Here is a 54,803-nt window from a genome sequence, read left to right as displayed (position 1 = left end):
TGCGACGCTTAAGGGCTTGCCGCCAGAGACGGCACACCGCCAAACGAAAACCGCCAAGACGTATCAGGTTCCCCGGTACCGCGTGGTAATTGAAGGAACCGCTCACCACACGTTTGAGCCATTGCCCTTGAACCCGGACAAGGTCATGGCGCCGGCGACTCAACTCCTCGCGGATAGCAAGAAGCGTCGCACGCATACGCTTTTTGACGGTCAGTCGCAGTACTTGGAAGTCACCGCGTCGGCTGACACTACAACAGTGGGTGAAACCCAGGAAATCAAAAGTCTCCGGTTTTCTCAAACCTCGTTTCCTGCGATTCGTCACAGCAAAACGACCAAACTCGATCAGTCGTGTTTTCGAGGCGTTGAGCGATAGGCCGAACCTGGCCAACCGTTCCTGCAACTGCACCAGAAACTGCTGAGCCTGCACTTTCGTCCTGAACCCCACCACACTGTCATCCGCGTAGCGCACGACAATCACATCGCCACGGGCGTGGCGCTCGCGCCACTGCCTTGCCCATAGATCCAGCAAGTAGTGAAGATAGATATTCGCCAGGAGCGGCGATGTCACGCACCTTGGGGCGTCCCCTTGGTCGCAGCTATGTTGGCGCTGATTGAAACTGATCCACCCTGCCGATTGAAAAATGACCCAGGGCATTTTCCGATGGGAATCAAAATGGCTCATCGTCCTCAACTGCATCTTCTTCCTTACGCTTACGTTCTCGTGTCTTGATCTTTGTCTGGTCAGCCAGGGTGCTCTGCTGCAGACGGTAAGTGCCTCGACGCCAACGAACAGAAGCAAGCTTTCTTGCTCATCATCATGCTGCGAAAACCTAACCGTCTTCAGTTGCTACAATTTGCACAGTGATGGGGGTAGCAACGAACGCGAGTCTGGTCACTCTTGGATGAAGGTATAACCGCTCTCCCCCTCTGGATCTTCATCCGGCGGCAACTCGGCATGCAGAGAACAGCGGACGGTCAAATAACGGAGTCCACCAAGCAATCCTGCCGCGCCACAGATTTCGCAAATAGTTAGTGACGAATTCTGCGCAGCATCCACAGTTCGTCGACAAAGATCGTCGCCGCCGTTGTAATGAAACCGAAGCCCTCCCCATTTCTCTTTGATGCGTACCACCTTTAGTGGCTCGATCTCTGGGTGTTCCCGCAGATACAATGCTAACGTTTTGCAAAGCTCATTCAGCAAGTCGAGCCAACCCGGCAGGCACGCAATCTCTCTCAGCGCAGGATCGTCGAGCAGCGCTGGATAACGCGTACGGAGCAACGGCAACAGATCATCGTCGGTCAAAGCTTTCTCCGGGATCAATGCCACATCGCCGCGCCAACGCCCTAACGGCCTGTTCGTCTGCCTCTTTGCATGATCCTCGACCCGCGAGAACAAAGAGCATCTCGTCGCTTTGAAAGAAGCAATCCTCAAAGCACCGCTGATACCCAGACAACACACCAAATTCGTTCCCGGTGGGCGCGCCGACTACAGTATTTGCGTACATAACCACTGGCTTTAGTCCGCGACTTTTGAGCAGCCGCTTGGCATCCAGATCGAGCCCGACCTGAATAATCATCCAATGACGGACAATGCAGACCTGCTGCCCTGCGAACATCTCCGACGCCGCCTGTAGTAGCTGTTCGTCGTCTAGGCCCGAGCCAAATGCCATATGAGCCGGAGACCACAGCAAGTCTCCTACTAAATCGGTATCCGAATCGTCCACCTTGCTCGGCGTTATTTGTATCCCACCCACGCTTAACACTCACTCAATAATTGACAATATCGTCTTGGCGCTCGCCCTCTTCCGCTGACCATTACCCGCCAGCAGATACGTCGTATTTTTGGTCTCAAACAGATAGCCGAGCCGGAAAGCACGCTGAAAGGTACTTCGAACCCAGTCGCCTGCCTGACGCTTCCCTGCGCTATGCACTCTCACGTCGGATGCATAAAGCACGCAGGGAGAAAATCCCGCGTTGGCAAGCTCGCGTCGATAGTTATCGTCGACGTCAATCTCGACGAGGATCCACTGCTTGACTACGCAATAGGCTTTGCCATTGAAATTCAAAATAGCTTCTGCTTCAGCCTGCGCTTCATTGCCGTCGAAGCCACGGATCGCTTCCCCGGGGCCATAAAGCAGCTCTGTGACAGCCGTCAAAATCTCACTCATAAGTTTCTCACGCAGATAAATGCCTCGATCTCTGCAAGGGCCTGCAAGCAGGACATTCCTGACGCCCGTGACTGCCTAAGGCTGCTGGCGATGCGGACGGCCAACGCTTCGCAGTCCGTCAAAAGCCAGGAAGGCGTACTCACAAAAGTGCGTCCACTGCATGTTGGATTCCTGACGAGGTTGGTCGCGTGACGACGGGCTTCTACATAGCCTGGCTGACACAAAACCTCTTCAGGCTCAATCGACACCCGGCCATAGCGGAACGAAAGTGTTTTGAGGACTTTCAACGCTGTGACCGCCATGTCGTCACTAATAGGCCTTGGTTCCCAAAACATGACTTACTCACTCCCTGTCTTTGGTTATCAGTGCACCCGGCCCGAAAACCGAGGCCCAAATCCGTCACCTGCCCAAGTGCATACGACGTAAACACTATTGAGCGTCTCCAAGAGCACGTAACCCTTCACCACTGGCTTACTCAAAATGTTTGAGGTATGAATTCCGTTGCCATGATTGAAGCGTCTGAATCGATCGGCGAAAACATTGCCGAATGCGACCCGCCCCTCCAATATGACGTTGCATAAATAAGCCGTCACCAGCCGTCCTAAATCGATGTTCATTGCCTCGATGACTGCATTGGGCATGGCTAGAATTTCCGTCTCCAGAAATACGTTGCTGTTCAAACCTTCCCTTTTGAGCACCATCATTGCACCGAAAAAAACGGGCCGACCGCGCCGTTTTCGTAAAGCCAGTGAGCGATCACGTATAACCCTCCGCCACGCGTTTGGACGACCGAGTAGCCGTTGTATTCAAACCATCGCTCGACAGGTGGTGTGTGCGCTGGCAGCCCCTCAGGAAAGCGGTGCCGATGGTCGCAAAAAATCAAACCGGTCATGACAGGTGGTCGCTCTAGGGCGCACACCAAGAAGCCTACGATTGCTGGATCCGGGATCGCTTCTTTTGCTTTCAAAATCACTCGTGGATATTTGGAAAATCGAAAGTCCTCCAAGCCCGCTCCGAATGTCTTTATCCGATACGAGGCGTAGCCTGAAGACTGCCCGTCAGCCGTTGGCAACATGATCAGACCTCAACCACGAAATCAGCACGAAACCCGGTGTGCTCGTTTGGATAACCGCGAGGATTTGAAACAACGCGACACCCCGCGAGCTCAACATCGACTGCTCGATGCGTGTGCCCAAAAATCCAGGCGTCCGCTTTTCCAATCAGCTCAGGCCAGCTATTTGAATAAGCTGCGAGCAGGTGATCGTCATGTTTTTCTCCAGCGACAATCGGTACCGGCGCGTGGTGAGTGATGACTACAGTCTTCCCCTCAAACGGCTTTTCCAGCTCCTGAGCTAGCCACGCCCGAGCCACGTGATTTCTTTCGATGAGGTCGTCCGGGCGTAGTCGGCGGTAGCTCGCCTCGGCACGGATTACACGAAAATCGTTCATCCATTGCCAAGCCATGCTACTGCCCGCCACGACATCACCAGTGGAGCTGAAGTCAGTCCAGGCGGTTGTGCCGAGGAAACGGGTTTGCTGCCAAACAAAGCTCTCATTTTCCAGGATATGGACGTGCGGAGCTGCGGCCTCGCGCATTTTTACGAGTGTGCGGTCGATGTGCCCTTTGTAGAATTCGTGGTTGCCGCAGACGTAAATCACGGGCACGGAAAACGTTTCGTTTGCCCATTTCGCACCTCGTCCCTGCACATCGATATCTCCAGCCAGGATGACCAGGTCTGCTGAAATCGCCGGTGGGCTGAACGGTGAAAACTCATTGTGCAAATCCGACCAAATCTGGATTCTCATAACCTTGCTCGATTCGATTAACGCCTATATTGATTGAGCTACGGGTCGCAACCGCACAATCCCAGAAGCTCATAGGGCGACCGAATCATAAACCCAAACAACCCATTATTGCTATTAATTGATATTTATCGGTACGCAACCGCTGTGGCCCTATCCTCAGTTTTGGACAGACATGTCGCTCAAGATCGAGATTGCTGCAGCGCTCAGGGTTATTCGTCGCTTGAAAGGCCTGGGCTACGAAGATCTAGCTGAAGCCAGCGGACAAGCCAACATCAGCCTGCTTGAGCAAGGCAAAACCAACATTACCCTCGACAAGCTCATTAAGCTTGCCGGCGCCCTCGATTTCGACCCTGTCACTCTGTTGGCGATTTGCATCGCGATGCAGAGCGGGAATCCGCCACGTGATGTACTTGAGGAAGCTACTCGTCAGCTCGACCGATTTGAGATGAGCGGAGGCCTTACCGGCATCGAAAAGCAGTTCGACGGTAAGAACCTTTCAAGAAGATCTCGCGGAAAGCCGGCGAACACAGAAAATGCTACAGCCGTCCTGAAACTCAAGTCGCAAGGTATGAGCCAGGCCGCCGTTGCGCGGGAGTTAGGGTTGGCTAAATCGACAGTGCAGAGGTACTGGCAGAAATAGATGGAGGATCAGGAACGGTGCGCGCGCTGTGGAGCGTTTCGGCATATCGCGCATAGCTAAGCGTATGTTCGTTTGAGGCCATTGTGCCGAATGAAGATACGACGCTGCTAAGCGATTAATCCTGTTCAGGTTTTAGATAGCGCTCCCTTTGGTGCGTCAGTATGAATGCAAAGCCGCCCCAACTATCGGTTGGAAACTGTCTCACTTGGGCACAACGCAGACGGGATTAGATGAATTGCCATCTCAGAGCACGGTCAAATTCAATACTAAGCATTTACTGAGAGAAGGTTGATTCGTTCAGAGGGTAGACTACCGATCGTAACGACAGTAATCTCATCAGAGTGCGTGTGGTCGCTCAAGCTTAAGGTTGTGCTTGAAAAGCACAACGCTTAGGCCAACGTTTCATGTGTTATGAGTTCTTACCTTGCAAATCTAGCCCAAAACGTCACGACATCAGCAGGTGTGGAGTTGAAGAAATTAACTATTTGATGTGCTCTTCGAGCGGTTTCATACTCTAAAAATAATAACCTACCTCTCTCCGGATCCATCAACACGCCCTCTCCAAGGAAATTAAATCCATAATAATCCGAATGTAAATTCTCAAACTGATCCTTATACTTAACAACTAAATACATATCAACACCTAAAGAGAAAGATTTATCGCCAGCGCTAAGGGCATCGTAAAATTCTTCCATCCTCCAGGGCATAAGCTCAGATTTTTCGATAAGCTGAGAAAACATTTCCCCCTTATCTTTTTCGGCTGTATAAATATAATCCGGCAGATAATCTTCTAAGGCTATGGACGCCTTATTCAAATGTTTGTTTTCTGACTCAGCATTCTGTAGCGATATTCTTCGCATCTCTTGTATTTGCAAGAAAGCTATGGTGGACGAAGAGAACTCACGAGCACTATCACCATCGTTAATCACAACAAGCTCTGGTTTCTGCAAAGGATCTCGCGAGTGCAAATTTTTTATCCTCACCCGCATATGAGGGACATATGGGATTGCAGCAATTTTCTGTGCTTCTCTAGCCAGCACCAACTGAGCTTGAGCTATTTTATTGGCGTTAATCGAAACTGAGACAGCCATAATTCCTAATAGACAAGAAGCAAAAATCTCAAAAAATATTTTGTTTCGCGTTAAAAAATCTCGCACGCCTCATCTCCACGTCAATGTAAAAATTACCAACTGTACATATTGAAAAAAGCCGCGTTTCTTTGCTCCCGATTTCCTTGGTGGGGATGTCACTTACAAGCGCGTCAGTCAAAGGGAAGAAGTCCCATTCAAAAATGCCATCGCGCTGCCAACGTGCAATATCGACGAGAGTGCACTCCGGGACTCTCATCTGCTCAGCCCGCAGCGGAATGGAGTCGGTGTCCCTAGAGGCTCTTCTAGCCGCTTTGTTTGGCTCGATTGAGTCAATGCGGGTTTGCCAGTCCGGATCCTGCGCCGACCATATCAGTACTGCATCGGGGAACACAGCGCCCGACATGTTCATGTCAGGCGTGCCGCTGTAAAACCTGACACTGGGTGTGGCGCCGAAAACGCCCTGAATAAAACGTTTGGCATCGGCAGGCCAGCCCCCGAAGAGGTAAAGCTGACCACGAGATCAAGATCGCCACACGTTAGTGCCCCCGAGCGTAGGAGCCCACCGCCCATAGCTGGTTTACCACCAGATGACACGTTGCAGTGGTGCCATACGTTTCGTAGGACATGTCACGAACCGACGCTTCATCCAAAGCTCTACAAATACGGCCGAGTTGCTTGGTGAATCTTTCTCTAGGGTGACGCTTTTCATCCGTGTGCAATGCGAAGTCTCTTTGAGAAGGTATGCGTGAGGTTGATCGAGGGCACATCCATTAAGCGGTGCTGACGGAGCATTTTGAACTGTACAGCGGTGTGGTTTCTCGTATCACGCAGGCGTATTCGAGTTCGTTTTCCGCAGATCACTGTCTTCTTCATCACTGAAGAATTCAGTATCAATAATCGTCAAAATCCTGCTCCTAGCATTGATTCAACTGCATTGAACTGTGGCCTGATCAACCACAACAACCAGCGCTCTCGAACGAATCCTGAGATTTTCCAGAGTAGCGATCGTACATAGATGACTCAGTTGCTGGCGGCGCGAAGCAGATATCAGTGCAGGCCTTTCGCCGCGCCCGATCCCTACCCTCGCAAGAACGATCCAGGTAACGCTGCCGACGCCAATTCAACATTAAAGTGACATCATGATAATTCGCGCTCGGTGCAGATGCCACACGTCCTAAGCATCATCCGCAGTGCCACCATGCAGCTTCTCCACGTCGCATGTGTTGGGTTGCTCCGCAGGAATATCTGCCTTGCACTCGCTAGTGCCCATATCCCGAAGGAACCTCAAAGTCCCAAATCGCCGGCAATTCGATTATCAAGTACAGCAGCTGAGGCCAGCGAGCGCGCGATGAGGTAACGCTGCAGGTAAGCAAACAGATGCACCCTGAGAGGCGCTCTAAGCGACACAAAGTCATCCCAGTCCTTGGGGGACGCTCGAAGCCCTGCTTTCTGAAGCGTCTTTTTGACCTCAAAGACAGCTACCAAAAAAGAGACTGGCCCAGGCAGCCGTTGCAAAATTCGTAGGTTGCTATTTTTTTCAGCCTCTCGCGAGATAGCCCAACACGCCTCCTAGCTGAAAGCCCTTAACCTCAAGAGCCGGTGCTGCCGCCTCGCCCTATCAACGATGGCGTATGATGACTGCACTCAAAATACAGCCAGATCAGCATGCGCAGGAATGCCATGGGCCTGTTGATCCTAAAGCGCATTGTTCAATAATCGTTGGTTGGCCAAGTGGTGGATCTAAGGATGAAATGGAAAGCACGAACCTTGGAGCAGCTTGCAGACATGATCTGTGGCGAAAACACTAAGGAGTATTTTCAATACTTGAGCGGCCCTAGGCTGACACGCTTCTTCAGGGATGCCGACACCGATTTCGTCCATGACGGCACTACGCGTCGATTCTGGGTTGCAGACGTGCTGCAAAAGATCCTCGACTTTCCCTCGGCGAAATCCCAAATGCCCTCGGACGCCATGCTTAGGGTGATTCGGGTGCTCATGGACAGCGAGGATGCCTTTAACGAAACCACTCCCCGGCTGTTGGCGCTCAAGGCCCTGAATGGTGCGATCAAGCGCGAAGGGTTTGAAGCGTTTTATGCTGATGACGACCAGTGCTACCTCAGGCATATCGGTACTGGCGCAGTTGCAAGCGCATCAGCGAACCCCCACCGCCCTCTCACGGCTGCAGAGACCGAGAAGAAAGCCCGACTGGTTGAGTACCTTGACCAGTGCTCCGAGGATGAGCTGATTGAGGTTGCCCTGCTCCCACTACTCCGTCAACTTGGCTTCGCCCGGATCACCTCAGCAGGCCACAAAGACAAGGCCTTGGAGTACGGAAAAGACATCTGGATGAAGTTCGTCCTTCCCACCCAGCATGTATTGTATTTCGGGATTCAGGTGAAGAAGGGCAAGCTGGATGCATCAAGTGTGAGCAAAGGCGGCCAGGCAAATGTTGCAGAGATCCACAACCAGGTGCTGATGATGCTGGGCCATGAAATCTTCGATTCCGAGCTCAACAGAAGAGTACTCGTCGATCACGCCTTCATCGTTGCGGGTGGTGAGATCACCAAATCGGCTCGCAACTGGATCGGCAATAAGCTAGACCAGTCCAAGCGCAGCCAAATTCTTTTTATGGACAGAGAGGACATCGTCAACCTTTTCGTCGTGTCCCCTCTCATCGTCCCCAGAGTGCCGCATAAGTCGTACGATCCGTTCGACGAAGCAATCCCGTTCTAACTGTTCACCGAGGCTGAAAAGCCCAGCGGGTACCGCAAGGGTGCCGGGAGGGATGACGCGTCAGAAAAGAAGGCGCTCATCCGGCATGGATTCATATCGAATCATCGCGCCCCATTGATAGCCTTTTGAACGGATGAAAGGTCTGCTACCAGCGACTTCCCGATTTTTGGCTTGGCCTAGGGTTGACCAATCAGGGCGTGACAGGTCGGGAGCAGTGACAAACCAGTTTTTCCGCCTTGCGAATGTGCCCTAAAGCAATGTGCCCTATATGTGCCCTAATTTCGATCAAAAATTTCACGCACAAAAAAGCCGACCTTGATGATCGGCTTAACTGTCTGATTTTACTCAGAAATATATGGTCGGGACGGAGTGATTCGAACACTCGACCCCTAGCACCCCATGCTAGTGCGCTACCGGACTGCGCTACGCCCCGACTAGGCGTGAATCTGTTGACGCTTGCTGCGAAAACGATCAGGAATATACCCTAAGCTTTTGAATTTTGGAAGTATCTGATTTCGTTTGCGTTATGTACGCAGCAGCACCAAAACGTCTTCCAGTTCGGCGATCATCTGCCGGATCAGTTGCTTGTATTGCAGGGTATCGTCCTTGACCTCGTCGCTGGACAGGCGCAGACGCGCACCGCCGATGGTGAAGCCTTGGTCGTAGAGCAAGGTACGGATCTGCCGGATCATCAGCACATCCTGGCGCTGATAATACCGGCGGTTTCCGCGGCGCTTGACCGGGTTGAGCTGGGGGAACTCCTGCTCCCAGTAACGTAGCACGTGTGGCTTTACGGCACACAGCTCGCTGACTTCACCAATGGTGAAGTAGCGTTTACCGGGAATGGGCGGTAGCTCGTCGTTATGACTTGGTTCCAGCATAAGCCTCAACTCGGGCTTTCAGTTTCTGCCCTGGGCGAAAGGTGACCACACGGCGAGCGGTGATGGGAATTTCTTCCCCCGTCTTTGGATTGCGACCAGGCCGCTGGCGTTTATCGCGCAAGTCGAAATTGCCGAAACCGGACAATTTGACCTGCTCGTTATCCTCCAGAGCATGCCTGATCTCTTCAAAGAACAGCTCTACCAATTCCTTGGCTTCTCGTTTATTCAGGCCTAGCTCTTCGTACAGACGTTCGGCCATCTCAGCTTTCGTCAGAGCCCCCATACGCTACTTCCTTAACGTGGCGTTTAATCTTTCCTCGAGTGAGGTGAGGATCGCATGCGTAGTCGCATTGACCTCATCGTCATTAAGAGTGCGCGAAGGATGTTGCCAGGTCAAGCCAACTGCAAGGCTTTTTCTATGCGGATCAATACCTTTACCCTGATAAACGTCAAATAACCTGAGGTCCGTGAGCCACTCCCCGGCATTTTCGCGAATAACGTCAAGAACCGAGCTTGCTGGAACGTCCAGATCAGCCAGCAATGCCAGGTCGCGGCGCACTTCAGGGAAGCGCGACAGCTCGTGGAATTTCGGCAAACGTCCTGTAACAACTTCGTCCAGGATCAGTTCGAAAACGAAGACCGCACGATCAAGCCCGAGGCTCTTCACCAGCTCAGGGTGCAAGGCTCCGAGGTAACCGACTTCGCGACCATCGCGCTCAATGCGCGCCGTCTGGCCCGGGTGCAGGGCTGGGTGCTGGCCTGGGGTGAACGTGAATTCATCCAGCGCACCGGAAAAGCCCAATACCGCTTCGACGTCAGCCTTGATGTCGAAGAAATCGACAGCATCACGACCTTGCGCCCAGCCTTCCGGCAGACGGCTGCCGCAGATGACGCCCGCCAGCATCGGCTCTTGCTTCAAGCCGTCCAGTTGGCCGACGAAACGCAGGCCGCTTTCGAACAGGCGAATACGATCCTGCTGACGGTTGAGGTTGTGTTGCAGCGCCTTGACCAGGCCCGGCCACAGCGACGAACGCATGGCCGCCATGTCGTTGGAGATCGGGTTGGCCAGCAGCAGCGGCGCGACGCCCGGGTTGAACAGCTCAAACCACTTCGGATCGATGAAGCTATAGGTGATAGCTTCCTGATAGCCACGGGCGACCAGCAGGCGACGCAGCGCAGGTAAACCAGCCCTGGATTCGGCGTTGGCCTGTGGCGCCAGACGCGCTTGCGGGTAACGAACCGGCAGGCGGTTGTAGCCATACAGACGGGCCAGCTCTTCGATCAGGTCGACTTCAAGCGAGATATCGAAACGATGGCTTGGTACTTCGACACGCCATTGTCCGGCGGTTTCGCTGGAAATGGTCAGGCCGAGGGCGGACAGCAGGCGCTCGATTTCGGCGGCATCCATCTGCATGCCGAGCATTTGCTCGATACGCTCGGCGCGCAGGGTCACTGGCGCAATGGAGGGCAGATCCTGCTCGCTGACGGTTTCGATAACCGGACCGGCTTCACCGCCAGTGATTTCCAGCAGCAGGCCAGTCGCGCGCTCCATGGCTTCGCGAGCCAGCTGCCAGTCAACGCCACGCTCGTAGCGGTGCGAGGCATCGGTGTGTAGGCCGTAGGAACGGGCCTTGCCCGCGACAGCGATCTGATCGAAGAAGGCGCTTTCCAGGAAAATGTCACGCGTCGTACTGGAAACACCGCTGTGCTCGCCACCCATGACACCGGCGATGGCCAGGGCACGTTGGTGGTCGGCGATAACCAGGGTATCGGCGCGCAGGCTGACTTCCTGGCCGTCCAGCAGCACCAGCTTCTCGCCCTCTTGCGCCATGCGCACACGAATGCCGCCATTGATCTCGGCCAGGTCGAACGCGTGCAGCGGCTGACCCAGTTCGAGCATGACGTAGTTGGTGATGTCGACGGCAGCGTCGATGCTGCGCACTTCGGAACGACGCAGACGCTCGACCATCCACAGCGGCGTCGGCCGCGACAGGTCGACGTTGCGGATCACCCGGCCCAGATAGCGCGGGCAAGCCTTGGGCGCCAGCACCTCAACCGAACGCACTTCGTCGTGAGTCACGGGCACAGCAGCGATCTGCGGGCGTGTAACCTTGGCGTCGTACAGCGCGCCGACTTCACGGGCCAAGCCGGCCACCGACAGGCAGTCGCCACGGTTCGGTGTCAGGTCGACTTCGATGCTGGCATCGTCCAGCTCCAGGTAAACCCGGAAATCCTGGCCCACCGGCGCGTCAGCCGGCAGCTCCATCAAGCCGTCGTTGCCCTCGCCCACTTGCAGCTCGGACTGGGAGCACAGCATGCCGTTGGACTCGACACCGCGCAACTTGGCTTTCTTGATCTTGAAGTCGCCCGGCAGCTCAGCACCGATCATGGCGAACGGAATCTTCAGGCCTGGGCGCACATTAGGCGCGCCACAGACAACCTGGAAGGTCTCGCTACCATTGCTGACCTGACAAACACGCAGCTTGTCAGCATCAGGGTGTTGTTCGGTGCTCAGCACTTCGCCGACAACCACACCGCTGAAGACGCCGGCGGCCAGCGTCACGCTGTCAACCTCAAGACCGGCCATCGACAGACGAGCAACCAACTCGTCTCGGGAAACCTGCGGGCTTACCCAGCCGCGCAGCCATTGTTCACTGAATTTCATCCTGCTCTCCTGAAAGTTTCGTTATCGACGGGCGACCTAGCGAAATTGCGCGAGGAACCGCAAGTCGTTGTCGAAGAACAGGCGCAAGTCATTGACGCCGTAACGCAGCATGGCCAGACGCTCCACGCCCATGCCGAATGCAAAGCCCTGGAACTCTTCAGGGTCGATGCCGGACATGCGCAGTACGTTCGGGTGCACCATGCCGCAGCCCATGACTTCCAGCCAGCCGGTCTGCTTGCAGACACGACAGCCCTTGCCGCTACACATCACGCATTCCATGTCGACTTCAGCGGATGGCTCGGTGAACGGGAAGTACGAAGGACGGAAACGCACGGCCAGTTCTTTCTCGAAGAACACCCGCAGGAACTCTTCGATGGTGCCTTTGAGGTCGGCGAAGTTGATATCGCGATCAACCAACAGACCTTCGATCTGGTGGAACATCGGCGAGTGGGTGATATCCGAGTCGCTACGGTACACACGGCCTGGGCAGACGATGCGGATCGGCGGCTTGTTCGCTTCCATGGTGCGGACCTGTACCGGCGAGGTATGAGTGCGCAGCAGCATGTTTGCGTTGAAATAGAAGGTGTCATGCATCGAACGGGCTGGGTGGTGGCCCGGGATGTTGAGCGCTTCGAAGTTATGGTAATCGTCTTCGACCTCAGGGCCTTCGGCGATGCCGTAGCCGATGTGGGTGAAGAATTGTTCGATACGTTCCAGAGTCCGGGTAATCGGATGCAGACCGCCAGAAGCCTGGCCACGTCCCGGCAGGGTCACGTCAATACGTTCGGCCGAGAGCTTTGCAGTCAGTTCTGCCTCTTCGAAAGCCGCTTTACGCGTATTGAGAACCTCTGTGACACGCTCCTTGGCTTCGTTGATCAGCGCACCGATTTGCGGACGCTCTTCAGCCGGCAGATTGCCCAGGGTCTTCATCACCTGAGTCAACTCGCCTTTCTTGCCGAGATAGTGAACCCGGATTTGCTCCAGGGCATTGATGTCTTCGGCGCTTTGCACAGCCTCAAGTGCTTGAGAGACCAGCGCGTCCAGGTTTTCCATGTACAGACTCCAGATACGAAATAGGGGAAGAGCTTAAAAGGCTCTTCCCCTATTTATGACGTTTAGCACCGCTCCCCGTGGGGAGCGATGATTGTCGGGGACTTAAGCCAAGGTGGCTTTAGCTTTCTCGACAATCGCAGCAAACGCCGCTTTTTCGTTCACTGCCAGATCAGCCAGAACCTTACGGTCGATTTCGATCGACGCTTTTTTCAGGCCAGCGATGAAACGGCTGTAGGACAGACCGTTGATACGCGCACCAGCGTTGATACGAGCGATCCACAGAGCGCGGAACTGACGTTTTTTCTGACGACGGTCACGGTAGGCGTATTGGCCTGCCTTGATTACCGCTTGCTTGGCAACACGGAATACGCGTGAACGCGCGCCGTAGTAGCCTTTAGCAAGTTTCAGAATTTTTTTGTGACGCTTACGGGCAATGACGCCACGCTTTACACGAGCCATGAGTTACTTCCTCTATTCTTGATCAAAATTAACGAAGGCGCAGCATGCGCTCGACTTTTGCCACGTCAGACGGATGCAGCAAGCTGCTACCGCGCAGTTGACGCTTACGCTTGGTCGACATTTTGGTCAGGATGTGGCTCTTGAAAGCGTGCTTGTGCTTGATGCCGTTAGCGGTTTTCAGAAACCGCTTAGCTGCACCACTTTTAGTCTTCATCTTTGGCATGTTCGGATACTCCGCATTCAGTTGATAAACATAACCGCAAGGCCTGCCGTGCCCTGGTGGTTATTTCTTCTTTTTCGGGGCGATGACCATAATCAGCTGGCGTCCTTCCATCTTAGGATGCTGTTCGACGGTCCCGTATTCGAGCAGGTCACCTTCAACCCGCTTCAACAGTTCCATACCCAGCTCCTGGTGGGCCATCTCACGACCGCGAAATCTCAACGAGATCTTGGCCCTGTCCCCGTCACTCAGGAAACGTACCAGGTTGCGTAGTTTTACCTGGTAATCCCCTTCCTCCGTCCCTGGACGAAACTTGATTTCTTTTACCTGAATCTGCTTCTGGTTTTTCTTTGCCGCAGCAATCTGTTTCTTCTTCTCGAAGATCGATTTACCGTAGTCCATCACACGACAGACTGGCGGGATTGCATCGGCAGAGATTTCTACCAGGTCGAGCTTGGCTTCTTCAGCAATACGAAGCGCTTCATCAATCGAGACGATGCCAATCTGCTCGCCGTCAGCGCCAATTAACCGAACCTCGCGTGCCGAGATATTCTCGTTGATCGGGGCCTTCGGTGCAGCTCGTTTATCTTGTCTCATTTCACGCTTAATAATAATTACTCCGAATCTTGGCGACCACGCCGGGAAACCGCTTGAGCGAGGAACTCAGCGAATTGGGCGACCGGCATCGAGCCAAGGTCAGCGCCTTCACGAGTACGCACAGCGACAGTTTGCGTTTCAACCTCCCGATCTCCGATAACGAGGAGATAGGGAACCTTGAGCAAAGTATGCTCGCGGATTTTAAAGCCGATCTTTTCATTTCTCAAGTCGGACTTGGCACGAAATCCGCTTTCCGACAGAGTTTTTTCTACGTCAAGGGCAAAATCTGCCTGTTTATCAGTGATATTCATGATCACTGCCTGCGTAGGCGCCAGCCAGGCCGGGAACGCACCTTCGTAGTGCTCGATCAAAATCCCGATGAAACGCTCGAAGGAACCGAGAATTGCACGGTGCAACATGACCGGATGCTTACGACCGTTATCTTCCGAAACATACTCGGCGCTCAAACGGATCGGCAGGTTGAAATCGAGCTGCAGGGTACCGCACTGCCAGACACGACCCAGACAATCCTTCAGCGAAAACTCGATTTTCGGACCGTAGAAAGCGCCCTCGCCCGGTTGCAGCTGATAAGGCAGACCGGCGCTATCCAGCGCAGATGCCAGAGCAGCCTCGGCGCGATCCCACAGCTCGTCGGAACCCACGCGTTTCTCAGGACGAGTCGACAGCTTGAGCTCGATATCCTTGAAGCCGAAATCTGCGTACACATCCAGAGTCAGCTTGATGAAAGCTGCCGACTCGCTCTGCATCTGCTCTTCAGTGCAGAAGATGTGCGCGTCGTCCTGAGTAAAGCCACGCACACGCATGATGCCGTGCAACGCACCCGACGGCTCGTTACGGTGGCAGGCACCGAACTCGGCCAGACGCAAAGGCAGCTCGCGGTAGCTCTTCAGGCCCTGATTGAACACCTGCACATGGCAAGGGCAGTTCATCGGCTTGATGGCGTAGTCGCGGTTTTCGGACTGCGTGGTGAACATGTTCTCGGCGTAGTTGGCCCAGTGCCCGGACTTCTCCCAGAGCGAACGGTCAACCACTTGCGGCGTCTTGATTTCCAGATAGCCGTTTTCGCGCTGAACCTTGCGCATGTACTGCTCGAGCACCTGATACAGGGTCCAGCCCTGTGGGTGCCAGAACACCATACCCGGCGCTTCTTCCTGGGTATGAAACAGACCCAGGCGCTTGCCGATCTTGCGATGGTCGCGCTTTTCAGCTTCTTCGATACGCTGGATGTAGGCAGCCAGTTGTTTCTTGTCAGCCCAGGCGGTGCCGTAGACACGCTGCAGCTGTTCGTTCTTCGCATCGCCGCGCCAGTAGGCACCGGACAGCTTGGTCAGCTTGAACGATTTCAGGAAACGGGTATTCGGCACGTGCGGACCGCGGCACATGTCGACATATTCTTCGTGATAGTACAGGCCCATGGTTTGCTGATCGGGCATGTCTTCGACGAGGCGCAGCTTGTAGTCCTCGTGACGGGCGGTGAACACCTCGATCACTTCGGCGCGCGGCGTGACTTTCTTGATCACGTCGTAATCTTTCTCGATCAGCTGCTGCATGCGCTGTTCGATCGCAGCCAGGTCGTCCGGAGTAAAAGGACGCTCATAGGCGATGTCGTAGTAAAAACCTTCGTCGATCACCGGACCGATGACCATTTTCGCAGTCGGGTACAGTTGCTTGACGGCGTGACCTACCAGGTGAGCGCAGGAGTGACGGATGATTTCCAGTCCTTCCTGATCCTTGGAGGTGATGATTTGCAGGGTTGCGTCGCCATCGATCATGTCGCTGGCGTCGACCAGTTGGCCGTTGACCTTGCCGGCGATGGTCGCCTTGGCCAGGCCTGCGCCAATGGAAAGCGCAACATCGGCTACGGATACAGAATGATCGAACGAACGCTGACTGCCGTCGGGAAGAGTAATAGTTGGCATGGCGCCTCCTCTCCTAGTGGTGACCCCTACCAAAGGTCACATGGGTTGGGATGAGCCAGTATTGATCCGGTGGTATACCCGCCTCACAGTGGCAGGAGCCTTGCGGCCAACCTTGAACCGAACCAGATGACTGGAATTCAACGAAACTTCACTACGCGGGGCTGGCGAATCTTCAGCCATACGCCACGAGTAAAATCAAGGACGCGCATCCTATCACAGCTCTGGCGTTACACATGCATACATAAATCAATCAAAACACAGGCATTTCGCACGCAGAGTGAACCGTCGGGGCTATTGACCGTCAGACCTTGTGAGAATCCTGCCCTGCAAGGGGCACATTTGAACAAGGAGAACGCATGAACACATTCCGTCTTCTCGCCCTGCTCGCCCCTGTGGCACTGGTCCTGCCATTGAGCGCCAACGCCGCCATGGACAAGGCGACCCGGGATAACTTCACCCAGAACTGCATGGCCGCCGCCAGCCAGAAGCTTGATGCCAAAGCGGCTCAGGCCTACTGCACCTGCGGCGCCAACTCGGTGAACAAGCATTTCTCGGACGCCGAAATCAAGACCCTCAGCGCCTCAGCCACGCCTCCGGATGCATTAACCACCCGCTTGAGGACGGCAGTGACTGAAGACTGCGCCAAAGGAAAGTAACAAAATATTTTCCGACGCCCGACAGCACTTGTCGGGCGCATGCCTGTTTACTGGAAAGTGGCTGCAGGCCTTGAATTGCTTGAGGTGCAGCTGCGGTCTGGTTCGCGCGAATAGCGTATCGACCTGAAAACAAACAGCGATAATTTCGCAATATTATCTACCAGTGCGCAAACTGCTAAGCGAAATGGCTCTACTTCGACACATTTGGACTATGATAGCCCGGTGTGCCTATCGGCCTGAGCAGCACGCACTACTGAAAAATTATGTTTTTGGAGATACACCATGTCTAATCGCCAAACCGGCACCGTAAAATGGTTCAACGATGAAAAAGGCTTCGGCTTTATCACTCCACAGGGTGGCGGTGACGACCTGTTCGTACACTTCAAGGCTATCCAGAGCGACGGTTTCAAAAGCCTGAAAGAAGGCCAGACTGTTTCTTTCGTAGCTGCTAAAGGCCAGAAAGGCATGCAGGCTGAGGAAGTAAAAGTAGTCTGATCATTCAGATGCTTGAAAAAAACCCCGTTATCGACGGGGTTTTTTTATGAGCGGCAACGCTGCCCGGTATCAGCCGCAATTGACACGGATGACAGTGGCGCTGCTGTCGGTGTTCAGGTTCAGGCGATCAGAGCGATATTCCAGGGTGATCATGTCATTGGGGCCAAGGACGCGGGCCGTACGGGCGCCGGACTTGCTGCGCGCCTGCTCGAGCAGGGCTGCCGAAGCGGGCTTGCCGACTGCAAACTGAGCCGTACTGGCATCACAACGGGTATTTTCACTGGCGGCGGCGCCGGTTGCCGCAGGGGCCGCGCTCGACGTGGACTCAGAGGTGCTGCAACCGCCCAGAATCAAGGTGGCGACGATAAAACCAAGCGATGTGACTTTCCAGGGCATACAGCCTCCTTGATAGATAAACAAACTCAGAACCTTGCGACCGTGAATAAACGCGATGGTTGCACAGGTCGGGCAAATCAAGGAACGCGAGTCTGCACGATTGGAGGCGCCCCGAGGTCGGCGAAATCGTCACAAAACGATTCCAGGGCGCTCAATCATGCCTAAGTCGCAGTGCCCAAACAGCGGCAACAATGATTTACTGTCGCTACCCGGCGCCCGTTCCAGGGCGTTTTTTCACCCAGTCAGAGACGAGACACACAATGGCAGTTGTATCCATTGATGCGGACATCAAGGCCAGATGGCCACAAGGACAGTGCTCCCACAGCCCTTCGAGCCCGGAAGAACTCACCATCATCGCCATCGACCTGCTGGTCAAGGAGTTGGGCACCGGTGGCGCCCAGGCGTTTATCGGCCAGATCCTTGCGCGCTATCCGGCAGAGTCCGACACCACCTTGGCCTCATCACCTATTTAAGACGCGCCAGTCGCTGACTCAATAGATCGAAGAAGCCCTGGGCATCACCGTTCTCGACCCAGAACACGTTCTTATCGTGGCCCAGAGTGCCGTACCAGTCGGCGATGGTCTGGCCGAATGTCGGCCCATCACGGCTGTCGATCACCAGATTGACTTGGCGCCCCGAAAACAGCTCAGGCTTGAGCAGCCAGGCGATCACACTGGCATCATGCACAGGCCCGCCGGGCAAGCCGTAGTGCACCATGTCCGCCTTGACGTACTCATCGAGAATGCCCTTGACCAGCTTGCCTGCGCCGTTGTTCAACGCCTCGATCTGCTTGAGGCGCTGCTCACTGGTGAGGATCTTGTGGGTGACGTCCAGCGGCACATAGGTCAGCTTGACACCACTGGCCAGCACTACCTGCGCGGCATGGGGATCGGCGAACAGATTGAACTCCGCTGTCGGGGTGATATTGCCGCCATTGAAATGCGCCCCGCCCATCACTACCACTTCCTTGATGCCCTGGGTAATCTCCGGGGCCTGGATCAGCGCCAGAGCCAGATTGGTCTGCGGCCCGAGCATGGCGATGGTGACGCTGTGAGGGCTGGCCTTGCGCAGGGTATTGATCAAATAATCGACCGCGTCGCCTTCGGCGAGGCCTTTGGCCGGCTCATGCACCGTGACACCCGGCAGGCCTTCCTGGCCGTGAATGTTTTCGGCATAGATCGGCGTGCGTACCAGTGGCTTTGGCGCCCCGGCGTATACCGGCACGTCTTCGCGCCCTGCCCACTCCCGCGCCAGACGAGCATTGCGCGAGGTCTTGTCCAGCCGCACATTGCCCGCCACCGTGGTGATGGCCAGTACGTTCAGTTCTTCAGGCGATGCCAAGGCCAGTAGCAGCGCCACGACATCGTCGGCACCGGGATCAGTGTCGATGATCAGATCGCGCGTCTGCGCGCCATACACGGTAGTGGCAGCGAGAATGGACAAAAGCATTGCGCTCCTGATCAAGCGTTTCAGATATAACATGGGAACTCCCTGTTCCTGGTTTGAAAAATATTGTTAAAAAACCACGCCGGCTACCAAAGCAATATTGGTGTAGGGCTGGCACTCGCCAGTGCGCACTATCGCCTTGGCTCGCCGACTCAACTCTTTCAGTGCTTCGTGGCTGAGCAGGCGTTGCTCACCCAATGCGCCCGCCTCGCCCAGGTTCTGCACCACAGCCAGTGCAGGCGGTTGCTTGAGCAGCATCTCTTCAGCCAGCACATGGCTTTCGACCTGCATCTCGGTCAGCACGATATTCAGCACACTGACGAAATCCGGGACGCCATGGGTCAGGGCCAGATCGATCAGCTCCACGCCTGGCGGTACCGGCATACCGGCGTCGACGATCATGACGATATCGCCATGGCCCAGGGAAGCGATCGCCCGGGACAAGGCAATGTTGAGCAAGGGGGTCTTTTTCATGCGCAAAGGCTCGCCTGGACTTCATTAAAGGACGGAATCGAGGGCTGGGCACCCGCCCGCGTAACCGACAGGGCTGCGGCAGCCTGACCAAAGCGAATCGCCTCGGCCTCGCTCAAACCCTGGGACAATGCGGCGGCGAAACCACCAACAAAGGTATCCCCCGCCGCAGTGGTATCCAAGGCCTGTACCTTGCGCGCTGGGAAATGCTCGAAACTCTGACCATTGGCGAACACTGCGCCCTGCTCACCCAGGGTAATCAGCACCTTGCCAGCTCCGGCAACGATCAGTGCCGCGGCCGCAGCCTCGGCAGAAGCCAGGGAGTCCACCGGCAGGCCGGTAAGGATTGCCGCCTCGGTTTCGTTGGGGATCAGGTAATCGATCAGGGCATACCATTGCGCAGGCAACGCCGCCACGGCCGGGGCTGGATTGAGAATAACGATCTTGCCCAGTTCGCGGGCGCGCTGGAGGGTATGGGCCACGGTCGGCACCGGCACTTCGAGCTGGCAAATGACCACTTCAGCCGATGCCAGCAAATGATCAAAGCCCGAAACCCGCTCAGGGGTCAGTTGGCCATTACCCCCGGCGACAATGATGATCGCATTCTGGCTGCTGTCATCGACGACAATCGAGGCGATACCTGTCGGTACGTTGTCCAGTCCGGTTACGGCCTGGCAGTCGATCTGCTCCGCCAACAAAGCCCCGCGCAATTGCTCGCCATAGGCATCGTTACCCAAACAACCGATCATCGCCACGCTGGCGCCCAAACGCGCTGCGGCGACGGCCTGGTTGGCGCCCTTGCCCCCCGGCACGGTGGCGAATGACTCGCCTGCCAGGGTCTCTCCGGCTCGCGGCAGGCGCGGTGCGCGGATGACCAGATCCATGTTCAGGCTGCCCACAACCACTACTTTTGCTTGCATGACTTCCACACTCTTCAATCCAGTCATTACAGTAACTCAACGATATTCGCTGAACGCATTGCCCGGCGGCGCCGTCGACTCGCGCAAGACAATGCTCGGCGCAACAACGCGCTTCTCTGCGGGTAAGGCCCCCTGGGTCGCGATGCGCCGCAGCAACACTTCAGCCGCAGTCTCACCCAGTTGCAGGATCGACTGCCCTACAGTCGTCAACGCCGGATAGACATAACGGCTCATTTCGATATCGTCGAAGCCGATCACCGACAGGTGGGCGGGCACGCGAATATTGCGTTCCGCAGCGGCTCGCAGCACGCCGATACCGATCATGTCGTTACCGGCGAAAATCGCGGTGGGCGGGTCAGCCGCCAACAAGCCGACCGCAGCCGCATAACCTCCGGGGCTGGTGAAGTCGCTTTGCGCGATCCAACTCTGCGGCACTTCGATACCCGCCTCACTCATGGCCCGCTGGTAACCGGCCAGACGCAAGACAGCCACGCTGGTCTGGGCCGGGCCGCAGATACAGGCGATATGGCGGTGCCCCAGCTCCAGCAAATGCCGGGTCGCCAGATAAGCACCCAATTCGTGATCAATACGCACCAGATCGGCAGCAATACCGTCCAGCTCACGGTCGACAATCACCATCGGCGTGCGTACGGCAGCCAGCCCTCCGGCCGCCTGCTCGGTATCCCCACCCACCGACGAGACGATCAGGCCATCGACGCGCTTCTCCAGCAACACCCGCAGGTAGCTGCGCTGCTTGTCGGGGTTATCATCGGAGTTGCAGAGGATCACGCAAAAGCCGTTGCGCTCGCAGTAATCCTCGATGCCCCGGGCCAGCTCGGCGAAGTACGGGTTGATGCCGTTGGGGATCAACAGCCCGATAGTCGAGGTGGCCTTGGCCTTAAGGGAGCGGGCGACAGCACTGGGGACGTAGTCGAGTTGGGCGATGGCCGCCTCGACCTTGATCCGGACCTCATCGCTGACCGGCCGGGTCTTATTGAGAACATGGGATACCGTCGTGTAGGAAATCCCTGCCATTGCCGCAACATCTTTGATGGTAGCCATGTCAGCTCTGCCGCCGTGCGCGATTGCTACGGTAAGTATCCAGGACCACGGCGATGACGATCACTGCGCCGGTGATGATGCGCTTGGTCGGCTCGCTTGCACCGATCTGCGCCAGTCCTGCAGCCAGCACCGAAATGATCAGTACGCCGAAGAAGGTACTGATCACCGAGCCACGCCCGCCCATCAGACTGGTTCCACCGATGACCACAGCGGCGATGACCTGCAGCTCCAGACCGGAACCGGCATTGGGATCGGCCGCTTCCAGACGTGAAATCTGAAACAGCGCCGCGACGCCCGCCAACAAACCCATCAGGGAAAACACCAGGATCTTGTAGGGCTTTGGATTGATACCGGCCAGACGCACGGCTTCTTCATTGGTGCCGATGCCGATCAGGTAGCGACCGAACACAGTGCGGGTCAATACCGCCTGGGCCAGCAGGATAATGAGCAGGGCAATGATGAACGACGGCGAAATACCGAACGCAATCGGATCGGAGAGCCAGGCGAATGAGTCGCCTATATAGGCGGTACGCGAATTGGTCATCTGGTAGGCCACGCCACGAGCCATCTCCAGCACGCCCAGGGAGACGATAAAGGATGGAATGCGCCAGGCTACGGTGATAGAGCCGGTGATAGTGCCCGCCAGCGTCGCGCAGGCGATACCCAGCAGCGCCGCCGGAAACACGCTCCAGCCCCAGCCCAGCATGGCCACGCTCACCGCCGAAGCGGCCAGGGCCAGCACCGAGCCAACTGACAGGTCAATGCCACCGATGATCAGGATAAAGGTCATGCCCACCGAGAGGACCATCAGGTCCGGGATCTGGTTGGCCAAGGTGCTGAAGGTCTCGTAGGACAGGAAATGATCGCTGAGCAGCGAGAACAGCACGATCATCGCGAGCAAGGCACCGGCCAGGCCCAGATAGGTGCCAAGGCCGAAATATGTGCCGCTGCGCTTGGTCGATACTGGCAGTGCTTGAGTCGAAGTGGAAGTTTTCATGAGTCGTTCCCGGGCGCTGCGTCATTGAGCAGAGCATCGCGTTTTTGATAGCCGGCAAAGGCGGCGGCCAACAGTTCATCCTGGGTCCAGTTGTCGCGCTCGAAGGTGTCGATCAGCCGACCATCCGACAAGACAGCGATGCGATCACAGATCAGCATCAGCTCGCGCAGGTCGCTGGAAACCACTACCAGCGCCCTGCCTTGGCGAGTCAATTCGCCAAGCAACGTGTAAATATCGAATTTGGCACCGACATCGATACCCCGGGTGGGCTCGTCGAACAGCATCACCGGGCAGTCGCGTTCAAGCCAACGACCGATCACCACTTTCTGCTGGTTGCCGCCGGACAGCTCGGAGACCAGTTGCCCAGGACTGGAACTGCGAATGCGCATGGCCTCGACCTGACGCTGGGCCAGACGGGTTTCATCGCCGTGATTGACGATGCCTTTGCTGGAAATGGCTTCCATATTGCCCAAGGCAATATTGGCACTGATGGACTGGCTCAGCAGCAGCCCTTCACCCTTGCGATCCTCGGTGATCAGCGCGATGCCATGGGCCACAGCATCCACCGGCGAGCGAATGCTGGCGACGCGTAGCGGGCTGCCAATTTCTATGTGACCACTATCCGCCAGATCCGCACCGTAGATAAGCCGTAACAACTCGGTACGCCCGGCGCCAATCAGCCCGGAAATGCCATAGATCTCGCCGCTGCGCACCTCAAAAGACACATCCTTGACCTTGCCCGCGCGCCCCAGCCCTTTGACAGACAGGGCCACGTCACCAATGGAACGCTGGCCAAGGTCGATGTGCTCACCCAGTTCGCGACCGACCATCAGGGTCACCAGTTGCTCGCTGTTGTAGTTGGCGATCGGTTCGACGCAGACCAGGCGGCCATCACGCAGTACCGCAATGCGCTGGGCGACCCTGGCCAGTTCTTCGAGGCGATGGGAGATATAGATGATCGACACGCCCCGGGCCTGCAGGCGAGTGATCTGCTCGAACAGCATCTCGACTTCCCGGGCGGTCAGCATCGCCGTCGGCTCGTCGAGAATCAGCACATGACAATCGCCGATCAGGTTACGGGCAATTTCGACCATCTGCTGATGACCAATGCCCAGCTCACCGACCGGAGTATCCGGATCAATCGCATCGAGACCGACCTGGGCCATGGCCTGGATCGCATCTGCGCGCAGGCGCTTGCGATTGATCCAGCCGCCGCGACTGGGCAGGTTATCGAGAAACAGATTTTCCGCCACCGACAGCGTGGGCAGCAGGTTCAGCTCCTGCATCACCATACGCACACCCAGGCGTTCGGCCTGGGTACGACTGGCCGGCTCAAAGGGCTTGCCCTGGAACTGCATGCTCCCTGTAGTGGGGACGACCAGACCGCCGATGATCTTCGACAAGGTGCTCTTGCCCGCACCGTTTTCGCCGGTCAAGGCCAGCACTTCGCCGCGCATCAAGGTCAGGTCGATGTCGCCGAGAACAGGTTGGGCGTAGGTTTTACCGATACCGCTGACAGACAGCACAGCGGCCTGGGCAGACGCTGACATAAAGCTCTCCACGCGCCTGCCGCAGGGGGCGGGCAGGCGCTGTTGTTCAGACGCGATTATTTGGTGACGAGCTCAACCGGCGTTTCGATCACGCCATCCTTGATATCGACTTTCTCGCCCTTGACCATTTTCAAGGCCGTCTCGATACCGAAAACCGCTTGTTTGGCGGCGAATTGGTTGGCGGTAGCCAGGACACGACCGTCCTTGAGCATCGGCTGGATGGCTTTGATGTCGTCATAGCCAACGACCTGAACCTTGCCCGCCTTGCCTGCGGCACGTACCGCAGCAACTGCGCCCAGAGCCATGCTGTCGTTGCCCGCGAGCAGCGCCTTGAGGTCCGGATATTGGGTCATCATGGCCGAGGCAACCTTGTTGCCCTGGTCAATTTCCCAGTTACCCGATTGCGTCGAAACAACCTTGATCTGCGCGGCGTCCATCGCATCCTTGAAGCCGGCGGTGCGCTGCTGGGCGTTGGTGGTGGTTGGCACGCCTTCAATGATGCCGACCTGATCACCGGCCTTGAGCTGCTTGGCCAGGTAGTCACCCACCAATTTCGAACCCTTGCGGTTGTTCGGGCCTACGAAAGGCACTTCAATGCTTTTGCTCTTGAGCACATCGCCATCAAGCTGGTTGTCGATATTCACGACCTTGATCCCGGCATCCATGGCTTTCTTGATAATCGGCACCAGGGCCTTGGAGTCCGCAGGAGCAATGACCAGGGCATCGACCTTGGACACGATCATCTGCTCGACGATCCTGATTTGCGCAGCAGTGTCGGACTCATCCTTGATGCCGTTGGACACCAGGTCGAAATCGCCGCTGTGGTCTTTCTGATAAGCCTTGGCGCCGTCTTCCATGGTCAGGAAGAATTCGTTGGCCAGGGATTTCATGACCAGGGCGACTTTGGGCTTGGCAGTATCTGCATAGGCGGCAGAGAGAGGCATGGCTGCGGCGGCAGCGGTGAGCATGGCGACAGCGAGAAGGCGTCCAGCGAATGGCAGCTTCATGGGGGTTCACTCCAGTCTTATGATTATTTTAAGGACTTCGATGATTGCAACGATTTTGCGCGAACAACGGTCAGTATAGCCGCTCGCGCAAACGTTTGCGTCTATCAACTATGAACAACCGCGAAGGGCTTTGTCAATCGCGAAAATACGACAGAATCGGCATGTTGAACGAGCCTGTCGCAAAAGCGCACAAGTGAAACAATTCAGCACCGAGATTCCACGGAGGAAGACGACGAGGATAGCCGCAAAACTGAACCAAGATGCCGAAAAGCGGTCAATCCTGCGGTTTGACTGTAGCCACTTCGTCAGCCCGCACCTTTACGGTCTTGCCGGAAATGTCCTCGAATTCATAAAAACCGTCTGTGGTTTTCGTCTTCGGTGCGTCACGGGTGATGTACTGAGTGCCGTTCTGCAAAGTGACGACCGCCGGGGTGGAACAGCCAGCCAATACAGCAAAAATTCCTGCCGCTGCGGGCATAAGCCAGTATCTGCGTTTCATAAGGACTCCGTTCTGAAAAGTGCCTGCATAGCGTTGAGATCAATCCCCGGCAGATTGGTTCTGCAACCCGTCGCTTCACGCTGATGTTGCGAAACATTCGGCATTGAAATACTGTATATGCGTACAGCCAATTTAAGGATCATCTCGTGACAACATCAGCGGCCGCCGCGCCCTCCTTGACCGCCTACCAACGTCTCGGTACCCGGGTACAGAAGATCATCAACTCCACCAGTGCGCAGAAGGCCAGGGCAGCCTTGATCTTCCGCCAACCCGATGAGCTGGAAGATGACTGGGCGCAGTTGCTCGAAGAAATTGCCGAGAACGACAACGTCACTCTCGCCTATCGCGATGATGGCGGTGTGCAGATTTTCTGGACAGTGCCCAAGGAAGACTGACGGCATGATGGTTCGTTTTTTTACCCTGCTGTGCACTACCCTCGCCTTTACCGCCGTCGCCCACGCCGAAGCACCGCGCACATTCAGCGAGGCCAAAAAACTTGCCTGGGGCCTCTATGCGCCGCAGTCCACCGAGTTCTACTGCGGCTGCAAATACACGGGCAACCGCGTTGACCTTGCCGCCTGCGGCTATGTCCCGCGCAAGAACGCCAACCGTGCCAAACGCATCGAATGGGAGCACATTGTTCCGGCCTGGCAGATCGGCCACCTGCGTCAATGCTGGCAGAGTGGCGGACGCAAGAACTGCACGAAAAGCGATGCGGTTTACCAGCGCGCCGAAGCCGACCTGCACAACCTGGTCCCCAGTATCGGCGAAGTAAATGGCGACCGTAACAACTTCAGTTTCGGCTGGCTGCCGGTGCAGAAAGGCCAATACGGCGCCTGCCTGACCCAGGTCGACTTCAAGGCAAAGAAAGTCATGCCCCGGCCATCGATTCGCGGAATGATCGCCCGGACTTACTTCTATATGAGCAAACAGTACAACCTGCCGTTGTCCCGCCAGGACACTCAGCTTTATCAAGCCTGGAACAAGACCTACCCGGTAGAAAGCTGGGAGCTGCAACGCAATCAGCGGGTCGCTTGCGTCATGGGCCACGGCAATGAGTTCGTCGGCCCGGTCAATATGAAGGCCTGTCGCTAGAACTGAACGACAGCTGGCTGACGCCAACTTTCACGCTTGCGTCAGGACACTTCGAGGCCATGCAAACACACTAACAACCCCAGTGTTTTGGAGGCCTCGGGGCCAACCACCCCTCGAATTGAGGGTGGTTGCCGCCGCTCATCCGGCGACGGTTCAAAATCATGTAAAAGGATGTAAATTTCGAGCTTCCGGATTTCCCGGAGAACTCCTTATCCCCTCAGAGAAAGCAGTCCGATTCATGGCCGCTTGAAGTTTTTGCATGCCTGTTTCGATCTCGAAAATGAAGTGGCCCACCTCCAGGTGCGGTTATGTACACCGGAAGTACACATTTAGAGCGACGTATTGGATACGTCTCACAGGCGAGAGCAATAATGAATAGTCAGAAGGATTTTGAGATTCACTATAGGTTTCGTGGCGAACAACGGCACTTTCGCCATCAGGCAGCTCATCTCTGTGAAAGCGATGCCCTGCATTTCGCGACACTGCACGCGGGTGTCGGGACAGTCAGTGGCAACGTCGCCGCCGGGCCGGTCATGCTGGCGATTCTTCAGGCCGAAGGGTTTGGCATTACCCAGGTGCACTGGAAAAAGAACCACAACAGCATCGGTAACTGAAAATATCAGCCCCGGCCGCAGGGCCGGGGCTGATGTTTCAGATAGCAGGATATTCGCCGGTCCCCTCGGGCCATGGCGTCAGCAGCTCAAACCCCTTATCAGTCACCGCCACCATATGCTCCCACTGCGCGGACAGGGAAAGATCCCGGGTCAGGACCGTCCAGCCATCGGCGAGGGTTTTGGTCCCAGGCTTACCGGCGTTGATCATCGGCTCAATGGTGAAGACCATTCCCGCTTTGAGCTTGAGGCCCTTGCCTGGCGTGCCGTAGTGCAGCACCTGGGGCTCTTCGTGGTAGTTGCGGCCGATGCCATGGCCGCAATATTCGCGCACTACGCTGAATCCCTCACGATGTGCCACGGTCTGGATTGCATGACCGATATCTCCCAGCGTCGCGCCGGGACGCACCGCATGGATCCCCGCCCGCGTCGCTTCATAAGTGGTATGCACCAGACGTCGCGCCAAGGGGCTGACTTCACCGACCAGGTACATGCGGCTGGTATCGCCGTACCAGCCATCCTTGATCACCGCCACATCGATATTGATGATGTCGCCGTCCTTGAGGATGTCCTGGGGAGACGGAATGCCGTGACACACCACCGCATTGGGTGATGTGCAGGTGGTCTTGGTAAAACCGTGGTAGCCGACATTGGCCGGGATGACCTTGAGTTCCTTGACGATGAAATCATTGCAGATATCGTCCAGCGCCTCGGTACTGACCCCGGCCTTGACGTGGGGCTTGATCATTTCAAGCACCTGGGCAGCCAGACGCCCGGCTACCCGCAGGTGCACCAGATCTTCTTCAGTCTTGAACGTAATTGGCCCACTCATCAGGAGGCCTCCCGCTCAGACGCGGTGATCGAAGCGATGTCGCCCGCCTGGGCACTGAGCAAAGTACCGCCTGCCGCCTCGGCCCGGATCAGCATCTGGCAGATTTCGCTGTAGTCCAGGGATGGGTGCAGCTCGGCAAGCATGCCGACACGCATCCAGTGTTCGGCCTGGGCGTTGATGGAGCGACTGAGCGCCGCACTGGCGGCGCGGATATTGGCGTGCATCTGTTCGGAAATCTTTACCAGGCCCATGGGTCACCTCGATTTGAATATACGAATCATATACGTTTCATATATTTCCGAGCAACCCTATCAGCCTTCAAGCCTGGAATGGGGCAGACAGCCCGCCAATGACCACGTCAATTGGCCGATCGCGCTTTGATCCGGCTTGGTCAGCACCCGATAGTTCAGCAGCATGGCTTTTTCGGCATCGTCGAGCGTATCCAGCGACACTGGCATACGAGCACCCGATAGCAGATAGAGAACATCCACGCCCTTGAAACCCAACGCTACCAAGTAGTCCGAACGAGGGGCCCGGGCGCCACTTTCGTACTTACCCTGGGCATTGGCCTCGACCCCGCCCATTTGCGCGAATTGCTGCTGTGAAAGCCCCATGGATTTGCGCTCCTCTTTCAAGCGCGCGCCGAGGTTTTTCATTTTGGGGTACCTGAAGCGGAATGTTCATCATCCACGATACGCTCCATTTGAACCCCGTGTTGCGATATCGCGACCGGCGATCAGGAATCGCTGTAATGGTTGCTAGTAGGGCTCGCGGGCCGTTCATAACCGTATTGCGCACCGACAATAGCCAGAGTCGCCTGGGCTTCGGCTGCCTGGAAGCGCTGGATCGCACTGGCCAGTGCAAGGAAGTCCTCGCGTTGCATTTCGTGGGCGCGGGAAACGCGATTCGGCGGGGTCTGGAGCTGATTCAGGGACATGGGAAACTCCTTCTTCAATATACTGTGTATGCATACAGTATTTTGAAGAGGAAGCCAGCGCAAGAGCTCAGACGACGAGCGGTCAGTCTTCGCTGGCCGCTGTCGTCGCGAGCCAATCAGTCGCCTGCAAGTTCACGCAATTGCAGCCATTCGGTCTTGCTGATCTCGATGCCCTCAACCAGCGACCGGGCGCGCTGCACATAACGACGATCACCCGGAAGGCGTTCCTGACCGACCCCGTGCATCTGCCGCACCAGCTCTTCGCTGCGCTCGGCAAAACTCTGGCCGCTGCCCTTGTTCGGATCAATGACGATGAGCAACTGCCCGGTCCAAGGCGTTTGCGCGCCGGGGTGTTTGGACCAGTCGAACTCGAAGGAGAAATTGCCCCCCGTGAGTGCAGCAGCCAGCAGCTCCACCATCATCGACAGCGCCGAGCCCTTATAGCCTCCAAAAGGCAATAGCGCTCCGCCGTCGAGAATGGCCTTGGGGTCTTCGGTCGGCTGACCGGCGCGATCCACGCCCATGCCCGCTGGCAACATGCGCCCTGCCCGCGCGGCAATCTGCACGTCGCCATTGGCAATGGCACTGGTCGCTAGGTCAAAGACAATGGGTTCACCACCGGCCCGCGGCGCGGCGAACGCAATCGGGTTAGTGCCGAACAGCGGCTTTTGTGCACCATGGGGCACAACGCAGGTCATGCTGTTAACCACACTCAGAGCCACCAGCCCTTCTTCGGCGAAGGGCTCGACATCCGGCCAGAGTGCAGCAAAGTGATGGGAATTGCGAATGGCCAGAATGGCGATACCGGCACTGCGGGCCTTGTCGATCAACAACTCTTTGGCCGCCATCAGCGCAGGCTGGGCAAAACCACCGGCCGCATCGACCCGGATGAACCCGGCACCCACATCCTCGACCTTCGGCTCTGCCGTGCCGCTGACCCAACCGCTGGCCAGGGACGACAGGTAGCCCGGAATACGGAAAATGCCGTGGCTGTGGGAGCCGTCACGCTGCGCGCTGGCGCAGTTCTGCGACAAGACCTGGGCAACCTCCGGCGAGGTGCCGTGACGCAGGAAAACCTGGCGTAACAGTTCTGCCAGTTCATCGAAAGACAGGCTATGGGTCTCGGCATTGTCGCGGGGTGCAGACATCTGAAGCTCCAGGGTCATGATCGGGAAATGGCAGCGCGGCGCGGCGCAAGAAGTAGCCAGGTAAAAGCCAGCACGCAGAGTACTGCCCGCCGACAAACAGGTAAACTGCCAGGCTTTGCCGCCGCTCATCAAGGACCCTGCATGCGTATTCTCGTCGTCAACGTCAACACCACAGAATCCATCACCGAAGCGATTGCCGCCCAGGCGCGCTCGGTGGCAGCGCCCGGCACCGAGATCATCGGCCTTACCCCGCATTTCGGCGCCGAATCGGTGGAAGGCAATTTCGAGAGTTACCTGGCGGCCCTGGCCGTCATGGATCGCGTGCTGTCCTACGACCAGCCCTATGACGCGGTGATCCAGGCTGGCTACGGCGAGCATGGCCGCGAAGGCTTGCAGGAGTTGCTCGACGTGCCGGTGATCGATATCACCGAAGCCGGTGCCAGCATGGCCATGCTGCTGGGCCACGCCTATTCGGTGGTGACGACTCTGGACCGCACGGTGCCGTTGATTGAGGATCGCCTGAAACTGGCCGGCCTGTTCGAGCGCTGCGCCTCGGTACGGGCCAGCGGCCTGGCGGTACTGGAATTGGAGGAAGATCCACAGCGCGCCGTGGAAGCCATCGTCACTCAGGCTGAGCGGGCAGTAAAGGACGATAGGGCCGAGGTTATTTGCCTGGGCTGCGGCGGCATGGCCGGTCTCGACGAGCAGATCCGCCAGCGCACCGGCGTGCCGGTGGTCGATGGCGTCACTGCTGCCGTAATGCTGGCCGAATCCCTAGTACGCCTGGGCCTGTCCACCTCGAAAGTACGCACCTACGCCAAGCCCCGGCCGAAGACCATTACCGGTTGGCCGGGCACATTCCGTCGCTGATATCTGACCTTAGGACCGGCTTTAGCCGGGAGAGCATCAGTTGCTTCAAGTCCCCTCCGGCTAAAGCCGGTCCTGCGGAATCGCGTACCAATTCTGCCTGTAGCGTTTTGTTTGATAGGAGCCAAATTGCAATAGCGCCCTCAGGCTCTTACTGATCCAGGCGCTTGTGGAAAAACAGGCGCTGATGGCCCGGCGGATAGTCCTGCAATTGGCCGAATTCGCTGAAGCCGTGCTTGCGGTAAAAATCCGGCGCCTGAAAGTCAAAGGTGTCGAGCCAGATACCCACGCAGTTTTTCTCCCGCGCCAGGTCTTCGGCCATACCCATCAGGCGTGAGCCGGTGCCCTGGCCACGGGCCTGCTCAGGCACTGCCAGCAACTCAATGAACATCCAGCGATACAGCAACTTGCCGTACAAGCCGCCCAGCACCTCATTGGTCTGTTCGTCCCGCACTAGCAGGGCGAATTTCTCCGCGCCCGCGTCTCCCGCCTGGGATGCGTTATAAGCACGCAACGGCGTCAGGATGGCCAGATAATCTTCCTCTGTCGGCTGATTCGTCAGCTCGATCCGCGTACTCATTGATCTCTTCCTTTCTAAAAAGACTCTCTGATTTGGCCCTTTCCTCTCGCAGGAGCAACGTTAGCCGCGAGGACGTCCGCGCGGCCGTTCCTGCAGAAAAGCCAGAGCCTAGAGAGGTCCGCATGCGCCGTAAAGCCACTCGTTGGAATGCCACGGGCAAATCTCATCCTAATGTCGGTCTTGAACAAAACCGCCAAGCCGGATTTAATGAGAATGAGACGCATAAAAATATGACTCGTATTAGCCTTTATTTTCAATAAACACTGAATGACTGCAGCCCTCATTCGTTCATTGAAAGCAGGTCGTTTGAATCGAGTCGAATAAGGAGTTGGCAGTTAATGAATCGCACCTTGCTGCATCGCAAAGCCACCACAGCGGCCCGGCCGCTGCCGCCAACACAGGGCACGGATCGCCCGGGCAACGACCATATTCGTCAATTGCTCAAACGCTTCGGCCTGCGTACCAGTCTGGTGCGTCTGAAGGTGTTGGATGCTCTGGTTCATGCCAGCGAAGCAGGCCATCCACTGGGCGTGCGCGGTGTGCACAACCAGCTGTTGAAGCTGGATATTCCCATGTCGTTTCTCAGCGTACGCGAGGTGCTCAAGCGCCTGTGTGACGAGGGCGTGATTCACATGAACGCGGACAAGAGCTACAGCCTGCATCCCCTGGCCTGGCAATCACTGCAAGGTTCGAAGGCGCAATAACCACCGAACCCGCAGGCTCTGCCGATGCGCTCAGGGCTTGACCTTGCGGCGCATGAAGCCATTGATCACCACCACCAGCACCGCCACGGACACGGCGATGTACTTGAAGGTCTCTTCGGTAATCACACCGCTGTTCTGCAAATGGGACAGACCGAGCATGATCGCAAGTACGGTAAGGGCGATCAGAATCGAGTACATCAAACGCTGCTTGTTGGTCATTGCGGACATTTCCTGAAATCGTCGATGCGCCATATTACGCGATGAGCAGCACCTGACACACACCTGTGCGTTAGCTCCCCCCTGCGCAGATTTGCGCACATTCCGACAAAAAAACCCAAAAAAACGCCACCCATTGACCGACAGCAGAGCCTCTGGAACGCAGATCTGCAAGGTTCACATGGTTTAATGCCCCCCTGTTCGACCCATCGCTTGCCCGTTATCCGCTAGACCAAGGAGTTCACAATGCCCCATGAAGAGAGCCTGCTGGGGGCCGCTGTTGTATTTTTGCTTGCCGCTGTTCTGATTGTCCCGCTGGCGAAACGCCTGCAACTGGGCGCCGTACTCGGCTATCTGTTCGCCGGTGTTATCATCGGCCCATCGGTACTGGGCCTGATCGGTAATCCACAGAGCGTCAGCCATATTTCCGAACTGGGCGTCGTCCTGCTGTTGTTCATCATTGGCCTGGAACTGTCGCCCAAACGCCTGTGGGTGATGCGCAAGGCTGTGTTCGGTGTCGGCCTGGCCCAGGTGCTGTTGACCGGTCTGGTCATCGGCAGCGTGGCCCTGCTCGCCTTTGGCCAGCCACTCAACAGCGCCGTGGTCCTCGGCCTTGGCCTGGCGCTGTCTTCCACTGCATTCGGTCTGCAAAGCCTCGCCGAGCGCAAGGAACTGAACGCGCCCCATGGCCGCCTGGCCTTTGCCATTCTGTTGTTCCAGGACATCGCGGCCATCCCCTTGATTGCCATGGTCCCGTTGCTGGCCGGCGCCACCCACGAGCCCGGTACCAGCGACGGCCTGACTCACGGCTTGCGGGTCTTGGGCAGCATTGCCATTGTCGTGGTCGGCGGACGCTATCTGCTGCGCCCGGTGTTTCGTGCTGTGGCCAAGACCAAGTTGCAGGAAGTCTCCACCGCCACGGCCCTGCTGGTGGTCATCGGTACGGCATGGCTGATGGATCTGGTCGGCGTGTCCATGGCGCTTGGCGCCTTTCTCGCAGGTCTCTTGCTGGCCGACTCGGAATACCGCCACGAACTGGAAGCCCAGATCGAACCCTTCAAGGGCCTGCTGCTGGGGCTGTTCTTTATTAGTGTCGGCATGGGCGCCAACCTAAGCCTGTTGATCAATACGCCGGTGACTGTGATCGGCCTGACCTTGCTGCTGGTCGCCATCAAGTTGCCGCTGCTGTTCTTTATCGGTCGTCTGGCCGGGGGACTGGGTCGGCAAAGCGCGCTGCGTCTGGGTCTGGTCCTCGCCGCAGGCGGTGAATTCGCCTTCGTGGTCTTCCAGATCGGTCGCGATCAGGGCCTGTTCGATGCCAGTCTGTATGACACCCTGGTCCTCACCATTACCCTGTCCATGGCCATGACGCCGCTGCTGTTGCTGGCCATCTCCCGTCTGATCAAGCCCAAGCCGGTGCCCGCCCGGGAAGTGCCGGACGAATACCGCGCCATCGACGGCGATACCCCGCGCGTGGTGATCGCCGGAATGGGCCGTATGGGCCAGATCGTTTCGCGGATATTGCGCGCCCAGAACGTTCCCTTTATCGCCCTCGACACCTCGGTGGAAACCATTGAGTTCACCCGCAGCTTCGGCAATGTCCCGGTGTTCTACGGTGATCCGCTGCGCCCGGAAATCCTTCGTGCGGCCAAGGTCGATCAGGCTGAATACTTCGTCATCGCCACGGACGATCCGGACACCAACATCAAGACCGCAGAACTGGTGCGCAAGCTCTACCCGCACATGAAGATCATCGCCCGCGCCCGTAACCGGCAGCATGTGCACCGCCTGATGGACCTGGACGCCCAGGCGATTCGCGAGACCTTCTACTCAAGCCTTGAGATGAGTCGCCGCACCCTGGTTGGCCTGGGCCTGAGCGAAGAACAGGCCAAGGCCCGTATCGACCGCTTCAAGCGCCACGACGAACAGGTGCTCAACGCCCAGCATCTGGTCTACGACGATGAGGCCAAGGTCATGCAGACGGCGGTTGAAGCCCGTGCAGAGCTGGCGCAATTGTTTGAGGCGGACCGGCGGGAAGAGGAAGACGCTCAATTAAGTAGCTAGTCGCAATGATATCTGTGGGACCGGCTTTAGCCGGGAAGAGGCCGGTATATTCACCGCTGTCTCTCAAGCAGCCAGGACGCCTTCCCGGCTAAAGCCGGTCCCATATGTGCCTGCGCAACACCACATTTCCAAATGATAACGAGAACCTGTAACATTCGCGCACGGCCTTGTCCTGCCTCCGAGCCCCCATGCGCATGCCCTCCCCACCCAACGACAGCGGAACTGAACTGCCACGCCAAGGCAGCGCGGGCTCGCAAGACGTGCTCGACACTTTCCTGCGGCAAAAACCGCAGCTGGAAAAGCGTCTCCAGCGTTGGGTGTCATGCCGCTCGATTGCCGCCGATCTCTGCCAGGAGCTGTTCATCCGACTCTGGCGGCGCCGCGATGTGCAGGTTGAAAACCTCGATCAATACATGATGCGCAGCGCTCGCAACCTGGCGATCGATCATCTGCGCACTCAGAATACCCAGTTCAAGGCCGAGCCCTTTCTGGTGAGCGAAGACATCCAGACACGCCAGTCGATGCTGGAGGACGCCGAAGACGCCAGCCGCGAACTCGACAAAATCGAAGAGATTTTGCGTAAACTGCCCGAGCGAACGCGCCATATCTTTCTTCTCAACAGAATTCATGGGCTGAGCTATACGGACATCGCCAGCACCCTCGACTTGTCGGTCAGTGCTGTCGAAAAGCACATGATGCGCGCGCTCCAGGCGTGCAAACGCCGGCAACAGGGGCCAGAGGCATAACGATGAAACTGGTCAGCCCAACCTCGGCCAAGCAGCGCGAGGACACCGCCCTGTCGTGGCTTTCGCGCCTGGCGTCGCGTCCCGCCAATCAGTACCTGGATGTCCGGGTGCTACCTGCCGCCGAGCAACACCAACTCGAACAGTGGCTGGCCGATGATCCCGTCAACGCCCAGGCTTTCGCCGAGGCCAGGGAGTTGTGGCTGCTGACGGCGGCACCGGCCGCCCGTATCGCCAAAGAGGACGCCAGCGCCCTCAATGCCTACGTGCAGCAGCATGCCCTGGGCAAACGTCGGCGGCGCCTGAAGGCCGCGGCTGCCGCCATTGCCGCGACCGTCGTCATCGCCATTACCCTGAGCATCACCACCCGGCCCGAGCGCTGGATGGAAAACGCCCTGGCTGACTACCACACGCTTCCCGGCCAGGTGCAATCGCTGGTACTGGCCGATGGCAGCGAAGTGACACTGGACGGCGACAGCGCTATTTCCGTATCCCTGGGCGCGGGCTATCGGGATATCCGCCTCACTCGCGGGGCGGCGTATTTCCATGTGTTTCACAACGGCGAACCGTTCGTTGTCCGCACCGGCGACGGCGATGTGCGCGTCCTCGGCACTCAGTTCGAAGTACGCCTGGGCGCGGAAAACACCCAGGTCACCGTCGAACAGGGCCGCGTCGGCGTCGATGCCGTCGGCCATGCGCAACAGCAACTGACTGCCGGGCAGCGGGTGGGTTTCGGCGCCAAGGGCCTTGGCAACCTGGAAATGGTCAACGCGCAACAGGCACTCGGCTGGCGTGAGGGCCGGATAAGCCTGCGCCAACAGCCGCTCAAGGATGCCCTGCAAGTGCTCCAGCGCTATTACCCGGAGCGCATCGTGCTGCTCAACCATGAACTGGCCGGACGGCCCGTCAGCGGCGATTTCACCACCCAGGATCCCCAGGCCATTCTCATGGCCATGCAGTCCCTGCTGGGCTTCTCGCTCAAGCGCCTGCCGGGCGGCACTGTAGTGATCTGGTAACAGGCATTCACGCCAGCACGCTAATGAGATATATTCGCATCTTTGTGATGTAGAAGAGCTAGCCTCTATGCGACGCCGGTTACTGACATTCTTGCTGGCGTCGACTCTCAACAGCTGGAGCTGTACGGGCCTGGGCGACACCCTGCCTGTCACGGCGCCGCTACCTGAATCCGGCAGCCTTTATGACTTCGATCTGCCGCCCCAGTCCCTCGCTGACAGCCTGGCGCAGTTAAGTCGGCTGACCCGGCTGAACATCGCCTACAACGACGACAGCATCGCAGCCTGGCAAGCCCCGCCCCTCGAAGGTCGCATGACGCCGCTGCAAGCATTGTCCCGGCTTCTCGCCACCTCCGGCTTTGCCTGGCAGCGACTCGACGCTCAGACGATTGCCATTCGCGCAACGGCGGAAAAGGGTCAAGTGATCCAGTTACAGGATCTGGACATCCGCAGTCAGGGCCGGGAAGGCTATCAACCCGAGCCGACGGTCCAGATCAGCCATACCGCTACCCCGTGGATCGAACAGCCCCAGGCCATCAGCCGGGTGCCCAACGCCGTGTTGCAGGACCAGAAACCGCGCAATCTGGACGACGCCCTGCGCAATATCAGCGGCGTGACCCAAGGCAATACCCTCGGCAGCACCCAGGACACGCTGATGAAGCGCGGCTTCGGTGATAACCGCGACGGCTCGATCCTGCGCGATGGCATGACCAGTATCCAGGGCCGCAATTTCAACGCCACCACCGATCACATTGAGGTGCTCAAAGGCCCGAGCGCCCTGCTCTACGGGATTCAGGATCCCGGCGGAATGATCAATGTGGTGTCCAAGACTCCTGAGCTGCGGGCGCAGAACGAGTTGCAGAGCAAAATTTCCGCGTTCGCCCAGGGTCGCGACGGTTCCACCGTGACCCTGGACAGCACCGGCCCCCTGGGTCAGTCAGGCTTCGCTTATCGATTGATCCTCGACCATCAGGACGAAACCTATTGGCGCAACTACGGTGTGCACCGCGAGGACCTGGTCGCGCCGTCCCTGGCCTGGTACGGCGAACAGAGCGAGGTTCGCCTCGCCCTCGAAAGCCGCGAGTACGTGACCCCATTCGACCGGGGCACGGCGATCAATCCGGTCACCGGGCATGTACTCGATATTCCTTACGATCGGCGCCTGGACGAACATTTCAACGACATGCGCGGACGTTCGCAACTGGCCAAGCTGGACTATGAATATCGGCTCAATGACGCGTGGCAACTGCGCATGTCCGCCAGCTACAACCAGGAAAGCTATGACGCCTATCAGGTGCGTATTACCGGCGTGAATGCGGCCACGGGCACTCTCACCCGCAGCCTCGACGGCACACTGGACTCCGACAGCAATGATCGGCAGATCTATACCGAGTTATCCGGCGAACACGATTTTCTCGCTATGAAACATGACCTGTTGTTCGGCGTCGTCGACGAACACCGCCTGTACTTTCGCAGCGACCTGATCCGCCAACCCAGTACCACTGCGTTCAGCTACCTGAACCCGTTGTACGGCCAGGATGCTGCGCCGACCAGGGTTTCAGCCAGCGACAGTGACCAGAGCGACCGCCTGCGTACGCAGGCGCTCTATGCCAGGGACTCCATCCACCTCAACGAACAATGGATCGCCATCGTTGGCGGGCGCTTGCTGACCTACGACCAATATGCCGGCCGGGGTCGGTCCTTCCATGCCAATACCGATATCAACGGCAGTGCGTTCATACCCAGCGCAGGGCTGGTCTACCATTGGGCGCCGCAGTGGTCGACCTATGTCAGCTACAGCGAATCGCTCAAGCCCAACTCGAGCATCGCACCGCTCAATGCCTCTTCCGTGCAGATCATCGACTCGGCGATAGAACCCGAGCGAGCCAGGGCCTGGGAAAGCGGTATCAAGTACGAAGAGCAAAATGGCCTGTCGGCAAGCATCGCGATCTACGACATCCGCAAGCGCAACATTCTCGTCAGTGAGACCGTCAACGATCTGCCGGTCAGCCGTAATGCCGGTGCAGCGCATTCCCGGGGCGTCGAGTTCGAACTCGGCGGGCGCCTGAGCGATACCTGGGAAGTCATGGCTGCCTACGCCTTCACCGATGCTCTGGTCACCAAGGACCCAAGCCTGAAGGGCAATCGCCTGCAAAACGTACCCCGGCAAAGCGCTTCGCTCTATCTGAGCCACGATCTCGGGCAATGGCTGGGGGACGACCGATTGCGTGTCGGCGGCGGCCCCCGCTATGTCAGTGAGCGCCCCGGCGACCCGGCCAATACTTTCGACCTGCCCGCCTACACGGTAATGGATGCCTTTGTCCGTTATGACCTGCGTGTAGCCAGCCATCCGCTGCAACTGCAATTGAACGTCAACAACCTGTTCGACACCCGCTACTACCCGTCCAGCGTGAACAGCAACATGGTCTCCGTAGGCGATCCCCGGCAACTGATGCTGTCCACCACCCTGCGTTTTTAGCTCCGGCATCGAAAATAATGCAAGACCAGGCACTGGTCCGCCAGCAGACGGCGTCGGCTGAAGGATATGTGCCTTTGAGTGCAGTGGATCTTGCCGTTGAGAAAGAGAAATTGAAGGGGCTCTGACATTTAAGAACACCCTGACTTGCACGACCGTTTATCGTTTTTTCTCGGTGATGGCAAGTTGCCAATACTCTTGCATCAATAACCATTGCAAGGGTGGCAGAAGCGAACTTATTCGCGAGGAGGCGGGGCATTCAGATGCTTGTGTTGATATTTGAAATACCGTCTGGCGAACAAGTTCGCTCCTGACCGTGCGCGCATTAGTGTGTTGAACTCCACACTTCTGTGTCTCGCTAGTTTGACAGTCCCCGGCAAAGCATTAGAAGATTTGTAACATAATTAAACATGCCTGGGGGCTATTCCATTGACGACATGGACGGTTGTGTCTGGCTGCGCAAGTAGCTGGAAAAGTCGCATGCTGCGCGCAGCGTTGTTCACTTCGGTTTCGACACTCTGCGGGCTATCCCTGCCCTCCCAGGCGGCCACTACACCGTCCGCCAATCCTTACGCCGTCAATCCGTATGCCCCCGCCGCTGCCAGTGCCTATGCCAATGAAGGCAGCGACCGCATCGAAGACCTGCTGAATCTCGATGAGCGCAAGCTGATCCAGGAAAGCCTGGTCTGGTTCGGCGTCTATAACGGCTGGATTGATGGCAGCTTCGGCAAAGGCACTCGTGACGCGATTGCCGTTATTCAGCGCAAGTTCAACCAACCCGCCACCGGCCAACTGGATGCCGACCTCGCCGTTCATCTGGGCGGCTCGGCGCTCAATACCCGGGAAAAGGCCGGCTGGAAGACCATTCGCGACCCCAAGACCGGCATTACCCTGGGTTATCCGTCGAAGGTGCTGACCGTCATCACCAGCCCCAAGGACACCAATATGGTGGACCTCGATTCGGCAGACAAAAGAATATCCCTGGAGCTGGTCGTGGTTCCGGGTGCCGAACCGCGGCGGATCGATACCCTCTACGAGGACCTGAACAACGACAGCCAGTCCCATGTCACGTACAAGTTCCGCAAGGGTGATTTGTTCATCACTGCCGGCGACCGTGGCAACAACAAGTACTACAGCCGTTACGAACAGCGTGGCGATCAGATCCGCGGTTTTGACCTGGTCTGGAACAACGACCTGGACTCGGACATGCAGCCGATGGCGGTGCTGATCTCCAACAGTTTCGAACCTTTCGATATTCCTCGCCCCAACCTGGAACCGAACTACTCAACCCTGTCGGCCCTGGCCCAGGCGGCCAAACGTCAATCCGAAGGCACGGCAGCTCAAGGCAATGGCGGCGGACAAAACGGGCAACGGCCTGCGCCCGCGCAACAGACCGCACAACAGCCGACGCAAATGCCGACCCGCCAGGCCCAGCGCGACGCTCAGGACGCCAACGACCCTTCCGAAGGCAAGGGCACGCGCTTCTCCTACACCTATCAGGCCCCGCGCAGCGCCAAGCTTGAAGATGCCTATCGCTTTACCCGCGACGCCGATCTGCTGGTCGGCAACCTTGAAATCGATGCGATGGACGGCCTGTTCGTGATGCCACGCACCCTGCATTACGTGGGCACCGAGTGCGGCGCAGTGAACGCGTTCTACAGCCCGAAGGACTCGGCTATTTACCTGTGCTACGAACTGGTCGACTACCTGCTGCATCAGGCCGACAAGCTCAACACCAACCATGACCCGATGTTTCTCGCCGAGTACGTGAAGTACAACCTGCGCTTTATCCTGCTGCATGAAACCGGGCATGCCTTTATCGACCTGCTGGATCTGCCTGCAACGGGACGCGAGGAAGACGCTGTCGATCAGATGGCGGCGAGCATGATCCTGCTGCATTTCAGCGACAGCGAAACCGCCGAACAACTCACCCGCGTGCTGTCGATGACTGCCCTGTGGTTCAAGACCAACGCCTCACTGGAAAACGGCACGCCGGATAACAGCGCGTTCTCGGACGAGCATTCGTTGAACGAACAGCGCTATTACAACCTGCTGTGCATGATCTACGGTCGTGACCCGCAGTATTACTCGTCCATCGTCGAAAATGGCCTGCTGCCCAAGAACCGCGCCGCGCGTTGCCCTCAGGAAGCCAGCAAGATCATCACCTCATGGTCGCGCCTGCTGCTCCCGCACTTCGCCCCGCGTTATCAAAAAGTGCGTGACGAAACCATCCAGCGTCTCAACGAGCGTGATGCCGCCGCCCGCGCCCAGCAAGGAGGTGCGTGATGAGGCTGTCTGCCCTGCCGACTGCGGTTGCCCTGCTGACACTCTCCGGGTGCTTTCGGCAGATCCCGCCCCCGGACATCAAGGAAAACCCGGCGCGGCATGAGCATTACCAGCTGACCATGACCCTGCAGGATGTGCCGGGGCCGTACGACAGTATCGACGCGACCGTCGATTACTCCGTGACCAACAGCCATTGCGTGCCCCTGACACCCATCAGCGGCGCGGCGCTGGCGCCCTACAAGCGCTTGCCGTTAACACTCACCCAGGTCGGGCCGAATACCTGGAAAGCTGACTTCTACGCCGACATGTATCTGGATGAGGACTACTACCACGAGGGTGTGTGCAACTGGTCAATGGTGGCGGTGAGTTTTGGTCCGACGGTCAAGGGCAATATCTTCAGCGGCGCGATTTGGCATAAGGACATGATCGAAGGCAAGCTTTCCGACGTGAGCTATTTTGCCAACCAGCTCTACCTCAAGCCATTCCCTACCCCGACCGGGATTACCGGCGAGGCAAACCGCGAGCAATTCAAGGAGCCCGACAAGACCTTCTCGATCACCATGACAGCGGTGAAGATCCCTTGAAGCCTTTACGCTGCAAGCTCTTGTGCCTGCTCGTCGGTGCACTGTCCCTCGGCGAAGCCCAGGCCAGCGCGCATATCTGGCCCGTGGATATGCCGCCACAGAAATTCGCCAGCTTCAGTGCCTGCCTGGCGGTACTGCAGCAGCAGGATCGCGATGATCGCCAAAACCTGGCCAGCAGCCCCCAACGCCTGGATAGCGGCGCCATCGTCGAAACCAATCTGCAGGGCCCGGGTCTGCGCCGCACCGGCAAACACAGCGCCGAGTACCAGGCCACCATAGGCTGGCGCACACGGATGAAAGTCGGCGATCACATGGAAGCCAACTACACCTACGAGACTCGCGATTTGCGCTGCATCAAATCGACTCTGCACAGCAGGCCGTCCGGCGGCGCCGAACCGGGGATGCCGGAATAACCTCAAACCCGCGATTATTTCGCGGTAGCCCTGGCCGGATAATTCGGCTCGGTCAGGCAGCTTTGCAGCCATTGGGTGTCATCGTCCTCAACCACTTCGGCGTCCAGCTTGCTGAGCGTCATTGCGCCCTGCTGCGCGTAAGTGCGTTGCGTGTCGGCATCCAGACTGCCCGGCTCAACGCTCCAGTCCTGGGGCGCACATTCGGTTTCGCCGGGCTTGCAGGTGGCGACCGGTTTCATCTTGCCGCCGACGACATCAGCCACGGCGCGGGTCTCATAGACACTGCCGCTGGCCCAGTCCTGAGTGACGCTGCAAACACGGTTGTGGTGCTGATAGAAATGGGTGCCGAAGCAGGCGTAGTCATACTCGCCCGAGTGCGGCAGGAAATCACAGGAGGCCGAGAATCCGGCAAACGGGCCGCCGCTGAAACGACCGGCAAAGGCACGCTGTTGCAGTGCAGTCTCGATCAGCCTGGGCTGCCCGCTCTTGGCCAGCTCGCCCAATTGTCTGGTGCGCCCTTGCATCGCCTTGAGCACGATATTGCGCTGATCCTCCTTGCTGAAGCCTTCGCCGGTCTGGCCATCGGTACTGTTGTCCAGATCACCGAAACTGCTGTCCCGTGCCGCCACCCAACGGCGCTGACTGGCGACCAGCATGGCGCGGATTTCCGTGTCGTTGGTGGCCTTGAGCAGCGTTGTATAGGCCTTGCCCATGGCCGCGTCGGCGGTCACCAGACGTGGATCGGCGCAAATAAGCTGTTCAATGTTGCTCGTGGCTTTTTTGCAATCCATGGCCTGGGCTAAAGCAGGCAACAGGGCAATGCCCGCCAATAACGCTGCAAGAACCTGATGTCTCATCGAATACGTCCTTTAGATATCAAATAGCCAGTAAGCAATGGATCTATTAGTTGGAAATTCGCAAAGCTGTTCACACTCTCGCCTTTAGCCAGATTTGCCAGTTGCCGACAAAGATAGAGGATTTGTAACATAACTAAAACAGCCTCCCGCAGGCTCGCTCAGCGCGATCTGGTCAATGCCACTGCGTGCTATCGCGCCATTGACTTGCAGGCACACCCGACTCACGAATGGACTCTCAATGACTGCCCATACCTCCTTCTTCTCACGCACGCTTCTCGGCGCAGCCTCAGGCGCCCTCTTGCTTGCCGTCACGACAATAACGCCGCTGGCCCACGCCGAAGGCGGCATTCCCGGATTTGGTTTTGCCCAACGCTGCGATGAACAGCCTGCCAAGCTGAGCAAACTGGAAACCATCGCCTGTGCCAGCGACGATCTCAAAACCCAGGAACAGAGCATGCTCGACCTGGTGCAGTCGGTCAGGGATGAAACCACTGGCACCGATGGCGATACCGGTGAACGCATCGATCCCATGGGCAAGGAACAGTACCAGTGGCGTACGGCCCTGGCAGGCAAGTGCAGCGACGCGGCCTGCCTGTCCAAGGCCTACAAGGCCCGTACCGCGCAGATCCAGAAGAAATGGGCAGAAGCCTTGCAATGAAGACGCCCGGAACAGTATTCGCCCAGATACTCCTCAGCGCGTTGATCGCCCTGCCCCTGACGCCGGCAAGCGCCGCGCAGGTGGCTTGCCCTGCCCAAGACTTCGACAGTTTCTTCAAGCACTTCGCCAATGACGTCGCGGTGCAGAAGGCCTTTGTCAGCGTCCCGCTGCAGAGCGATTCCATCGATCCCGAGGCCGAGCCGGAACCGGCTCCGGTCTCACGGCAACTGGACAAGGCGCAGATCACGTTCCCGTTGCTGCCCAATGAACAGCAACAACGCAAGCAGGGTCTGAGCCTGAGCAAAACAGTAAGTGCCACGGATCAGGTCAGCATCAAGCTGAGCAAGGCCGATACCGATTACCAACTGACGTTGTTCTTCCGTCATGAGGATTGCTGGATGTTGTACCGTATCAAAGATGATTCGTTGTAATGGCCGGAGTAAGACAGTGAAAATCAGCTCATCCCCAGGCGTCTTGTTGATGGCTGCATTAGCGGCGTTGTGTGCCCCCGTAAGCGCAGCAACGGCTGGCGATACAGACAGTGTCATTCGGGAAATCATGGCCGACCAGTACCACGGCGCCTACGACGCCACGCACAAGTGCTGGGCGCACTCGTACCGGAACGAGAACGCCGAGTTGACGCAATACTGCATGCGCCCGCTCAAGTCCCAGGTCGTGGAAGAAAAAGGCGTCAGCACGTTGTACGTGCTCGCCGTCAATGCTACCGACATCAACGATAACCCGGACTACGGCTACAGCCAGGCCGACTCGGGGCTGATGGGCGTGTTCAAGGTCAGCCTAGGCGGTACCCAGGGTTGGATCTACAAGGCTTTGGACCGCGAGATGGCTGTGGGTTTTGCCGGGCAATGCGGTTGCAGCGATATCCAGCTGGTGCAGCTCAACAATGCCGGGGAGCACGCATGGCTGTTCACCTCCGGCGGCACCTGGCAAGGGGTGACCAACGCCAGCTTCAGCCTGCTGATGCCGGTCAAAAGCGATTTCAAGAACCTGAGCCGCATCCCCCAGACCCAGGGCGAAGAGAACCCTGGCGTGAGCTACCAGATCAGCGTCAAGGCCGACGACACCGCCAAAGGCCTGTTCCCGCTGCATGTGATCAAGCTCAATGGCGAGCAGAAAGTCGACGAGTTCGATGTGCCTTTTGATTCCGCCAAGGCGGTTTATGCGTTGCCCGAACAGCAGTAACGGTCTCACGCTCATATCAAACAACAAAAACCTGCTAAATCACCGAAACCCTGTGGGAGCGAATTCATTCGCGAAGAGGGCGGTACAGCCAAGGCATTTTCATCCTCGGATCTACCGCATTCGCGAATGAATTCGCTCCCACAAATTCGCACCCGGCAGATTTATCCCGCCTCTTGCCAAGTCTTTGCTACCCAACAGCGCAGCTACGAAGACGAGGGCGGGATCCCTACAGAGCGCTCATTCCAATTTACAAAAACACCTCAAATAACCCCGCCGCCCCCATGCCGCCCCCCACGCACATGGTCACCACCACATACTTGACGCCACGCCGTTTGCCCTCCAGCAAGGCATGACCCACCATGCGCGCGCCGCTCATGCCATAGGGGTGGCCAATGGCAATGGCGCCGCCGTTAACGTTCAGGCGCTCGTTGTCGATGCCCAGTTTGTCGCGGCAGTACAGCACCTGACAGGCAAAGGCCTCGTTAAGCTCCCACAGGCCGATATCGTTCACGGTCAGGCCGTGCTGCTTCAATAGCTTGGGAATCGCCAGCACCGGGCCGATACCCATTTCTTCCGGCGCAAGCCCGGCAACGGCGATGCCGCGATACAGGCCCAATGGCACAAGATTGCGCTGTTCGGCCAGACGGGCATCCATCAGCACACAGGCACTGGCACCGTCAGACAACTGGCTGGCGTTGCCTGCAGTGATCACCCCGCCTTCAACCACGGGTTTGAGTTTGCTCAAGTCATCCAGAGTGGTTTGCGGGCGATTGCCTTCGTCCTGAGTCAGGGTCACCTGCTCAAAACTGACGGCACCCGTGGCTTTATCCACCACCTGTTTATCGGCGGTCACCGGGACGATTTCGTTGGCGAACAGGTCGGCCTGCTGTGCGGCGGCGATGCGCAGTTGCGATTGCAGGGAGTACGCGTCCTGGGCTTCGCGACTGATGCCGTAGCGGGCGGCGACATTTTCGGCCGTCTGCAGCATCGGCATATAGGCGTGTTGCGCGTGGCGTTCGACCTGAGGGTCGCGCTCACTGAACGCCCACTCCATGCTGCGATTCTGCACCAGGCTGATCTGTTCTTGCCCTGCGCCGATCACCACGTCCATGCCATCGCAGATGATTTGTTTGGCCGCCGTGGCAATGGCCATCAGGCCCGAAGCACATTGGCGATCGATGGTCTGGCCACTGACGCTGTGGGGCAAACCCGCCGCCAATGCGGCCATGCGCCCCAGATTCCAGCCGGCCGTGCCGCCGGGTAAGGCCGTGCCCATGATCAGGTCTTCGATTTGCCCAGGCTCGACACCGGCACGCTCGACCGCTGCGTTAATAGCGATGCTGGCCATGCTCGGTGATTTCAGATGGTTGAACGCGCCGCGAAAGGCCTTGGCAATCGGCGTACGCGCGGTGGAAAGGATGACGGCTTCTCTCATGGCGATTCCTTGTTGTTGGTTTTAGTGGGTCAGAAGGCAAAATCGGCTTCGTCCATTGCCATCAGGCATTGAGCGCCGCCCAGCAGCGCCTCGCGGTGACCGCTGGCCCGCGGCAGGACCCGGCGCCAATAGAAGTCGGCGGCCTGCAGCTTGGCCTGATAAAACGCCGGTTCATTGCTGCCCGCCGCCAGGGCTGCACTGGCCCGTACGGCAGCCTGCAACCACAGGCAACCGAGCACGACGTAGGCGGAGTAAGCGAGGAAATCCACCGAGACGGCGCCGATTTCCTGGGGATCGCGCTGGCAACTTTCCACTACATTGACGCCCAGCCCGTGCCATTCCCCGAGTCGTTGCCGCGCCGCCGCCTGCATTCCCGCCAGGGCCGGATAGGCAGCGGCTGTTTCCACCTCACCGGCCAATTCGCCGATCAATGCGCGCAACTCGGCCGCGTTATCGGCCAAAACCTTGCGCCGGATAAAATCCAGCGCCTGAATGCCATTGGTGCCCTCGTACAGCTGGGTGATGCGACTGTCGCGCATCAACTGCTCCATACCCCACTCGCGGATATAACCGTGCCCGCCATAAATCTGCACCCCCAGGCTGGCTGCCTCCTGGCCCGCATCGGTGAAGAACGCCTTGACCATTGGAATCAGCAACGCGGCGCGCTTGCCGGCCTTTTCCCGCACCTGCTCATCACTATCGGCACGCTCCAGATCCAGTTGCCGGGCGGTGTACGCCGCAAGCAGACGGCAGCCCTCGCTCAAGGTCTTTTGCGTCAGCAACATGCGCCGCACATCGGGATGAACGATGATCGGGTCAGCCGGTTTTTCCGGCGCCACTGGCCCGCTGAGCGCACGGGACTGCAAGCGTTCACGGGCATAAGCCAGACCGCCCTGAAACGCAGCTTCGGCAATACCCAGGCCCTGCAGGCCAACCTGGAAACGCGCGTCGTTCATCATGGTGAACATGCACGCAAGGCCCTGATTGGCTTCGCCGATCAGCCAACCTCGGGCATCGTCGAAGTTCATCACGCAGGTGGCAGCGCCCTTGATGCCCATTTTGTGTTCCAGCGCGCCGCAACTCAGGCTGTTGCGCGTGCCCGGCTGCCCGTCGTCGGTGGGGATGAATTTCGGCACCAGAAACAGGCTGATGCCTTTGACGCCAGCCGGGGCATCAGGCAAACGGGCCAGGACCAGATGCACGATATTGGGCGTCAGGTCCTGATCGCCGCCGCTGATGAAAATCTTGCTGCCGCTGATCCGGTAGCTGCCGTCGACCTCAGGCGTGGCGCGGGTGCGCAACAGGGCCAGGTCGGTGCCCGCCTGGGCTTCTGTCAGGCACATGGTGCCAGTCCATTCGCCGCTGACAATCTTCTGCAGATAGGTCTGCTTGAGAAACTCGCTGCCATGCCGGTGTACCGCCAGCACTGCGCTTTCGGTCAGGCCAGAGTAGATGCGAAAGGACAGCGATGCCGCCATCAGCATCTCGTGAAAACTCGCCGACATCAGCTGCGGGAAGCCTTGGCCGCCGTATTCCGCAGGGCCGGTCATGCTCGCCCAGCCGTTGGCGACGAACTGCCCATAGGCTTCACGAAAGCCATCCGGTGTGCTGACCTGCCCGTCACTAAGTCGGCAACCCTGCTCGTCGCCGTTGCGGTTAAGCGGCGCAATGACCTCAGCGGTAAAACGCGCGGCCTCTTCGAGCACACCGTCGATAGTTTCGCGATCCAGGCCATTACCCAGACGCTCGCAGTGACCCACGATGTCGAACAGTTCGTGCAGCACGAAACGCATATCCCGCAGCGGTGCCTGATAGTTCAATTGCGTGCCTCCTTGAAATCGGCAAAGCCAAGACCGTCCCTGGCCAGACGGCGAATAAGCGCAGCGGGCCGCCAGTGCTCGCCGAACAGGGTGTGCAGGCTGTCCAGACGCTCGCCTATCTGCGCCAGGCCCTGGCTATCAGCCCACCGCATGGGACCACCGACCGCCTCGGGAAAGCCGTAGCCGTTGAGGTAGACCAGGTCGATGTCGTGGCTGCTGTCGGCAATCTGTTCTTCGAGAATCTTCGCACCCTCATTGACCAGCGCCAGCAGGCAGCGCTCGAGGATTTCCCCGTTGTCGATCTCGCGACGACGGAAACCCAGGCCCCGTGATACTTCCAGCACCAGCGCATCGACTTCAGCATCGGGCTCGGCCTGACGGCTGCCCTCAGCATAGCGGTAGTAACCTTTTTGCGACTTCTGGCCATAGCGCCCCAGCTCACACAGGGCGTTGTCGACCTGAACCAGGGGATCGTCCATGCCTGCACCGGCCAGATGCCGCGCCCGCCATTCGAGGTCGATACCCACCACGTCGTACATGCGAAACGGGCCCATAGCGAAACCGTATTGTTGCAAGGCGTCATCCACCTGCTTGGGCAAAGCGCCCTCAAGCAGCATCTTGCGCGCCTCGGCCACGTAGGTCGCCAGCATGCGGTTGCCGATAAAGCCCTGACAGTTGCCAGCCACCACCGTCACCTTGCCGATGCGCCGCCCCAGTGCCAGTACCGTTTCCAGGACCGCCGCCGCTGTCAGCCGACCACGCACCACCTCCAGCAACTTCATGATGTGCGCAGGGCTGAAAAAATGCAGGCCCAGCACTTGCTCTGGCCGTTGCGTGACGGCGGCGATGGCATCGATATCCAGGGCCGAGGTATTACTGGCCAGAATGGCCTGGGGCTTGAGGGTTTTATCGAGGGTGCGAAAGATGTCCTGCTTGAGCTCAAGGTTTTCGTACACCGCCTCGATCACCAGATCGACCTCGGCCAGGGCCGGGTAATCATCCACCGCCGTTATCTGTGCCCGGAAACTTTCTGCCTCGGCCTGACTGATACGCCCCTTGAACACCTGCTGCGCCCAGGTTTCCTCGGCCATCTTCAGACCCGCCTCTACAGAGCGCGGATTGTTGTCCAGCCATAGCACCGGGATGCCTTTGCCCGCCAGGCTGATGACGATGCCTCGGCCCATGGTCCCGGCGCCAATCACGGCAACCTGCTGCACATTGAACTGCTCACTCATCGCCGGCTCCTGCGTCAGGGAAGAAAGAATTGCCGCCACCCTAAGCAGAGGCCTACTATTTTTGAAATTTCATTTTCATATGCCTGGTATTTGTCATTTGAATTTAAAGAACTTCGACCTCAACCTGCTGCGGGTGCTGGACATGCTGCTGCGCGAGCAGAACGTGTCCCGGGCCGCTGAACGCCTGGCCCTGAGCCAACCCACCGTGAGCAATTCACTGGCGCGTTTGCGTTTGCTGTTCGACGACCCATTACTGGTGCGAATAGGCCGGCATATGCAACCCACGCCCCGGGCCCTGGCGCTGGAAGGACCGATACGCGCAGCCCTGCAGCAGATCGAACAAACCCTCAGCGCGGGCGAGGCCTTCGAACCGCACCTGAGCCAGCAACAAATCCGCATCGCCGTCACCGACTTCGTCGAGCAACTATGCATGCCGCCGCTACTGGTTCGTCTGCAGGATCGGGCACCGAACCTGCGCATCGATATCGCCCATCTGGCCCCGACCCTGCCCGCCGACGCCCTGGACCGTGGCGAACTGGACATGGTTTTGGGCCGCTTCGAAGACGTGCCGGCGCGTTTCACTCGCCGCTCCTGGCACAGTGAAACCCTGCGCATCGCCCTGCGCACGGGCCATCCCCTGGCCGAAGCCGGCCTGGACCTCAACACCTTCCTGCGCTTGCGACATATCTGGGTACACGGCGGTCAGACCCGAGGCATGGTCGACCAGTGGCTGGGCAAACAAGGGCTGACCCGACAGATCGTCTACACCACGCCCAACTACCTGCAAGCCGCCCACCTGGCCGCCTGCTCGGATTTATGCGTGGTTCTGCCGACCCAACTGGCCAATCAATTTGCCCGGCTGTTGCCGCTGCAATTGTTCGACCTGCCGTTCAATGTCGGCTCATTTCATCTGGAACTGGTGTACGTGGCGCAACGGCAGAGGGATCCTGCGCTGGCGTGGATGGTGGAACAGATTCTTGCGGTGCGACCGGATTCACCGCAGGGCTGATCGACGCAGCCTGCAGCTTATCCATGGGCGCGAAGATCAACCGCCCTTTTTCAGCAGGTTCTTCAGCTGATTTTCTGAATAATGCGCACGCTGTGGCAAAAACATAACGCGCAATCAGGCAGACTCGCAGGTGGGTGCAAGTGTGCCGTGCGCCCATCTGTCTGGCATTGCAAGGAATGCGTTATGGATATCGTGGTTCACAGCTATTGCCTCAAAGGCGCACGCCAGGAACCTCTGCTGCCCCCTGTCAGCGTGACACCGACTTCATCGACCCTCACGGTCGCCGAACTCATTCGCTTGACCGTTGCCGAACAGATCGCCGCGCTGTCAGTCCGGCACTGGCTGGAACAACGGTCTGTACGCGAAGTGCTCGACCGCCAGTACCTCAGCGAGCGGGACATTCTCCAGCAGGCCAGTGCAGGCGCGATAGTCATGCCTCAGGCCACCACCTCTGCAGCCCCGGATGTCAGCGCTGAGGTCGAGCGAGCCTTGCAGGGCTTTGAAACCCGTGCGTTTCGCGTTCTGCACAACGGCGTCATGCTGCACAACCTTGATGAATCCATTGAATTGAACGCCACGTCACAACTCGCGTTTATCCGCCTGATGCCACTGATTGGCGGTTAACCCTCATCGTCCACGCCCTCGGAAACCATCATGCAATCACGCCGTCCTGTGCCCGAACAAGCCACACGTCTCGCTGCGCTGCGGGCATTTTGTGACAAGGTGCTGGATACCTATCCCGAATTCCACCGATATGACCAGTTCGCGCCCGACTTCTGGGACGGCATCGACCTGCTGCGCATAGCCGATGACTGGGTCAGGCAGCATCCACTAGAAGGCGCCAAGGCGCTGGCTGATGGCCTGGTATTCCCCATCGTCTGGGACGACCTGGAGGACCTTCGCGATCAGCAGCGCTACGGCCTGCTGTATCGCCTCTGCGATGCGTGGATCAGCGCTCACCCGGATGAGTATGCACTGGAGCAGATCTGCGCAAGGCTTCAACACATGCTGCTATTTGCGTTCGAGGACAGTGATTACCCACTGCCCACTGACGATGACGGCCCTGGCTACTACCGCAGAAGCCCGGAGCATGCCTGGGCCTTCCCCGATGTTCAGGCGTGCATCAACCGCCTGAGCAACTATCCGCCCACCCCGGCTTGGCAGACCTTCGCCGAATGGTTGCTGGACGGCAGCTGGAACCGTGTGCAACCGCCTTCCCCGCCTGATGAAGGGCAAAGGAAAGTGGCTGATGCGTATATCTATGTGCACATGGAAATCCGCCGCATCGCCCTGGGCCTGCTGGAAGCGGGTCGGCTCGATTACCCTCGCTTTAGCCGGGCAGCCAATACCTGGGGCCGCGCCATGCTGTTTTATGCCGATGACGCCGGGCTGGACAGCGATGATGTGGACCTGAGGCGCTACGCCAATGAAGAATTCGCCGGGGACGATTCAAACGACGAGGATCCAGAGGCTGAGGACCTCGATCTTGACGGTGAGCTATCCGGCAGCGAGGTTCTCGTGACGGAGGACGCCGCAGCAGTGCATCCCGAACTGGCGAGCTTCACTCTTCGTTATGTCGAGGAGGCCCTGGCCGGGCTGCCCGATAACGCCGAAAAACTGGCTGACACCTTCCGTTCGGTAGAGGTGTATCAGACCCGCTGGTTGCTGCAGGCCCTGGCAGTCATCGAACGACTGGGCATGACACCCGATACCTTTTTCGACAATTTCGCCGACACGGCCACGGTGCTCGAGCGCTTCCTGCTGCTTCAGGCATCGCCCAAGGATCAATCGGCAGAACTGCTCGCGGCGCTGAGTGGCTTTTCGAGAAACACCTTGCTGACGGCCCTGCCCTATGCCGGGCAAGCCAGCCGAGTGATCCTCGACGCGCTCGGCTGGAGTGATCTGCAGGCCTTCCAGCGTGAGTACCTGAACATTGCGCTCGCGCCCCGGTCCGGCTGGGGCAGCGATTTGCCCAATACACTCGACGAAACCGTGGGTGTGGTGGACCGCTACCTGCTGGACAAGGCGCTGACCGAAGCCGACCCGCAACACCTGCGTGAATACCTGGCTGCACTGGAACCGTCGCACTGGGCGTTTCCCGCCACCCGCGTGCTGCTCGACGCCTACCAGGGCATCGGCCGGGCCGCCCTGGAAAAGAAATTGACCCGCCATGCACAGGCGGCAATGCGCACCTACGGCGTATTGCCGGTCACGGATTCGGACGATGTGCGCCAGCGCTATCTGACCCTCAAGAAACTGCACAAGGAGGTGCGCAAGTACGGCGCTGAACGACAGGCCAATTCCCAGGCGGCGGTGCAGGCAGGCCTGGAAAACCTGGCGCGTGTCGCCGGCTATCCTTCGGCGATACGCCTGGAATGGGCCATGGAATCGGAGATCGCCGAATCAGCCCTGACGGCCTGCACCATTGATGGCTATGACGTCACGCTGGTGATCGACGGTCTGTCGCCGGAGTTACACATCTGCAAAGCCGGGAAGACGCTCAAGACTGCGCCACCCGCGATTCGCAAGAGTGCTGAATTCGTCGCGCTGAAAACCCGGCAGACCCAGCTCAAGGAGCAGATCGCACGCTTCTGCCGCGCCCTGGAAGCGATGATTAGCAGCGGTGAAACCCTGGCCCTGGACGAACTGAGGCCATTGTTGAAAATGCCTGCGGTGCGCCTGTTGCTTACTCAACTGATCATGCAGGCCGACGACATTGCGCTGGGCTGGCTCGATACCGCAACGTTGACGGTCACCGATCATGAAGGTCGCCGACACGTTGCCGAAAAGCACCTGCGCATCGCCCACCCCTTTCACCTGTTCGCAGCCGGACAACTGTCGGCCTGGCAGCGGGAAATTGTCAGCCATCAACGTGTGCAGCCGTTCAAGCAGGCCTTTCGCGAGCTGTATCTGCTGACCCCTGCGGAGCGGGAAACCGGCCTGTGGTCTAATCGGTTTGCTGGTCATCGCCTGAAAGGCAAAGTTGCCGCGCGGTTGCTGCAGGTACGCAACTGGTCGACCTCAAGCGTCGAAGACATCTATTACGAGAGCAAAGAGCACGGCATCTACGCCATGTTCAACTTCCTGGATACCGGCCATTACCTGTCGGAAACCGAACACTTTACCTTCGACACGATTGCCTTTTACCGCGACCGTAAAGCCATCCCCCTTGAGCAAGTGCCGCCGCTGCTGTTTTCAGAAGTCATGCGTGATGCCGACCTGCTGGTCTCCGTGGCCCACGTAGCTGATGGCTACAGCACCAGCAACGAAACCCTGCAACGACGCGCCGAACTGGTCGGCGAGTTGATTCAAGGGTTGGGACTGCAGAACGTTAAATGTGAAGGGCATTTCCTGTACATCACCGGCCAGCGTGCGAACTACCGCATTCACCTGGGCAGCGCCGCCATCCATATCGAGCCCGGCAACTACCTGTGCATCGTGCCCGCAGGCGCCAGCCCGACAGAGTTCTACCTGCCATTCGCCGACACCGACAGGAAAATGGCCGAAGTACTGAGCAAGATGTTTCTGCTGCAGGACGACATGAACATCACCGACAGCCAGATACTTGAGCAGATACAGTCGGGGCGTTGATGTAGACGGCTAACATCGAAGCGGTTGGCCACTCACCCCGTCCTGCCCTCAGGTAGACTTCGCCCTCTGCAACGAGGAAGGCGGCACGCTCGTCATGATGCACAGAATGCTGCCCGGCCTGGCGCTGTTGATCGCCCTGTTTGGCGCCACATTGTCGGGCTGCTCGCCGCCAGCAGCACCATTGCCCAACGATGCCTATATCTGGCAGCGCCAGTGGACGCCCGCGCTGGTGTCTGCGGTGCAGTCCAACGCCGATATTGTCAATCAATGGCGGGTGCTGGCGGCGCAGGCCGATGCCCATGGCCAGTGGCTGAGCACGGCACCTGATTGGTCCACCCTCGCAACCAGCGCTCGCCCGGTGATTGCGGTGTTGCGCATTGACGGGCAGATGGCCGATATGGACGAGCCGACGTTGTTTGCCAAAATCAGCACGACCCTTGAGGTGTGGCGCCAAAGCGGTGTTGCTCTGGCCGGTATCGAAATAGACCACGATTGCGCCACCGCCAGACTCCCGGCCTATGCCCTCTGGCTGAAGCGTGTACGAGGTTTGCTGAAAAACCACGAGCGCCTGTCGATCACGGCATTGCCAACCTGGCTGCAAAGCGGCGCAGTGGAAGCGGTCATGGAGCAGGTCGATGAGGCCGTGTTGCAAGTCCATGCCGTGCAGGATCCGC

62 protein-coding genes, 1 tRNA gene and 1 pseudogene (2 of these 64 only partly in view) are annotated in these 54,803 nt (G+C 58.1%); 25 read left to right on the top strand and 39 right to left on the bottom strand.

All coding sequences use genetic code 11. The features are described from left to right. From M2401_RS22900 to M2401_RS22870, 8 genes and pseudogenes are all read right to left on the bottom strand, one after another. Positions 1 to 697: the 5' portion of a reverse transcriptase domain-containing protein gene (locus M2401_RS22900; protein WP_259106123.1), read on the bottom strand. Its footprint begins 134 nt before the window's first position; the window shows 697 of its 831 coding nt (coding positions 1–697); its start codon is at positions 695 to 697; the stop codon falls past the left edge of the window. Further along, a pseudogene (locus M2401_RS22895) lies at positions 669 to 773 on the bottom strand (AAA family ATPase); the annotation flags it as partial. The gene M2401_RS22900 and the pseudogene M2401_RS22895, both read right to left, overlap by 29 nt. 119 nt (positions 774 to 892) lie before the next feature. Further along, positions 893 to 1,303, bottom strand: a complete 411-nt coding sequence (locus M2401_RS22890; protein ID WP_259106122.1) for a hypothetical protein — start codon at positions 1,301 to 1,303, stop codon at positions 893 to 895. Further along, a complete protein-coding gene (locus M2401_RS34695) occupies positions 1,290 to 1,670 on the bottom strand; it encodes a DUF6957 family protein (protein WP_409033971.1) in 381 nt (126 codons plus the stop codon). Before M2401_RS34695 ends, M2401_RS22890 begins: the two co-directional genes overlap by 14 nt. Before the next feature lie 93 nt (positions 1,671 to 1,763). Continuing rightward, positions 1,764 to 2,168, bottom strand: coding sequence for a DUF6957 family protein (locus M2401_RS22885; protein WP_259106121.1), 405 nt, complete (start codon positions 2,166 to 2,168; stop codon positions 1,764 to 1,766). A 362-nt stretch (positions 2,169 to 2,530) separates the two neighbouring features. Further along, complete coding sequence (locus M2401_RS22880; RefSeq protein WP_259106120.1) at positions 2,531 to 2,809, bottom strand: hypothetical protein; 279 nt, start codon at positions 2,807 to 2,809, stop codon at positions 2,531 to 2,533. Between the two features lie 59 nt (positions 2,810 to 2,868). Then, on the bottom strand, positions 2,869 to 3,243 hold the full coding sequence (locus tag M2401_RS22875; RefSeq protein ID WP_259106119.1) for a hypothetical protein: 375 nt from the start codon (positions 3,241 to 3,243) through the stop codon (positions 2,869 to 2,871). A 2-nt stretch (positions 3,244 to 3,245) separates the two neighbouring features. Beyond that, entirely contained in the window at positions 3,246 to 3,974 is a 729-nt protein-coding gene (locus tag M2401_RS22870; protein WP_259106118.1) for a metallophosphoesterase, read from the bottom strand. 172 nt (positions 3,975 to 4,146) lie between these two features. Between M2401_RS22870 and M2401_RS22865 the strand changes: the two genes are divergently transcribed. Beyond that, positions 4,147 to 4,614 carry a helix-turn-helix domain-containing protein gene (locus tag M2401_RS22865; protein ID WP_259106117.1) on the top strand — a complete coding sequence of 156 codons (468 nt, stop codon included), beginning with the start codon at positions 4,147 to 4,149 and terminating at the stop codon, positions 4,612 to 4,614. 419 nt (positions 4,615 to 5,033) lie between these two features. Here the strand turns inward: M2401_RS22865 and M2401_RS22860 are convergent, their stop codons facing one another. Continuing rightward, positions 5,034 to 5,771: a hypothetical protein gene (locus M2401_RS22860; protein WP_259106116.1), complete on the bottom strand. Its 738-nt coding sequence runs from the start codon at positions 5,769 to 5,771 to the stop codon at positions 5,034 to 5,036. Beyond that, positions 5,734 to 6,114 (bottom strand): hypothetical protein, encoded by a 381-nt coding sequence (locus M2401_RS22855; RefSeq protein WP_259106115.1) that lies wholly within the window; start codon positions 6,112 to 6,114, stop codon positions 5,734 to 5,736. Before M2401_RS22855 ends, M2401_RS22860 begins: the two co-directional genes overlap by 38 nt. 1,337 nt (positions 6,115 to 7,451) lie before the next feature. Between M2401_RS22855 and M2401_RS22850 the strand changes: the two genes are divergently transcribed. Then, on the top strand, positions 7,452 to 8,438 hold the full coding sequence (locus M2401_RS22850) for a hypothetical protein (protein ID WP_259106114.1): 987 nt from the start codon (positions 7,452 to 7,454) through the stop codon (positions 8,436 to 8,438). A 356-nt stretch (positions 8,439 to 8,794) separates the two neighbouring features. Here M2401_RS22850 and M2401_RS22845 read toward each other — a convergent pair. The 9 genes from M2401_RS22845 to thrS all read right to left on the bottom strand — a co-directional run bounded on the left by M2401_RS22845 (position 8,795) and on the right by thrS (position 16,253). Next, positions 8,795 to 8,871: transfer RNA gene (locus tag M2401_RS22845), tRNA-Pro, on the bottom strand. Positions 8,872 to 8,962: 91 nt separating this feature from the next. Further along, on the bottom strand, positions 8,963 to 9,319 hold the full coding sequence (locus M2401_RS22840) for a MerR family transcriptional regulator (protein ID WP_259106113.1): 357 nt from the start codon (positions 9,317 to 9,319) through the stop codon (positions 8,963 to 8,965). Continuing rightward, positions 9,300 to 9,602: an integration host factor subunit alpha gene (gene ihfA, locus M2401_RS22835; protein ID WP_002553164.1), complete on the bottom strand. Its 303-nt coding sequence runs from the start codon at positions 9,600 to 9,602 to the stop codon at positions 9,300 to 9,302. The genes M2401_RS22840 and ihfA overlap by 20 nt, the downstream gene beginning before the upstream one ends. Positions 9,603 to 9,605: 3 nt before the next feature. Next, positions 9,606 to 11,984: a phenylalanine--tRNA ligase subunit beta gene (pheT, locus tag M2401_RS22830; protein WP_259106112.1), complete on the bottom strand. Its 2,379-nt coding sequence runs from the start codon at positions 11,982 to 11,984 to the stop codon at positions 9,606 to 9,608. Between the two features lie 36 nt (positions 11,985 to 12,020). Further along, positions 12,021 to 13,037, bottom strand: a complete 1,017-nt coding sequence (pheS, locus tag M2401_RS22825) for a phenylalanine--tRNA ligase subunit alpha (protein WP_259106111.1) — start codon at positions 13,035 to 13,037, stop codon at positions 12,021 to 12,023. Between the two features lie 102 nt (positions 13,038 to 13,139). Next, positions 13,140 to 13,496: a 50S ribosomal protein L20 gene (gene rplT, locus M2401_RS22820; protein ID WP_007905879.1), complete on the bottom strand. Its 357-nt coding sequence runs from the start codon at positions 13,494 to 13,496 to the stop codon at positions 13,140 to 13,142. 28 nt (positions 13,497 to 13,524) lie between these two features. Next, on the bottom strand, positions 13,525 to 13,719 hold the full coding sequence (gene rpmI, locus M2401_RS22815; RefSeq protein ID WP_002553160.1) for a 50S ribosomal protein L35: 195 nt from the start codon (positions 13,717 to 13,719) through the stop codon (positions 13,525 to 13,527). A gap of 60 nt (positions 13,720 to 13,779) precedes the next feature. Then, entirely contained in the window at positions 13,780 to 14,331 is a 552-nt protein-coding gene (infC, locus tag M2401_RS22810) for a translation initiation factor IF-3 (protein WP_259106282.1), read from the bottom strand. Further along, the gene (thrS, locus tag M2401_RS22805) at positions 14,331 to 16,253 is read right to left on the bottom strand and encodes a threonine--tRNA ligase (protein ID WP_259106110.1); all 1,923 of its coding nucleotides are present in this window, start codon (positions 16,251 to 16,253) and stop codon (positions 14,331 to 14,333) included. The genes infC and thrS overlap by 1 nt, the downstream gene beginning before the upstream one ends. 356 nt (positions 16,254 to 16,609) lie before the next feature. Here thrS and M2401_RS22800 point away from each other — a divergent pair, with 356 nt between their 5' ends. Continuing rightward, positions 16,610 to 16,909 (top strand): hypothetical protein, encoded by a 300-nt coding sequence (locus tag M2401_RS22800; RefSeq protein ID WP_259106109.1) that lies wholly within the window; start codon positions 16,610 to 16,612, stop codon positions 16,907 to 16,909. Between the two features lie 282 nt (positions 16,910 to 17,191). Continuing rightward, positions 17,192 to 17,404: a cold-shock protein gene (locus tag M2401_RS22795; RefSeq protein ID WP_259106108.1), complete on the top strand. Its 213-nt coding sequence runs from the start codon at positions 17,192 to 17,194 to the stop codon at positions 17,402 to 17,404. A 69-nt stretch (positions 17,405 to 17,473) separates the two neighbouring features. Here the strand turns inward: M2401_RS22795 and M2401_RS22790 are convergent, their stop codons facing one another. Then, positions 17,474 to 17,800 (bottom strand): I78 family peptidase inhibitor, encoded by a 327-nt coding sequence (locus tag M2401_RS22790; RefSeq protein WP_259106107.1) that lies wholly within the window; start codon positions 17,798 to 17,800, stop codon positions 17,474 to 17,476. A 260-nt stretch (positions 17,801 to 18,060) separates the two neighbouring features. Between M2401_RS22790 and M2401_RS22785 the strand changes: the two genes are divergently transcribed. Beyond that, positions 18,061 to 18,273: a hypothetical protein gene (locus M2401_RS22785; RefSeq protein ID WP_259106106.1), complete on the top strand. Its 213-nt coding sequence runs from the start codon at positions 18,061 to 18,063 to the stop codon at positions 18,271 to 18,273. Here the strand turns inward: M2401_RS22785 and M2401_RS22780 are convergent. From M2401_RS22780 to M2401_RS22745, 8 genes are all read right to left on the bottom strand, one after another. Beyond that, the gene (locus M2401_RS22780; protein WP_259106105.1) at positions 18,266 to 19,282 is read right to left on the bottom strand and encodes a nucleoside hydrolase; all 1,017 of its coding nucleotides are present in this window, start codon (positions 19,280 to 19,282) and stop codon (positions 18,266 to 18,268) included. The two genes, M2401_RS22785 and M2401_RS22780, sit on opposite strands and share 8 nt — an antisense overlap. A gap of 33 nt (positions 19,283 to 19,315) precedes the next feature. Continuing rightward, the gene (rbsD, locus tag M2401_RS22775; RefSeq protein ID WP_259106104.1) at positions 19,316 to 19,720 is read right to left on the bottom strand and encodes a D-ribose pyranase; all 405 of its coding nucleotides are present in this window, start codon (positions 19,718 to 19,720) and stop codon (positions 19,316 to 19,318) included. Then, positions 19,717 to 20,637, bottom strand: coding sequence for a ribokinase (rbsK, locus tag M2401_RS22770; protein WP_259106103.1), 921 nt, complete (start codon positions 20,635 to 20,637; stop codon positions 19,717 to 19,719). Before rbsK ends, rbsD begins: the two co-directional genes overlap by 4 nt. A gap of 36 nt (positions 20,638 to 20,673) precedes the next feature. Continuing rightward, entirely contained in the window at positions 20,674 to 21,699 is a 1,026-nt protein-coding gene (locus M2401_RS22765; protein ID WP_259106102.1) for a LacI family DNA-binding transcriptional regulator, read from the bottom strand. Position 21,700: 1 nt separating this feature from the next. Continuing rightward, positions 21,701 to 22,696: an ABC transporter permease gene (locus M2401_RS22760; protein ID WP_259106101.1), complete on the bottom strand. Its 996-nt coding sequence runs from the start codon at positions 22,694 to 22,696 to the stop codon at positions 21,701 to 21,703. Beyond that, entirely contained in the window at positions 22,693 to 24,246 is a 1,554-nt protein-coding gene (locus tag M2401_RS22755; protein WP_259106100.1) for a sugar ABC transporter ATP-binding protein, read from the bottom strand. Before M2401_RS22755 ends, M2401_RS22760 begins: the two co-directional genes overlap by 4 nt. A 56-nt stretch (positions 24,247 to 24,302) precedes the next feature. Continuing rightward, on the bottom strand, positions 24,303 to 25,253 hold the full coding sequence (locus M2401_RS22750) for a sugar ABC transporter substrate-binding protein (RefSeq protein WP_259106099.1): 951 nt from the start codon (positions 25,251 to 25,253) through the stop codon (positions 24,303 to 24,305). A 274-nt stretch (positions 25,254 to 25,527) separates the two neighbouring features. Then, positions 25,528 to 25,752 (bottom strand): YgdI/YgdR family lipoprotein, encoded by a 225-nt coding sequence (locus tag M2401_RS22745; RefSeq protein WP_259106098.1) that lies wholly within the window; start codon positions 25,750 to 25,752, stop codon positions 25,528 to 25,530. A 146-nt stretch (positions 25,753 to 25,898) separates the two neighbouring features. On the opposite strand from M2401_RS22745, the gene M2401_RS22740 reads away from it, so the two are divergent. The 3 genes from M2401_RS22740 (at position 25,899) to M2401_RS22730 (ending at position 27,461) form a co-directional block, all read left to right on the top strand. Then, entirely contained in the window at positions 25,899 to 26,147 is a 249-nt protein-coding gene (locus tag M2401_RS22740) for a DUF1654 domain-containing protein (RefSeq protein ID WP_259106097.1), read from the top strand. 4 nt (positions 26,148 to 26,151) lie between these two features. Then, positions 26,152 to 26,847, top strand: a complete 696-nt coding sequence (locus M2401_RS22735) for an endonuclease I family protein (RefSeq protein WP_259106096.1) — start codon at positions 26,152 to 26,154, stop codon at positions 26,845 to 26,847. 371 nt (positions 26,848 to 27,218) lie between these two features. Continuing rightward, positions 27,219 to 27,461: a DUF6555 family protein gene (locus M2401_RS22730; protein WP_259106095.1), complete on the top strand. Its 243-nt coding sequence runs from the start codon at positions 27,219 to 27,221 to the stop codon at positions 27,459 to 27,461. Positions 27,462 to 27,498: 37 nt separating this feature from the next. Here M2401_RS22730 and map read toward each other — a convergent pair whose 3' ends face one another. The 5 genes from map to M2401_RS22705 form a co-directional block, all read right to left on the bottom strand. After that, positions 27,499 to 28,290, bottom strand: coding sequence for a type I methionyl aminopeptidase (gene map / locus M2401_RS22725; protein ID WP_259106094.1), 792 nt, complete (start codon positions 28,288 to 28,290; stop codon positions 27,499 to 27,501). Further along, positions 28,290 to 28,541: a ParD-like family protein gene (locus M2401_RS22720; RefSeq protein ID WP_259106093.1), complete on the bottom strand. Its 252-nt coding sequence runs from the start codon at positions 28,539 to 28,541 to the stop codon at positions 28,290 to 28,292. Before M2401_RS22720 ends, map begins: the two co-directional genes overlap by 1 nt. 60 nt (positions 28,542 to 28,601) lie before the next feature. After that, positions 28,602 to 28,946 (bottom strand): helix-turn-helix domain-containing protein, encoded by a 345-nt coding sequence (locus tag M2401_RS22715; protein ID WP_259106092.1) that lies wholly within the window; start codon positions 28,944 to 28,946, stop codon positions 28,602 to 28,604. An 80-nt stretch (positions 28,947 to 29,026) separates the two neighbouring features. Beyond that, positions 29,027 to 29,227 (bottom strand): hypothetical protein, encoded by a 201-nt coding sequence (locus M2401_RS22710; protein WP_259106091.1) that lies wholly within the window; start codon positions 29,225 to 29,227, stop codon positions 29,027 to 29,029. Positions 29,228 to 29,343: 116 nt separating this feature from the next. Next, positions 29,344 to 30,375, bottom strand: a complete 1,032-nt coding sequence (locus tag M2401_RS22705; RefSeq protein WP_259106090.1) for an Ldh family oxidoreductase — start codon at positions 30,373 to 30,375, stop codon at positions 29,344 to 29,346. A gap of 141 nt (positions 30,376 to 30,516) precedes the next feature. Here M2401_RS22705 and M2401_RS22700 point away from each other — a divergent pair, with 141 nt between their 5' ends. Then, on the top strand, positions 30,517 to 31,245 hold the full coding sequence (locus M2401_RS22700; RefSeq protein ID WP_259106089.1) for an aspartate/glutamate racemase family protein: 729 nt from the start codon (positions 30,517 to 30,519) through the stop codon (positions 31,243 to 31,245). Between the two features lie 148 nt (positions 31,246 to 31,393). Here M2401_RS22700 and M2401_RS22695 read toward each other — a convergent pair whose 3' ends face one another. Next, entirely contained in the window at positions 31,394 to 31,822 is a 429-nt protein-coding gene (locus M2401_RS22695) for an N-acetyltransferase (protein ID WP_259106088.1), read from the bottom strand. Positions 31,823 to 31,944: 122 nt separating this feature from the next. On the opposite strand from M2401_RS22695, the gene M2401_RS22690 reads away from it, so the two are divergent. Together M2401_RS22690 and M2401_RS22685 are read left to right on the top strand one after the other, a co-directional pair. Beyond that, positions 31,945 to 32,082, top strand: coding sequence for a hypothetical protein (locus M2401_RS22690; RefSeq protein ID WP_259106087.1), 138 nt, complete (start codon positions 31,945 to 31,947; stop codon positions 32,080 to 32,082). A 78-nt stretch (positions 32,083 to 32,160) separates the two neighbouring features. Further along, complete coding sequence (locus M2401_RS22685; RefSeq protein ID WP_259106086.1) at positions 32,161 to 32,526, top strand: Fe2+/Zn2+ uptake regulation protein; 366 nt, start codon at positions 32,161 to 32,163, stop codon at positions 32,524 to 32,526. Between the two features lie 30 nt (positions 32,527 to 32,556). Here M2401_RS22685 and M2401_RS22680 read toward each other — a convergent pair whose 3' ends face one another. Then, complete coding sequence (locus tag M2401_RS22680; protein WP_259106085.1) at positions 32,557 to 32,745, bottom strand: hypothetical protein; 189 nt, start codon at positions 32,743 to 32,745, stop codon at positions 32,557 to 32,559. A 243-nt stretch (positions 32,746 to 32,988) separates the two neighbouring features. Here M2401_RS22680 and M2401_RS22675 point away from each other — a divergent pair, with 243 nt between their 5' ends. From M2401_RS22675 to M2401_RS22645, 7 genes are all read left to right on the top strand, one after another. Next, positions 32,989 to 34,806 carry a monovalent cation:proton antiporter-2 (CPA2) family protein gene (locus tag M2401_RS22675; RefSeq protein ID WP_259106084.1) on the top strand — a complete coding sequence of 606 codons (1,818 nt, stop codon included), beginning with the start codon at positions 32,989 to 32,991 and terminating at the stop codon, positions 34,804 to 34,806. Positions 34,807 to 34,994: 188 nt separating this feature from the next. After that, positions 34,995 to 35,552, top strand: coding sequence for an RNA polymerase sigma factor (locus tag M2401_RS22670; RefSeq protein WP_259106083.1), 558 nt, complete (start codon positions 34,995 to 34,997; stop codon positions 35,550 to 35,552). Between the two features lie 2 nt (positions 35,553 to 35,554). Next, positions 35,555 to 36,565, top strand: a complete 1,011-nt coding sequence (locus M2401_RS22665) for a FecR family protein (protein ID WP_259106082.1) — start codon at positions 35,555 to 35,557, stop codon at positions 36,563 to 36,565. A 67-nt stretch (positions 36,566 to 36,632) separates the two neighbouring features. Then, on the top strand, positions 36,633 to 39,041 hold the full coding sequence (locus M2401_RS22660) for a TonB-dependent receptor (protein ID WP_259106081.1): 2,409 nt from the start codon (positions 36,633 to 36,635) through the stop codon (positions 39,039 to 39,041). Positions 39,042 to 39,518: 477 nt separating this feature from the next. Then, entirely contained in the window at positions 39,519 to 41,324 is a 1,806-nt protein-coding gene (locus M2401_RS22655) for a DUF4344 domain-containing metallopeptidase (protein WP_259106080.1), read from the top strand. Further along, positions 41,324 to 41,908: a hypothetical protein gene (locus tag M2401_RS22650; protein WP_259106079.1), complete on the top strand. Its 585-nt coding sequence runs from the start codon at positions 41,324 to 41,326 to the stop codon at positions 41,906 to 41,908. Before M2401_RS22655 ends, M2401_RS22650 begins: the two co-directional genes overlap by 1 nt. Then, positions 41,905 to 42,321 (top strand): hypothetical protein, encoded by a 417-nt coding sequence (locus M2401_RS22645; protein WP_259106078.1) that lies wholly within the window; start codon positions 41,905 to 41,907, stop codon positions 42,319 to 42,321. Before M2401_RS22650 ends, M2401_RS22645 begins: the two co-directional genes overlap by 4 nt. 14 nt (positions 42,322 to 42,335) lie before the next feature. Here M2401_RS22645 and M2401_RS22640 read toward each other — a convergent pair whose 3' ends face one another. Further along, complete coding sequence (locus M2401_RS22640) at positions 42,336 to 43,178, bottom strand: lysozyme inhibitor LprI family protein (protein ID WP_259106077.1); 843 nt, start codon at positions 43,176 to 43,178, stop codon at positions 42,336 to 42,338. A gap of 238 nt (positions 43,179 to 43,416) precedes the next feature. On the opposite strand from M2401_RS22640, the gene M2401_RS22635 reads away from it, so the two are divergent. The 3 genes from M2401_RS22635 to M2401_RS22625 are packed head-to-tail and all read left to right on the top strand — an operon-like array spanning position 43,417 to position 45,039. Beyond that, positions 43,417 to 43,836 (top strand): hypothetical protein, encoded by a 420-nt coding sequence (locus M2401_RS22635; protein ID WP_259106076.1) that lies wholly within the window; start codon positions 43,417 to 43,419, stop codon positions 43,834 to 43,836. After that, entirely contained in the window at positions 43,833 to 44,267 is a 435-nt protein-coding gene (locus M2401_RS22630; RefSeq protein ID WP_259106075.1) for a hypothetical protein, read from the top strand. The genes M2401_RS22635 and M2401_RS22630 overlap by 4 nt, the downstream gene beginning before the upstream one ends. Positions 44,268 to 44,316: 49 nt before the next feature. Further along, complete coding sequence (locus tag M2401_RS22625; protein WP_259106074.1) at positions 44,317 to 45,039, top strand: hypothetical protein; 723 nt, start codon at positions 44,317 to 44,319, stop codon at positions 45,037 to 45,039. A gap of 247 nt (positions 45,040 to 45,286) precedes the next feature. Here the strand turns inward: M2401_RS22625 and M2401_RS22620 are convergent, their stop codons facing one another. The 3 genes from M2401_RS22620 to M2401_RS22610 are packed head-to-tail and all read right to left on the bottom strand — an operon-like array spanning position 45,287 to position 49,529. Continuing rightward, positions 45,287 to 46,474 (bottom strand): acetyl-CoA C-acyltransferase, encoded by a 1,188-nt coding sequence (locus tag M2401_RS22620; RefSeq protein ID WP_259106073.1) that lies wholly within the window; start codon positions 46,472 to 46,474, stop codon positions 45,287 to 45,289. A gap of 29 nt (positions 46,475 to 46,503) precedes the next feature. Beyond that, positions 46,504 to 48,294 (bottom strand): acyl-CoA dehydrogenase C-terminal domain-containing protein, encoded by a 1,791-nt coding sequence (locus tag M2401_RS22615; RefSeq protein WP_259106072.1) that lies wholly within the window; start codon positions 48,292 to 48,294, stop codon positions 46,504 to 46,506. Continuing rightward, on the bottom strand, positions 48,291 to 49,529 hold the full coding sequence (locus M2401_RS22610; RefSeq protein ID WP_259106071.1) for a 3-hydroxyacyl-CoA dehydrogenase: 1,239 nt from the start codon (positions 49,527 to 49,529) through the stop codon (positions 48,291 to 48,293). The genes M2401_RS22615 and M2401_RS22610 overlap by 4 nt, the downstream gene beginning before the upstream one ends. A 79-nt stretch (positions 49,530 to 49,608) precedes the next feature. On the opposite strand from M2401_RS22610, the gene M2401_RS22605 reads away from it, so the two are divergent. The 4 genes from M2401_RS22605 to M2401_RS22590 all read left to right on the top strand — a co-directional run. After that, positions 49,609 to 50,538 carry a LysR family transcriptional regulator gene (locus M2401_RS22605; RefSeq protein ID WP_259106280.1) on the top strand — a complete coding sequence of 310 codons (930 nt, stop codon included), beginning with the start codon at positions 49,609 to 49,611 and terminating at the stop codon, positions 50,536 to 50,538. A 183-nt stretch (positions 50,539 to 50,721) separates the two neighbouring features. Further along, on the top strand, positions 50,722 to 51,162 hold the full coding sequence (locus M2401_RS22600; protein ID WP_259106070.1) for a hypothetical protein: 441 nt from the start codon (positions 50,722 to 50,724) through the stop codon (positions 51,160 to 51,162). 30 nt (positions 51,163 to 51,192) lie between these two features. Then, entirely contained in the window at positions 51,193 to 54,129 is a 2,937-nt protein-coding gene (locus tag M2401_RS22595; RefSeq protein ID WP_259106069.1) for a DUF4132 domain-containing protein, read from the top strand. Between the two features lie 94 nt (positions 54,130 to 54,223). Next, on the top strand, positions 54,224 to 54,803 hold the 5' portion of the coding sequence (locus M2401_RS22590; RefSeq protein WP_259106068.1) for a DUF3142 domain-containing protein. Its footprint extends 629 nt past the window's final position; only the first 580 of its 1,209 coding nucleotides appear in the window; it begins with the start codon at positions 54,224 to 54,226; its stop codon lies beyond the right edge, outside the window.

Origin of the sequence: Pseudomonas sp. JUb42 (assembly GCF_024807945.1) — a bacterium.
Classification (GTDB): Bacteria; Pseudomonadota; Gammaproteobacteria; order Pseudomonadales; family Pseudomonadaceae; genus Aquipseudomonas.
The sequence above is the reverse complement of the archived record's forward strand: the minus strand, read 5'-3'. Positions and strand labels throughout refer to the sequence as shown.

Coding starts and splice junctions, on each gene's coding strand:
- M2401_RS22625 (WP_259106074.1), top strand. CDS start 44,317: ATGGCTGCATTAGCGGCGTTGTGTGCCCCCGTAAGCGCAGCAACGGCT.
- rbsD (WP_259106104.1), bottom strand. CDS start 19,720: ATGAAAAAGACCCCCTTGCTCAACATTGCCTTGTCCCGGGCGATCGCT.
- M2401_RS22610 (WP_259106071.1), bottom strand. CDS start 49,529: ATGAGTGAGCAGTTCAATGTGCAGCAGGTTGCCGTGATTGGCGCCGGG.
- M2401_RS22750 (WP_259106099.1), bottom strand. CDS start 25,253: ATGAAGCTGCCATTCGCTGGACGCCTTCTCGCTGTCGCCATGCTCACC.
- M2401_RS22675 (WP_259106084.1), top strand. CDS start 32,989: ATGCCCCATGAAGAGAGCCTGCTGGGGGCCGCTGTTGTATTTTTGCTT.
- M2401_RS22600 (WP_259106070.1), top strand. CDS start 50,722: ATGGATATCGTGGTTCACAGCTATTGCCTCAAAGGCGCACGCCAGGAA.
- M2401_RS22760 (WP_259106101.1), bottom strand. CDS start 22,696: ATGAAAACTTCCACTTCGACTCAAGCACTGCCAGTATCGACCAAGCGC.
- M2401_RS22885 (WP_259106121.1), bottom strand. CDS start 2,168: ATGAGTGAGATTTTGACGGCTGTCACAGAGCTGCTTTATGGCCCCGGG.
- M2401_RS22635 (WP_259106076.1), top strand. CDS start 43,417: ATGACTGCCCATACCTCCTTCTTCTCACGCACGCTTCTCGGCGCAGCC.
- map (WP_259106094.1), bottom strand. CDS start 28,290: ATGAGTGGGCCAATTACGTTCAAGACTGAAGAAGATCTGGTGCACCTG.
- rpmI (WP_002553160.1), bottom strand. CDS start 13,719: ATGCCAAAGATGAAGACTAAAAGTGGTGCAGCTAAGCGGTTTCTGAAA.
- M2401_RS22880 (WP_259106120.1), bottom strand. CDS start 2,809: ATGCCCAATGCAGTCATCGAGGCAATGAACATCGATTTAGGACGGCTG.
- M2401_RS22710 (WP_259106091.1), bottom strand. CDS start 29,227: ATGTCCCTGAATCAGCTCCAGACCCCGCCGAATCGCGTTTCCCGCGCC.
- M2401_RS22660 (WP_259106081.1), top strand. CDS start 36,633: ATGCGACGCCGGTTACTGACATTCTTGCTGGCGTCGACTCTCAACAGC.
- M2401_RS22840 (WP_259106113.1), bottom strand. CDS start 9,319: ATGCTGGAACCAAGTCATAACGACGAGCTACCGCCCATTCCCGGTAAA.
- M2401_RS22700 (WP_259106089.1), top strand. CDS start 30,517: ATGCGTATTCTCGTCGTCAACGTCAACACCACAGAATCCATCACCGAA.
- M2401_RS22595 (WP_259106069.1), top strand. CDS start 51,193: ATGCAATCACGCCGTCCTGTGCCCGAACAAGCCACACGTCTCGCTGCG.
- M2401_RS22785 (WP_259106106.1), top strand. CDS start 18,061: ATGGCAGTTGTATCCATTGATGCGGACATCAAGGCCAGATGGCCACAA.
- M2401_RS22795 (WP_259106108.1), top strand. CDS start 17,192: ATGTCTAATCGCCAAACCGGCACCGTAAAATGGTTCAACGATGAAAAA.
- M2401_RS22685 (WP_259106086.1), top strand. CDS start 32,161: ATGAATCGCACCTTGCTGCATCGCAAAGCCACCACAGCGGCCCGGCCG.
- M2401_RS22620 (WP_259106073.1), bottom strand. CDS start 46,474: ATGAGAGAAGCCGTCATCCTTTCCACCGCGCGTACGCCGATTGCCAAG.
- M2401_RS22690 (WP_259106087.1), top strand. CDS start 31,945: ATGCGCCGTAAAGCCACTCGTTGGAATGCCACGGGCAAATCTCATCCT.
- M2401_RS22680 (WP_259106085.1), bottom strand. CDS start 32,745: ATGACCAACAAGCAGCGTTTGATGTACTCGATTCTGATCGCCCTTACC.
- M2401_RS22730 (WP_259106095.1), top strand. CDS start 27,219: ATGAATAGTCAGAAGGATTTTGAGATTCACTATAGGTTTCGTGGCGAA.
- M2401_RS22640 (WP_259106077.1), bottom strand. CDS start 43,178: ATGAGACATCAGGTTCTTGCAGCGTTATTGGCGGGCATTGCCCTGTTG.
- M2401_RS34695 (WP_409033971.1), bottom strand. CDS start 1,670: ATGGCATTTGGCTCGGGCCTAGACGACGAACAGCTACTACAGGCGGCG.
- M2401_RS22695 (WP_259106088.1), bottom strand. CDS start 31,822: ATGAGTACGCGGATCGAGCTGACGAATCAGCCGACAGAGGAAGATTAT.
- M2401_RS22790 (WP_259106107.1), bottom strand. CDS start 17,800: ATGCCCTGGAAAGTCACATCGCTTGGTTTTATCGTCGCCACCTTGATT.
- M2401_RS22865 (WP_259106117.1), top strand. CDS start 4,147: ATGTCGCTCAAGATCGAGATTGCTGCAGCGCTCAGGGTTATTCGTCGC.
- rbsK (WP_259106103.1), bottom strand. CDS start 20,637: ATGCAAGCAAAAGTAGTGGTTGTGGGCAGCCTGAACATGGATCTGGTC.
- rplT (WP_007905879.1), bottom strand. CDS start 13,496: ATGGCTCGTGTAAAGCGTGGCGTCATTGCCCGTAAGCGTCACAAAAAA.
- M2401_RS22670 (WP_259106083.1), top strand. CDS start 34,995: ATGCGCATGCCCTCCCCACCCAACGACAGCGGAACTGAACTGCCACGC.
- M2401_RS22715 (WP_259106092.1), bottom strand. CDS start 28,946: ATGAAAAACCTCGGCGCGCGCTTGAAAGAGGAGCGCAAATCCATGGGG.
- M2401_RS22765 (WP_259106102.1), bottom strand. CDS start 21,699: ATGGCTACCATCAAAGATGTTGCGGCAATGGCAGGGATTTCCTACACG.
- M2401_RS22800 (WP_259106109.1), top strand. CDS start 16,610: ATGAACACATTCCGTCTTCTCGCCCTGCTCGCCCCTGTGGCACTGGTC.
- pheT (WP_259106112.1), bottom strand. CDS start 11,984: ATGAAATTCAGTGAACAATGGCTGCGCGGCTGGGTAAGCCCGCAGGTT.
- M2401_RS22735 (WP_259106096.1), top strand. CDS start 26,152: ATGATGGTTCGTTTTTTTACCCTGCTGTGCACTACCCTCGCCTTTACC.
- M2401_RS22655 (WP_259106080.1), top strand. CDS start 39,519: ATGCTGCGCGCAGCGTTGTTCACTTCGGTTTCGACACTCTGCGGGCTA.
- M2401_RS22630 (WP_259106075.1), top strand. CDS start 43,833: ATGAAGACGCCCGGAACAGTATTCGCCCAGATACTCCTCAGCGCGTTG.
- M2401_RS22875 (WP_259106119.1), bottom strand. CDS start 3,243: ATGTTGCCAACGGCTGACGGGCAGTCTTCAGGCTACGCCTCGTATCGG.
- M2401_RS22745 (WP_259106098.1), bottom strand. CDS start 25,752: ATGAAACGCAGATACTGGCTTATGCCCGCAGCGGCAGGAATTTTTGCT.
- M2401_RS22855 (WP_259106115.1), bottom strand. CDS start 6,114: ATGAACATGTCGGGCGCTGTGTTCCCCGATGCAGTACTGATATGGTCG.
- pheS (WP_259106111.1), bottom strand. CDS start 13,037: ATGGAAAACCTGGACGCGCTGGTCTCTCAAGCACTTGAGGCTGTGCAA.
- M2401_RS22650 (WP_259106079.1), top strand. CDS start 41,324: ATGAGGCTGTCTGCCCTGCCGACTGCGGTTGCCCTGCTGACACTCTCC.
- M2401_RS22605 (WP_259106280.1), top strand. CDS start 49,609: ATGCCTGGTATTTGTCATTTGAATTTAAAGAACTTCGACCTCAACCTG.
- thrS (WP_259106110.1), bottom strand. CDS start 16,253: ATGCCAACTATTACTCTTCCCGACGGCAGTCAGCGTTCGTTCGATCAT.
- M2401_RS22665 (WP_259106082.1), top strand. CDS start 35,555: ATGAAACTGGTCAGCCCAACCTCGGCCAAGCAGCGCGAGGACACCGCC.
- M2401_RS22780 (WP_259106105.1), bottom strand. CDS start 19,282: ATGTTATATCTGAAACGCTTGATCAGGAGCGCAATGCTTTTGTCCATT.
- M2401_RS22755 (WP_259106100.1), bottom strand. CDS start 24,246: ATGTCAGCGTCTGCCCAGGCCGCTGTGCTGTCTGTCAGCGGTATCGGT.
- ihfA (WP_002553164.1), bottom strand. CDS start 9,602: ATGGGGGCTCTGACGAAAGCTGAGATGGCCGAACGTCTGTACGAAGAG.
- M2401_RS22720 (WP_259106093.1), bottom strand. CDS start 28,541: ATGGGCCTGGTAAAGATTTCCGAACAGATGCACGCCAATATCCGCGCC.
- M2401_RS22850 (WP_259106114.1), top strand. CDS start 7,452: ATGAAATGGAAAGCACGAACCTTGGAGCAGCTTGCAGACATGATCTGT.
- M2401_RS22870 (WP_259106118.1), bottom strand. CDS start 3,974: ATGAGAATCCAGATTTGGTCGGATTTGCACAATGAGTTTTCACCGTTC.
- M2401_RS22705 (WP_259106090.1), bottom strand. CDS start 30,375: ATGTCTGCACCCCGCGACAATGCCGAGACCCATAGCCTGTCTTTCGAT.